We start from the raw sequence: 57,671 nt of genomic DNA on the forward strand, positions 1-57,671 counted from the left end.
GTTTGATGGTGCAGAAGCCAAAGTTGTCAAGAAAACACGGTTATTGTGACAGGTTTGAAGGTGCAGGGGCCAAAGCTGTCAAGAAAGCATAGTTATTGTGACAGGTTTGAAGGTGCAGAGGCCAAAGCTGTCAAGAAAGCATAGTTATTGTGACAGGTTTGAAGGTGCAGGGGCCAAAGCTGTCAAGAAAGCAAAGTTATTGTGACAGGTTTGAAGGTGCAGAGGCCAAAGTTGTCAAGAAAATCTCGTTATTGTGACAGGTTTGAAGGTGCAGGGGCCAAAGCTGTAAAGAAAAGCACGTTATTGTGACAGGTTTGAAGGTGCAGAGGCCAAAGCTGTCAAGAAAATCACGTTATTGTGACAGGTTTGCCGGAACAGAGGCCAAAGCTGTCAAGATAAGTTCGTTATTGTGACAGGTTTGATGGTGCAGAAGCCAAAGTTGTCAAGAAAACACGGTTATTGTGACAGGTTTGAAGGTGCAGGGGCTAAAGCTGTCAAGAAAACACGGTTATTGTGACAGGTTTGAAGGTGCAGGGGCTAAAGCTGTCAAGAAAACACGGTTATTGTGACAGGTTTGAAGGTGCAGGGGCTAAAGCTGTCAAGAAAAGCACGTTATTGTGACAGGTTTGAAGGTGCAGGGGCCAAAGCTGTCAAGAAAAGCACGTTATTGTGACAGGTTTGAAGGTGCAGAGGCCAAAGCTGTCAAGAAAACTGGATATGACAGTTTTGCGAGGGGGGATTTGTTCATAAGTGAAACAGAAAGATTCTGATTTGATAGGCGGAAACTGCATTACGGAAATTCAAAATGGGTAACTCCCAAGCAAAAAGAAATGACCTACTCTCAGATTAGTAGGTCATTTCTTATTTTTAAGTGCAGTCTATTCTTACATTCTTACTTTCCTGTTTTTTCAATGAAAAAAGTAACAACCACAAACAGAATAAAGGCAACCAACAACAAGGAGCCGCCGACAATAAACAGGACCATCACCAATGTATCATCAAGGTTGAATGGGTTAATATTGTACATCCACATTCCAATGGTGAGTCCGAGAGAACCGATCATGCCGGTAATAGAATGAATGGCTACTAGTTTTTTAGATTTGATTTGATAGTTTTTGTAAAAGATTCCCCAGGCAAATACGGATAGCCAGCCGACTAACAGGATGTGGGCGTGGATCGGGCGCATGGCATAGTCGCCGGCACCCGCCATGTGTGAGCCCATGAATGTTCCGATGAGTCCAAAGATCGCTGCAAATCGTATAAGTCTAATACTCCAAGTTTGTTCCATTTTTTATTCCTCCGTCTGTTTTTCTATAGGGAGCTTTATCGTAAAAGTCGTTCCTTTTTGAATCTCGCTCTCCACTTCAATTTTTCCGTTGTGTAATTCAATAATATGTTTGACAATCGACAGGCCTAACCCTGTTCCATCTTTCTTTCGCGCCGCGTCGACACGGTAAAAGCGTTCGAAGATCTTTGAAGCTTGTTCCTCGTTCATGCCGATTCCGGTGTCCTTGAAGGTGACCGTGGCAAAGTCGTCGTTTCGGGTAATCTGGATAAAAATACTGCCGCCGCTTTGATTGTATTTAATACCATTCGTGAGCAGGTTGTCCCAGACTGTCATTAATAGCTCCGGATCAGCCAGAATCGAGACAGGGGGGAGATGGTAGGAGATTTCAATCTCCTTTTCCTCCAGCCGCCATTGATGCCTTCTGACCGTATCCTTGATTTGTGTGTCAATCCTTGTGACGCCAAGCTTCATTGGATACGATTTCTGATCCAGTGAGGTAAGAAGCAGCAGCTGCTTCGTCAAATTAGACAGCCGTTTCGATTCCTGGTCGATAATATCGACATATTCAAGGTGCTCCTCATCGAGCGCCTGAGTTTTTAAAAGCTCCGCATAACCCTGGATATTCATCAATGGTGACTGAAAATCATGCGATACATTGTTGATGAAGGACTTCCGAGCTTCATCATTGTGCTGCAATTGAACCTGCATCCGACTGAAGCTTTCGGCAAGCTGGCCGATTTCATCGCTTCGATGGATGTTCAAGGGGTAATTGAAGTTTTCTCTGGTGATTTCCCTGGTGGCTTCCGTCAGCTTGGTGATCGGCTGGATCAGGTGTTTCGCAAACCAGATAACCCCAGTGATACTGACGATTGAAACAGCGACGAAAAACCAGGCGAAAATGACGTGGACGTCGGAAAATAACAATTTGTTATTTGGTCTCAGGTATAAGCCATAGTTCTCATCTCCAATCGTAAAGGGAACACCAACGGTATTATCCAGCTGATTCGAAAAATGGCTCATCATCATCCAAGGAGAGGTTGAATTGTCCATTCCATGATAGATTTTTTTATCCTCAACAACTTTCAAAGCCTCATTTGGAAGGTTCTTTTTCGAAAAAGGTTCGCCAAAGAAGAATTCCTCCCCCGACTCACTTACCACATAAAGTTGATAACCCAGTTTGCTGATTGAGTCCAGATAGCCCGTGAAACTTATATGGGTTGTCGAGTGCATTTGCTCAAGACTCGATGCAACCTCTTCAGCAACCTTTACATTCTGTAAGTCAATCCGTTCTCTTGTCGAGGTCATGTAGACCCAATTGGCCAAAATGAAGGCAATCACGATACTGATTCCTAGGATGAGAAGGGTTGCGATGATGAATTTCCGGTACAATGTTTTCATTTCAATTCCTCTAATCTGTAACCAATTCCGCGGATCGTCTGGATTTCAACTGAAGCTTGATGCTTTTTAAGCCGGTCGCGAATACGGTTGATATGAGTATTAAGCGTTTGTTCACTGCCCTCATAGTCCGCACCCCAGGCCTGTTCAATCAATGACGCGCGGGGAGTGGTTTTATTCATCCGTGAGGCGAGAATGCTCAGCAGCTCGAACTCCTTTAACGGAAAAAGAATCGTTTCTTGATTGATTTCCACTTCAAAGCTGTTGCGGTCAATTTTCATATTCCCGGCGAGAATGATCGAATCAATGGCACGCTTCATCCTCCGCAGGACAACGGCCACTCTGAATAAAAGCTCCTTCACTTCAAATGGTTTTACAATATAATCTTCGCTGCCTGACAGGAATCCTTCTTCTTTATCACTTAACTGGCCCTTTGCGGTAAGGAGGATGACGGGAATCTCCCAGTCATCGGTCAAAATCTTTGTCAGTTCGAACCCGTTCATCCCAGGCATCATCACATCAACAATCGCCAGGTCTACATTCTGGTTTTCAAGCAACGTTAACGCCTCCTCGGCATCGTTTGCCCTGAAAACCTGATATCCTTCCTGGGTTAAATGGATGGTTACGAGTCTTTGAATATTAATATCATCATCAACAACCAAAATTCTCATACTTCAGCCTCCTATAAGGGGAATGAGAGAGGAGGCCCTCTCTATTCCTTATTGAATCTCCGGACTGGTTTGCTTATCTTTTTCAAAGAAAAGAATCAATGCAGGCAGCAGCATGCCGCGGACAAGGAAGGTGTCGATCAGGATCCCAATCGCTACCATGAATCCGAAGATGAACAGGTCAGCAATAGGCATCGTTGTCAGGGCTGCAAACGTTGCCGCCAAAATGATCCCTGCGGATGAAATAACGCCGCCTGTATTTCGAATAGCAATTTCAAGTGCTTCCTTCACATTATGTTTCTCGCGTTCCTCGATAAAGCGGGACGCTAAAATTATATTATAATCGATTCCGAGTGCGACGAGGAAAATGAATGCATAAACCGGCACTCGGGTGCTGATGGCATCATACCCAAATAGCACATCGATCAGGAATACGCCGAGACCTAATGCAGATACGTAGGAAAGCAGGATCGTTCCCATCATATAGATCGGCATTTTCAAGCGGCGAGTCAAGACCACGAGCAATCCAAGAATCAGAGCCGTTTCAAGCAAAACGATTTTAATGATGTCACCATTATTATACTCGCGTTCATCGACCAGCTTTGGAGTGACACCGCTATAAAACGCCTCAGCCTCAAAACCTAACTCGTCAAGAATTTCTGGTGTTTTCTTCTGCAAATCTTCCATATAGTCCATTGCCTCTACTGAGTATGGATTCATCGCGAGAGCAATACTGAACTTGGCAGCTTCATTGTTTTCCGTGATCACCGATAGGCGGACAGAAGCAATCTCCTCATCATCCTTCAGCTTCTCGGTGATCTCGAGAGCATCTGCTTCTGTTAATGAATTATCAGCTGCTATCAATAGAGTAGCAGGAGCTAGCTCACCTTTATCATATCTCTGTTCCACTATTTCATAGCCAACACGGGAAGGCAAATCCTCTGGGAAGCTTTTCACCATGTCGAATTCATATTCCAAATTGAAAACGTTCAGGGCAGTGACTATCAGGATTATTCCGACCAGACCTCCTGAAAGTCCTGGTTTGTTGACAACGAATCTGGCAATCGGTCCCCAGACTCCATGCTTGACCTCTGTTTCAACACCATACTTAGGCACCTTCGGCCAAAATGCCTTGCGTCCGAATAAGGTGAATAATGCAGGCACCAGTGTCACGGAAGCGAGCATGATGAAGAACATCGCCGTTCCGAAAATTGGAGCAAAGTTCTGATAATCGCGGAAATCAGCAAACAGCAGGATAAGCATCGCAGCCAGCACCGTTCCGCCGGCAAAAAAGACCGGTTCACCTGTCGCACGCATGGCATGTTTCATCGCATCAAATTTATTTTCATAATGGTTCAGTTCTTCGCGGAAACGCGAGAATACAAATAAAGAATAATCAATAACGGCCGCGAAAAGCAGGATACTCATGATCGAGGTTGTCTGGTTATTGATTTCAAGTCCGCCTGCTCCCAAAAGAGCAACAATCTGGTTCACGACCTGATAGACAATGGCAGTAGCCAATAATGGAATGATCGCCAACAGTGGCGAACGATAAATCACAATCAGCAGGACAAGGATGATGCCCACAGTTGCTAATAACAGCACGAAATCTGCCCGCTCAAAAAGCTTGATGGTATCACCAGAAATCCCGGCCGGACCAGTGATATAGAAAGCTGTACTTTCAAGCTTATCAGCAATTCCGGTCCCAATTTCCGTTGCCCGGTCATTGATTTCAGCATACTCGTCATTGCCGAGCCCTTGTTCAAGTTCCATTGGGACAATCATCGTGGATTGATCCTCGGATATAAAACCACTAAGCGCCTGCGGCGGAAGGGAACGAGTATCAACGATGTTCTTGATTCCTTGGATATCATCTGAAATAATTCCATCCAGGATTTGATTTACTTCATCAAGATTAATATCCCCGTTCTCATTATGGAAAACGAGAATGCCAGGAGTACCCTGTTCATTTGGGAAAAATTCCTCCGTTTTTTGCTGCGCGATGATAGACTTTGCCTCATCCGGCAGAGATTGAAAATTGTTCACTTTGTAATCACCAAGCTGCGGGCCTGCACTTAAGCCTAGCATTAGCACCAGCCAGGCAATGATGGTAATCCACATTCCGCGTTTCGTTGAAACCCAGTCTGTGATGGAATAAAGCATTTTCTTCATGAATTTGGCCTCCTATGTTCTTTTCTAAATCCATCTTCAGCACTCTTTCCAGACCAATCAGATACAGTATTCGGAATGAGCCCTGAACAATGAACATCATAAACGATGAAAATAAACACAACCTCAACTTTCAGTTACAAATCTCGTGGTAGGAAAATAAAGGAATCTATCAGACTGGAGTAGAATGAATAATGAGGCATGTAAACAGGAGCAAAGACCGGTCCGGTATTGCAGAAAACGGTTCGATTTGTTTGGAGGTTTTAGTCGAAGAGTTAGTTTTTGGTAAAGAAACTACCGTCTAAATATGGGGGGATTACGTTGAGTCATAAGTTTTATCATGTTTTGCTCGCATTAGCATTATTTTCGATTACTGGATGTTCTAATGGAGGAGAAACGACGAGAGTATCTATTGATAGAGTTGATGCTGAAGAAGTCTTAAAATTGGACCCAAATGCTGATATTTTTCAGTATGATGGTGTAATCTACAAAACTAATATTGATTGGGTTGAAGAATTGTCTTTAACAAAAGACGTCCAGATTGGTGAAATAAAAACAATAAATGATGCTAATGCAGATTTCAAAGATGAGATGGCGAATAAACTTCCTGTTGGTGCAAAGGTTTTCTCAGCCAAGGAAAGAGGAGATATTTTAATCGTAGAATTTGAAGGAGAAATTCTGAAATACCTTGCAATTGTTGAAGGGTAATCAATTGAATATGTATATTGTTGAATAAGTTTTGATGATTTCTATGGCAAAGTATCCAAGTGATGATAAGGAGTGGGAAAAATGAATACGATTAGTCGCTGGGTCATCGCAGTTATTCTATTTTTATTTGCAGTATTATTATTTAACAAAGGGTTAGATCTAAGGTCTCTTGGAACAAATGTGGATGGCGAGGGTATTGGAGTGTATTTTTATGCCATGGAGATAAATGACAGAGTACCAGAGGAAGAAATTCCATCTTATGCAAATGGATTTTTTATATCGAGTTTTGTTGTCTTTATTATTTCCATTTTACTTGTTTGGCTGAATTTAAAATTTAGGAATAAAGCAAACGTGGGATGATTTCTTATCCACACTAGGGAGTAAAGTTAAATCAATTCGTTAACGTTTTTGTATCTGAATGAAACGTTTACTTAAATAAAACGTAGTTAATTTAAAAGGGGGGATAATCATGAAAAGAGTATTGTCTATATTATTTTTACTAGTTCCTTTGATCATATTAGGATGCAGTCAAAAAGAGCAAAGTTTTGACCATACGGCACTTAAAGAAGAATTAAAAGAGGAAGGGATCGCTCCAAAGCTTCCGACGAAATTTCCAATGACCATAGTAGATTACGAACGAGTTACTCCTCCTCACGAAACAATTATAAACGAGGTGATCTTCAAAGGGGAAGATGGAGGAATGCAGTTCTCATTGACTATTCAACCACCCCCAGTTGAATACAATTTTGAGGGAGAGGATGTTACCGTTAACGGAAACAAGGGTTTCTTTATAGAGGGACCTGGGTCCTCGATTCATTGGAGAGAAGGCGATTATCATTACATCTTGACATCCTATTCAGAAGAAAACGGAAGCAAGGAAAGAATGGTTGAAACAGCCGAGGCCTTTCAGTAAGAGAAAAACCATTTTAGGAGACTTAGTATGGAATTACTATATGGCATAATTTTTTTATTTATTTTTTATCTAATTATTAAAACAGCCGTTGCAAAAGGTATAGATGACTCACGGGTAATAAAGGAATTGAAAAAAGAGATTAAAGAGTTACAAAAGCATAGGTCGGAAGAACAAAACAGGGAAGAATCTAAGCACATCATAAATAGAAAAGCGTAAATCGATTAGGAAAATGGTTTAATTTCCGGCTGCCGTTGCAAGCAGCATTTATAGCTTGTCTGGCTGACCATATAAATGTTATTTAAGTAAGATTAGAAAGGGTCTACCCAACCTTTGTTGAATTATATTAGAGCATTTCAAGGGGAGTTATGTATGGGTTTCTTCAAAACAACTAGAGAATTTATTGATAGTCAATATAAAACACCGAGAGGAATTATAGGTACATATATTGGTGAAAAAATGGTAAGACAGCACAAGACTGAAACAAATTGGACATTAGACCTAATGAATATTCAACAAGGGGACAGGATTTTAGAGTTAGGGTGTGGAGCAGGATATGCCATTAAATCAATTTTTGAAAAGGATTTAGCTGAAGAAATAGTCGGTTTAGACATCTCTCCAACAATTATTCGATCAGCAAGAATTAGAAACAAAAAGGCAATATACGAAAAAAGAGTAAAACTGGTACAAGCGAATTTCAATAAGCTGCCCTTTCATAATGAAAATTTCAATACGATCTTCAGTATCCAAACTATTTATTTCTGGACTGATATACCTTCGACTTTATCAGAAATATTTAGGGTTCTAAGGCCAAAAGGAATTTTAATCCTTACTTTTTCTGACGGGAAAGAAGACGAAACCTGGGAAGGCATAAAAGGTATTACAGAAAATCAAGTCATTCCGTCTATGAAGAAAGCAGGGTTTAAGGAAGTATCTTTTGTCAGAGGTCCAGATTCAAGAGGATACCATACCGTTGCAGTTAAGGGAACTAAGAATTAAATTGACCTTTCATACTTTTTTTTATGTCTCCGAAAAAAAATGATTAAAGGAGATAAAATAAATGACCTCAACTAAAATACAATCACCATATTTCTCTGTAGAGAAACTCGCAGATGGTGTATATGCTGCCATTGCAAATAAAGGCGAAGGAGCGATGGCTAATTCTGGATTTATTGATATTGGCAAAGAAATTGTCATTTTTGATACCTTTACAACTCCAGCCGCTGCGAGAGAATTACGACGATTAGCGGAAAAAATTACACAAAAAAGAATTAAATATGTTTTTAACAGTCATTACCACGGAGATCACACTTTTGGAAATCAAATTTTTGAAGATGTAACGATTATCTCAACTGCTAAAACAAGGGAGTTACATAGGGATAAAAATGTAATCATTGATCCGAATAAAGAAATGGAGGAAATGAGAAATTACCTGGATCAATTGGAGGAAAGATTAGAGGCTGAGCGTATCCCAATTTTACGAGTAAGCCTTGACAATCAAATAAAGGAAATGAAAAAGGTCCATGAATCAATTCCTGAGCTTCGAATTGTACTCCCTAATCTGACTTTTGAAAATAGACTTGTTCTTCATGGTGAAACTCGAAGCGTTGAGTTTTATTGTTTTGGCGGAGGGCATACTCCGAGTGACGCTTTTTTATATTTACCTAAAGAGAAAATTGCATTTATGGGTGACATCGTATTAGAGAACCTTCATCCTCCCATTTACAATTCTCAAGAATTTATTGATAACTTAATAAAAATCTCTAAGTTGGATATTCAAAGAATCGTTCCAGGTCACGGTAACTTAGTAACAAACAGTCAAATAGATCTAATGTTAAATTATTTACATCACCTTACTGATAGGGTAAGTCGTGCTATGGAAAAAAGACAACCTTTGGAACAAATTTTAGCCCTAGAAACACCTGAAGAATATTCCAGTTGGACAGGTCTCGATGGATATAAGAGAAATTTAAATACTGTTTACAATGAACTCAAGTAAAATTGATGTCAAAGATTGTATAGTAGGCACTTAAACGATCAGGTGCGTTTACTCAGGGCTGGATTAATGTCCTTTTTTGCTGAGCGCTTAATAAAAAATGGAGAGTCAGCTCATCAAAGAGAGATATTAATGTCACTGTGGAAGTAATATAGCACTAATTATCTTTTTCAAGGAGTTGTGGGAATGAGTTTAGTTGTTAATAAGGGATTTGCTGAGAGATTGGAGATTTCAGAGATTGATACTTTAAGCTCTAGGTTAACAGAAATGGGTAAAATAGATGGGAACCCAATGAAGGTTCATATTCAAAAGTTTGGCAATGCAACTGCATTCTCTGTAAAAAACATACCTGGTTCATCCTTCAATACGGTCAAGGGTCTAAAAGAAGGAGATCAAAAGCAAATAGGTAAGATCATTGATTTTTACAAGCAAAAAGAGATTCCTGTTCGATTTGAATTAACTCCAGCACATACTTCTCCAGAATTACTAACCCACCTCAGTGAAACTGGTTTTTATCATAATGATTTTCATACAACTCTATATGCTCCACTCTCTAACGAAGAAGAAACAAGCTACGAAGTAAATGAACAAAAAATCCTTGTTCGTAAGTTAAAACTTAACGAATTTGATACCTTTGCTAAAATCTACACAAAGGGTTTCGAAATGCCAGCGTTCTTAAAAATTGGAATAGCACAAAATAATGAAATACTTTATAACATAAAAAATTGGACATTTTATCTAGCCAGCTATGAAAACGAACCTGCCGGAATTGGAGTTTTGTTCATAAAAAACCAGATAGCTACTTTAGCTGCAGCGGCAACATTACCGACTTTTAGAAATAAAGGAATACAAAGTGCATTAATAAAGCATCGTATCAACCAAGCAATTCTACAAAACTGTGATTTAATTATTGGACAAGCAAAATTCGGTTCCGTCAGTCAAAATAATATGGAAAGAGCGGGACTGAGTATAGCTTATACAAAGGCAATATGGGTTGAAAAGTAAGTACCTTATTCATTGACGGGTGAGTTGATCAAGTAAGGATTAATTCACTTTTTTGCTGAATGCCTTACTAAGCAAAAAATGCAGATTAGTGCAGTAAGAGCAGTAGGTTCTAAATGGATTTCCGAAGGTTTTAAATGTATAGGAATTATTGCAACCTAATATTTTTCTTACTGGGAAAAGTTGTTCAAAAGGCAGAAAGAAAGGATAATAGCTATCCTATACTCGTAATTAAAAATGTAAGTGATAGTGACCTAAAAAATAAATCCGCTGATAAATTACTTGAAATAGCTTCATTACCTGATAATGGCGTAATTTTTTGCGTCGATAAGAAAACTTATCAAAATATCGAAGTTGGGAAAAAGGGTGAAGTAACATATTCTGGACCTTTTCAGAAATTATTACCTCCAAAACTGGGTGCAAATAAGTAAAAGTTATCGAGTAATAAGCCAGAATTCTTTATTATACGAACGTAGCAGCTTCTTTAAGAAGGATTTAAATACTCTTACGTTGAATGTAAAAGGTAAAAAATGGAGTGTAGGTGAAAGTATTGAGTAAGATCATAAACTATTACAATCAATTTGATGAGTGGGGAAGGTTAGAGCATGAACCAATTGAATTCCAAGTAAATTGGCATTATATAAAAAAATATATGCCCCAAACAGGTTATGTCCTTGATAATGGTGCTGGGCCAGGCAAATATTCAATGGAACTTGCTAAAGAAGGTTATACGGTAATACTCACGGATTTAACCCATCGATTAGTTGAAATTGCAAAAGATAAAGCAAAAGAACTGAAATTAGAAGGACTATTTGAAGGGTTTTATGCTGCGGATGCCCGAGATCTTAATATGATTAAAGATGAAAAATTCGACGCATCGCTTATGCTTGGTCCTATGTATCATTTGCAAATAGAAGATGAACGTATACAGGCTGTTAGAGAGTTAAATAGAGTAACAAAAGAGGGTGGACTTGTTTTCGTTGCCTTTATGCCAAGAATTAGGCACATACTTACATCGCTGATAAATCCGGAGAATTGGAAGCCGAATGATAATATGGATACCATTGTTCAGTTTTCTCAAACAGGTTGCTTTAACCACGCTGATGAGGGACGTTTTACAGGGGCGTATTATTTTAATATTGAAGAAATCATTCCTTTTATGGAATCACAAGGGTTTGAAACTTTGGAGTTAATAGGTTCAAATCCAGTAGCGATCCTTAACGAGGATAGTTGGAATTACTGGAGAGATAAAGGTGATCAAGAAGTAAGAAAAATCATTGATTTAATAAAAGAAAAAGCTGCGGACCCTTATATTCTTGGTATTTCTACGCACTTACTTTACATTGGTAAGAAAAAAAGTAGATAAAACATACACTTTCATCAGATTGTGCGGAATGTACTCGGCCTATAGGTTTCGTTTCTAATAATTGTGCTGCCATTAATGGGTGGCATTTTTTGTTTAGAAATAATGAAACAGCTTCAAGAAGGAATGGTTATCTTTAAATCGAAATATATAGTGTAACTGAATTTGGAGTGTGTACAATGATTAAATTCTTTGAGTATAACTGGCAGGTAAGAGATGAGTGGTTTGACTGGTGTAATCAATTAACAATTGAAGAGTTGTTAATTGATCGTAAAGGTGGAGTTGGGAAGATTTTATATACACTTTTCCATATAATTGATGTGGAATATAGTTGGATTCGTGGTATTCAGGGGAAAGAGGATGTGGTTTTTCAGTTTGCTGATTATAATACACTTGAAAAGGTTAAGTCTCTTTCAGATCAATTACGTATTGAATTAGCCGGATTTTTAAAAACAGACCTATCTGACTTGAAAGAACTGATTTTAAGTGTACCTTGGGATGAAGAAGAATACAATGTGAATGATATACTTCACCATATTATCGCACACGAAATTCATCATATCGGCCAGCTTTCAGTTTGGGCAAGAGAATTGGAACTACACCCCGTATCCGCTAATTTGGTTGGAAGAGAGTTAAAATCTATCCAATCTTATTGAAGAAACAGGTACTTCCTTTGAAATTTGCAGCCTAAATATAGATCTGGCTCATCTTGCTCTTTGTGCGTGGGAGTATCGTAGGTGAATCTGTAATTGTGCTATAAAAATATCATTATATGAAATAAAGTCCAAGGGGCCTATAAAAGGTGAAATCGAAAAAAAATGGAAAAATAACCGAAAGCAAACGAAATGCTTTACTAATATTATCTGTAATACTGCTTCTTTATTTAGCATGGCAAATCCAGGATATAAGATTATGGTTTCATTCAGTGACTTCAGAAGGTGAGAAATATGAAAATGTCCAACAAATAAGTGATGATTTGAATTTCGTTTATCAAGGTAAATATAAGATAGATAATGTGGGAGAGTCTATAATTGATAAAGACTACATTAATGATTTATTAGAAGATGATCAAAAAGCTTTGATTAGATATTCTTATTCAAGCGGGAATAAATTATTGCAAATTAGTTTTACAGATGCCCAAACCATAAGTGGTATTAATTTGAGTTATAAGGAAGTATTAACCCGCGTAGCTGTCAGCATATTGTATTTTCTATTCCAGAGAGAATTGATGGATGATATAAAAGCAGTGCAATTTTACTATCAACCAAACTTTGGGCCTTTAGCTATGGTAGGGGTCGAGAACATCATTATTCCGTTGGATGAGTTTGAGAGAGAGTTGCAAGAAAATAAAGGCAATTCAATTGAGGAAACGTTAACGAAAATTACCTTGAAATTTTACTGAATTTATTTGATTTAATCCTTGAGTTAGTAAAATCTATTTAAAGATTAATTGAATTTCATTAAAGCAAGATAGTGAGTAGCAATTAATCTAAGTGTATAGAGGATGTAAATAAACATAGAAATGAAGGTGGCATTTAGATGAAAACAGAACAACAGTTTTTTGAAGAGGGAAAATCAATTCAAACTTATATGAATGAAATGGGTTTATTAAAAGAGGAAAGTTTTGCTGTATATGAACAATTTCATCTTCCTGCAGATGGATTTGCTGAAAAGTTAAAACAAAGTCAACTCCATTTCTTAACGATTACAGAGGATTGGTGTGGAGATGCCATGATGATTAATCCCGTTATTCGCAAATTGGCTGAAGCTGCAGATATTGAAATGCGCGTTGCATTACGTGATGCAGATACAGATTTGATTGATCGTCACTTAACAAACGGTGGTCGTGCAATTCCTATGATTTTAATCTTTAATAATCAAGGACATTTACTTGGTAAGTGGGGACCTCGAGCACCTAAAGCTCAGCAGATCGTTGATGAAGTTCGTGCTGCATTGCCGCCAAAAGAGGATCTCTCCTTTGCGGAGAAACAAAAAGAAGCCTTTGGTTCTTTAAGAAACAGGTATACAGAGGATCCAGTTCTTTGGTCAGATGTATATGATAGTTTTAAGGATTCGATTTTAGCTATTTTGAAGTAGTATATATGAGCAGTGTGTTCAGGAATAAAACCTAATTGTGAAAGAAATAAAAATATAATTTAAGAAAATCCGCCTATTGTAAATTCAGTATGTTATACTGGTAACAAACCTTTTTATCTTTAAATCTTTTTTACATTACCGGTTCCATCTCCCTGCTCAGATCTTGAGCGGGGTTTTTTATTGAAAATTAATATAAAAAAACAGGCTCTAAAGAGAGCCTGTTTTAAATAATCGATTTAAAATTAAGCTTTTTGAACGTTAGCAGCTTGAGCTCCACGAGCACCTTGCTCAACGTCAAAAGTAACTTTTTGACCTTCGTCTAAAGATTTGAAACCTTCACTTTGGATAGCAGAGAAGTGTACGAATACGTCGTCTCCACCTTCGCGCTCGATGAATCCGAAGCCTTTTTCTGCATTAAACCATTTAACTGTACCTTGTTCCATTTTTGTTGCCTCCTAGTGCGTTATCGCACAACGTATTACTATCCTTGCCCAAAGTGATCATCAAGACGAAAAGTTTGATACTTATACTATCCTTTACACCGAACAAAAATAATTCTTATTCATCATAACAGGAAACGTAAGATAAAGCAAATCATCTCTGCCTTACCTTGAAAATACACTTGAATTAGCGCTGACCATGCAAGGCGACTGTCTCTGAATGAACATCGATTTTCAAAACAAAAGATATTGTTTCATTGTATTGGTTGGGGGAGTAGAAGGAATCATAGTATTTTTTTAAGAAAAATAGGGTAATAGAAGCATTTACAATTAATACCAATCACTTTATACTATAATTGAGGTGGTAAAGATGATTTGGTTGATAATTGGAGCACCGTTAATTGTTTTAATCATTATTGCTTTGATATTGGAAAAGAAAAATGGGGCTGTTCCTCCAGAGCCACGCCACAACCATGGTATCGAATCTGATACAATGAAAAATCAGTATTATACCACTCCTCATAGTGGAGGAAGTGAAGGTAATCCCCCACAAGGATAGATTAAGCACCTCACTTAGTAGACCTTTCCATGGTATTAAATTATGAATAATCCCTTCTCAACTAATGAGATGGGATTTATTTTTTGTATTTCCTTATCAACTCTTAAACTCACTAATTGATATTTATTCGAATGCAGGGTTGAGTCGATAGTGCTAAAAAGAAGAGTACCAATATGAAACTGGGGAGTTATAAAATGAAAAAGCAAATGAACTATTTAATCTTACTTTTATCCATCATCTTGATGGTTGGTTGTAGCGAAGTAGAGGATACATCTAATATAGATGGAAAAACGGATCAACAAGAAGTAACTACAGTTAATACAAATAGTGAAAAAGAAGAAACTACCACAACGGTGGCTGATGAACCAGAAGTAGAGGAAACACCAACCCAACCAAATGATGACTTGTTCTCAGGATACATACTTATTGAAGTTGATGGCGGTGATTTGTCAGGATATCGTGAACCTAACGTCGTCGTTGACATTGGTTATGGGGACCGTGAATATTGGGCATTCACTAATGAATACGGGCAACTAGTACGTGTCATAGCTGACGAAATCATTCTACAAGATGACCTTAACGAACCAGTACTGTCTTCTGGCAGATACTACTCTGATGAAGCAAAGGTTCCTGGTGTCGAAAATGACGTTTTTGATGAGGGACATATCATTGCTGATTCTCTCGGAGGGGTATCGAATGCTTATAATATTACCCCACAAGATAGTGCGCTCAACCGTCATGGTGACCAGGCTTATATGGAAAAAGTGATCCGGGACGCTGGCGGAGCAACTAATTTTGAAGCAATCATCACATATCCGAATACAGAAACGCAAATTCCTTCAAGTTATCAGTATACCTATACTTTAATGGGTAACGAGATCATTGATACATTTGACAATGTGAACCCTGATAAAGCAAACGCATCACTCGGTTTAACAGGCAGTGAGTCTTCAGATTCAACTGGTTCAAACACAAACGGTGAAATTTCTAGTGTTGATACAAACGGTAATGGACAGGTTACGATTAAAGAAGCAAAAGCAGCAGGTTTCAGTATGCCAATAACGAGTGATCATTGGTTATATCCCTATATGCACGATGCTGATAAGGACGGTATGGTAGGTGAGTAAGCCCCTTGAAATTGAGGGAAAATAAATGAGCGAAGGACCAGCTTGTTTCTTATTAAATGAACAGGGCAGATTAGTGAAAAAACGTGGTTTAGTTGGAACATTCAAGATTCGGCTTTTGTACATCTTTGCATACAAAAGCCGAAAGTATAAACTAATCAAATTTGAAGGATTAATCGTGTATTACAGCTTTTCCTTGTTCATGTAACTTTTTTAAAGTTGAAAGCATATGATTTATTTCTTCATCGGAATGTCTTTCCCATGAACTTAATTCTGCTACTATTTTCAAAGGGGATTTAGATCTATAGGACCTTGTTGGATTGCCAGGAAATTTTTTATCAGTTAAGTTCGGATCGTTTTCAAAATCACCTAATGGTTCTACAATGAAAATTCTTTCTTTTAAATTGGATGTTGCTAATTCAGCACCCCATTTAGCAGCATCCAATGTTGCTGTAAAGTATATATAGTTAGATTTTTTATCTTGGAAATTTGATAAATGCTGTGGTTCTAATAAATCTCCAATTTTTAATTCTGCTTTAGTACCATGAAAAAAAGGACCATTATCTAAGACATCTTTTTTGTCATTCATACTGATACACCTCTTTTTTTGATTTGTGTATAACAGTATATTATTGTAATCATAAAAAGAGTAGTCTATAAATTATTTATAAATAGTTGTATAATGTAAGTAGAGAGAATGGTAGGCTACGAATATGCGGCTTATTTGTTGTGGATAATATTAATTGAATATGTAAAACAAATTTTTCACAAAACAAAGTGACAGACATATAATTTTGTCTGTCACTTTTTCCTATTTATTCGGAATCTCTTTGACGGTTTGTTTTCCTGTTTTATGATTGTAATTCACGATGTATAGGAACTTCTTGGTTTTCTTTATATCAATTATTTTGACCGTTTTAGTGCCATCTTGCTCCTGCCAATTATCCATGATGACAGGTTCAATAAATTGGCCACTTTCAGTTAAGGACTTTACCCAATCAGTAGATGGCGTGTTATTCATAAGTTGTTCTAGTTGATAAAGTGTTCCTTTAAACGGGAATGTCTCTGTTGATGTGCGGGAATGGTACGCTGTCACGTAATCTCCGACCTGAAAATCTTCTAATTTTAGACTTTCTCCTTTTGGGTTTTTGAAAGTGATCGACTTGTCAAAAGTAAAATCGACTCTGTTGATACGGAATCCTTTTGGTAAAACCTTTGTGATGTATCCAGTGTACATAAAATCTTTTTTATCTTTGAGCGCTTTCTCCTGTTCTTCTTTTAACTTCTCGGCAAACTCATTTTTAATCTCTAATACTTTTAAATCCTTATTTTTTAAATTAAGAGTAGCTTCGTATTTTTTCCCGTTTATAGTCCATTCGAAAAAATGAATGATTAGTTGATCATCCGTTATTTTTTGTAAATATGGCGAAATGATTTTTCCCATAGGTTGATGTTCGAGGATATAACGAACCGCTTCGCTTATTTCCTGGCTTTTCTTGTCATCATAGAGGATGACCTTAGTTGCTTCCCCTTGTCCTGGGAAGGATGTCAATATCTCTCCTGTCGTTTTTAAATTAATTAGGCTCCCAGCTTGAAGATCTTGGGCAGTAATTTTTTTACCAGAAGTCGTACCAATTACTGCCTTATCGATTGAATAGAAGGTACTATCAACAAGAATACTACCTTCGCTTGTGTCCTGGATAATCCTTGCAGAATTCACGAGCTCTTCATTCATGTTGACCTCGCCAATATCTGCTATTCTGTTTGGGGTGCAAGCAGTTAATGTAAAAAGGAGTATAATGATAAATATATTAATTTTCTTAAGCATTTATTTCTCCTCTCTTATTCTCTTTTTTATAATTATAAGGTTAATTAGACATAATAGCGATATGAGGTGAAATCTAGTATTCCTCTTCGTAACTTGCGTAAAAGTCTTAACCTATAATGAAGTTAGATAGAAAGTAGGTATCTACTAATAGAGGTTTGCATAATAAACTGTAACTTAATTGGAGGAACTTATGAGGAACCTAGGAATTGTTGTTCTCCTTGTATTGGTAATGATCTTGGCAGCTTGTTCATCTGAAAAAAAAACCGCCACATATTCAATAATAATTGTTTCTGGTGAAGAGAATATAAGTGAAACGTTTGTAAAATATGTTGGGGATACTGTAATTGAATATGAGCATTTAACTCGTCTGAAGGTAGCACAAGAAAAATATCCAAAATATGATATAGAAAAAGCTCCAGCAATTTTAATATTTAAAAACAACGGAGGAGAACTAAAAAAGTTGGTATTAAAAACATATGATATTGAAGAGGCAAAGGATTGGTTAGAAGACAACAAATAAACACTTTATTCATGTAGGCGTTAATCCAGGGAGGATTAACGCTTTTTTTGTTGAATTCCTTATTTGGCTAAAGAAGCAGGGTATTTGAACAAGTAGGATATTAAAAGTAATTGTCCAAGTTTACGAATTATAATTTTAAAAAAGGATGAGGAGTGTGAATACCGTGTCGGAAACAAGGTTCGTTGAGCTTCAAAAAGAACTTTTTAGTTTATTTGAGCTGGGGAAATATAATGAGATTCATTCACTAATTGAAAGGGCACAGGTGGAATTTCCCGAAAGATTAGATAAAACAATCTTTTGGAGGTCTTGTGTTTATTCTATACAAGGAAACCAAGAAAACGCCATCGCAGTTCTGAAAGAAGGATTAAAAAAGGGAATATGGTGGAACCCATTGACTCTAATTCGTGACAAAGATTTAAATACCCTTCAAAACAACGAAGAATTTAAAATGATCGTAAATGAGTGCCAGCAAATTTTTGAAAAACATAAATATATATCTCAACCTCAACTGTTTACTTATGGAAATGATAAATCAGATACAGGATTATTTTGTTTGCATTGGCGGGGGTCTAATGTAAAAGATTTCGCTCCTTATTGGTTTGATAATGGTTTGTTAGACGATTTTCTTTTTGCATTTCCGCAGTCATCTCAGGTCTTTGGATACAATGCTTATTGCTGGGACAATCAAAAAATTGCTGGTGAAGAGATATCGGCATTATTCAGCGATTTCAAAGAAAAATATAATACAAAACAGGATATTTTTGCTGGTGCATCACAAGGCGGGAAATTAGCGGTTGAACTAAGTTTAAATGGAAATATTCTTGGAACAAAAGGATTTATAGCAGTTATTCCAGCCATTCAGGATGTGGCTTCCTTGGAAAGGTTACTAATGGTAAATGGGAAAAAAATTAAGGGCTGCATTATCACTGGAGATAAAGATCCTTTTTATAATAAAACCGTTGAATTAGTTAAACTTTTTGAGGAAAATAACTTTCAATGCAAATTGATAGTCAAAGAGGGTTTAGGTCACTTCTTCCCTGCTGATTTTACTGATTTGTTAAAAGAAGCTGTTGAATTCATCCACTCATAACCTAAAAAGTAAATATTAGATAACTAAAAAAGAGTTTGATATAACTCAAGCTCTTTTCTTGTGAAAGTATATGTGAATTTTACTGCAATAATCTTGTGTTTATTGTTTCTTTTTGGGCTGTGAATTGATGTTTTGCACCCAAAAGTAAACCCTTTATTATTATGCTTTATGGGAGTTTAGTTGAAGAACAATATAGAAAAAGAGCAATGGAGGAAAATTAAAGTGAAAATTGAATTTTTAGGAACGGCTGGTCCAATGGCTGTTCCACGACCTTTGTGTAAATGTGAGGTTTGCCACCAAGCAAGAGAAAAGGGTGTTCCATACAGTCGTTCTTGCCCTAGCTTATTTATACACGGACCTAATCTTTTATTTGACACCTCAGAAGATATAAATATGCAAATAAATCGTTCACAAATCACAGAAATAAACGGACTATTTTACTCGCATTGGCATCCAGACCACGTTATGGGGAGAAGAGTATTGGAACAGTTAAACGCAAATTATGTCAATCACCCACCAAAGAATACGAGAACTGATGTATTCCTTCCTGAACAAGTAGGAAATGATATTAAACGTTTCCTAGGAACTGGAGACCATCTTGAATTCTTAAACGACAAGGGGTACATAAAAATTCATATTATAGCAGATGGAAAATCTGTGAACTTTAATGATGTAGAAGTAACACCTTTTAGATTGGTTGAAGACTATGCTTATGGCTTTTTGGTACAGGATACAGATTACAAAATCTTGATTATTCCTGACGAACTGAGTAACTGGAACCCTGATAATAGATTTGATGGGATAGACCTCGCAATTTTACCGATTGGTGTATTAGAATATCACCCTTCTACTAGAGAGAGATTTGTTGATGTAAATCATCCAGTTTTAAAAGAAGAATGTACTTTTTCTGAGACAATTGAAATTATAAAAAAACTCAATCCGAAAAAAACTTTGCTTACCCACATAAATGGTTTTAGTTTCGATGATTTAAAGGCTTTAGAAGATAGACTAAAGTTGGAGGGTCTGAATATTGAAATTGCCTACGATACTTTATTAGTTGATGTAGAGTAGTCGTACATTCTTTGTTGTGCTAACGGGTGCGTGTACGGCCGAGCCTAGGTCGTATCATATAGCGGGTGGGATTCCCGCCGAGTAAGAACTAGCCATTCACTCGTAGCGAGTCTTGGAGGGCTAAAGGTAACTTTAGCCTTTAAGCGTAGACAGTTAGGTAGCGGGCCGAAAGCCAAATGGTTGAAGGGATTTAGCTCCATAATGTTAGTAAATCGAGAGGGCTGATGTTATCTTTCGTTAAAGGCAAGAAGATAACATCGGTGCGCAAGCCGAACCCGAAAAGAATCCGGGGCCTGTTCCTGCTGAGGAAGGGTTGCAGCCTGTTCCCAAAGAAACATTTAAGATTGTGGTTCAAGAAGATATGGTTTGGCACTTAATTGAGGAGAATAAAGAGTATTTTTCTTCGTACGCAAAAGAAGGAGATAAACCTTGGGTTTTAGAACAAATTGAGCATACAGAAATTGAAAAAGAAATGTATTTGCAAAGATTATATTTCAGCCACCGGGTGCGTTGTTCCAAGAGGATTAGCCACCTTTTTTGTAGAATTCCTAATTAAACAACGCAGTTTAGATCAATAAGAAATCACAAAAGTAATGAGCATTAACTTTAAATAAGATTAAACGGAGGTTGAGATGCGAAAAGTTTATCTAGATAGAACAGAATTAATTGGAGCCATAAATGTAAATTTAAAAGATATTGAGGTTATACCAGCAGGTACAACAATTTTTCCTATGAGTGCTCATGATAAAAATAAAGAGTATCAAAAATTTGCTAACGATTATGATCTTCAATTTATCTTTGACGATGATATTCCACATTTAAAATTTTATACGGTTCCATATGTAGATATTATGGCAAAGGATAGTAAAGGTGGATTTATTGGAACTGTTGGTCAACAATCTGATTTGAAAAGTGACGCACCAATTTGTTATATCAATAGGCATTTAGAGTGCTTGATAATTACTGAAAACGGAGAAGATTTTCTGAGTAATATAGGAACCTGGCAAGACAACTTGAAACCCTATGATAAAATTACGGTTTATCGTTCGAAAGCAGAAGCAGAAATGGAACTAGAGTTTATCGATTTGACTGTTTGATAGTCCTACGTCTATAAATTCGTATTGGACAGGAGCGTTAATCTAGGAAGGATTTAGCGCTTTTTTTATTGAACAACTTATTGAAACAAACGTGGCGGTAATGTTTAACAAGGAATTTGGATTTTAATGTTAAAATTAGGTTATTAGGTTGGAGGTATAGTTATGTGGGTAATATTTGGGGTTATTGCCATAGTAGTAACTGTTATAAATCTTTCTATGTATGCAGCAGGAAAGGATTATAAGCTTGCTATGGCGATGGCGTTATCATTTACAGCATTAACAATTTGTGCAGATTACAGTTACCTATCTCGGTGGGTAAAAGCAGAAGATTGGGCGGCTTTATCGGATGTAGTACCTGGTATGGCAAGGGCATTTTGGTTTTTAACAATTGTTTCTATCTTACTGAATATAGCACCTATATTTTTAGAAAGAAAACGTAAGAAATAATGGCTTAGTATCACATCATTTATTTAATATTCAAATATTTTGAAAGTCTTTATGTATAACTAAAGGATGCGAGAACAGAACAGGGCTGTCGCTCCTTCAACTATTGATGCTGATTTCTTCAATAAACAAGAGGAGAGAGATTAATGAAAAGGTTAATTAAATGGCTTATTATTGTCTCATTATTATTTATTGCATTGGTCGGTTATGGAGTATACTGGGCATTTTTTGATATGAACAGGTTACCAACAGGAGAATTTCTTACAGAAGAGACCTCACCTGACGGGAAATATACCTTAAAAGCATATGTAACTAATGGAGGTGCAACAACATCATATTCTATCCGTGGTGAATTAGTTTTTAATGAAAGAAATAACAAAACTAAAAATATATATTGGAATTATAGAGAAGATAGTGCAAATATTACTTGGACAGACAATGATACAGTTGTCATAAACGGACATAAATTAGATGTACCGAATGAAAAATTTGATTTTAGAAATGAGTCATAACTTATTGAAGTAACGGGTGTTTACCTTCAATAAGCAGAAATACACCGAGTTATTAAGGTCGAAAGAGAAAGTTATAGATCATTCATTTCTCTCCATAGTAATGTTAATGCTTCCTCCGCTAGTAGCCTCATTCATACCAATAAGCTGAACTTCTATATGATCATGAAGAAAAGGCTTGTCGATTTTCCATGTTAATGAGAAGGTTTGTGGACTGTTAAAAGTTCCTTCTTTATCTGTATTTATTGCATAACCAATAAGAGTTCTTTCCCACCATGTCTGAGTGCCAGTAGGGATAAGCCAAAAGAGAACAGTTTCTGTGTTATCGGCTTCTACATAGATGGTTATTTCTTCGGTCCCTTTTGGCACAGTAACCCAATTGTTCGTTTCAGGAATGTTTGTATAAGCACTTTGTATGACTTTGGGTGGAGGTACAGTGATTTCGCTGTTAGCAAGTCATACTCCCTAAGTTGTAAAAAAGACTTAAGGAAATCAACATTTTAGGAATTAACATAATATCACCTCATATGGTTATTATTTTCTGCATCTGCGATAGTATGTGGTATTTCGTTAAAGGGTGTATTTTCAATAAGGACAAAACAAAAACACACTGACCTTTTTAAAAAGTCGGTGTGTTCTGGATTTTCTTATTTCCTTAAAATCTTCTCCATCTTTTTTCCCTTTGCCAGCTCATCGATCAGCTTGTCCAGGTAGCGAATTTCCTTCATTGTTGGTTCTTCAATGTCTTCCACTCGAACACCACAGATTACGCCTTTAATCAAGTCCCTCGAAGGATTCATTTGAGGAGCTTCTGCAAAGAAGGTCTCAAAGTCTGTCTGTTTTTCCAGCACTGCTTCTAACTCTTCCTGACTATATCCTGTCAGCCAGGTGATGATTTCATCGACTTCTGCTTTACTACGTCCTTTTCTTTCCGCCTTATTCACGTAATGTGGATAGACACTTGCGAAACTCATTGTATAGATTTTATGTTTGCTCAAGATACAAACTCCCTTAGAATCATTTTCTTCATTATAGTACGAAGAATTGGAGTGTTCAAATGTGAATTTTATTACCGAAATCAAAGGAAATTGGCCTGTAGGGAAAGAATATTAATGCATATGAAGCAGGGGGTGTGGTTGATGGCTAAGACAGTGCTTTCCAACAAGGGAAGTAGAATACCCAGAACCTTTCTCGAAGGAAGCTCTTTTTTTCGTATGCTCCGCTTTTCCTTCTTATTGTTTCTTTCCTTCTTTGTGGTTTACATCTACTACCTATATCTTACAGGCAATCTTCAAAAAACCATTCTCACGATCTGGTCTAATCATAAGCAAATCATTATCGTCTCTTCGATTTTCATTACCTATACAGGGATTGTTTTTCGGTTGGGTGTTTGGAGAGGGAGAAGAAGGTGAATGGAAGCGGGGGATTACATACTCTGCTTTTTTTCGTATTAAGAATTATCCGAATGAAGCTGACTCCATATCCTTTCACCAATCAATGTCATAGGTGATATACTAATGGTCTAATATAATAGAAGAAACGGTTTAGAGCAAAGGAGTCAACAGTATGGCCAATGTACATATATTCACGAAGAGAGAGGAAATCGCAAACGCAATCATCCATGGAATAGGAGGACTATTAAGCATCGCAGCCCTCGTCATTCTGATTGTGTTCGCTTCCCTGTACGGAACAGCATGGCATGTGGTGAGTTTCACTTTATTCGGGACGACCATGGTCCTTTTATATACATCATCAACTCTGGTCCACAGCTTCCCGCCAGGAAAAGCAAAGGACATTTTTGAAATAATGGACCACTCATCCATCTATTTCTTCATTGCCGGCACCTACACACCGTTCCTGTTCATCGCGGTAAAAGGAGTATTAGGATGGACACTGTTCGGAATCGTCTGGGGCCTTTCCATCGCAGGAACAGTATTTAAATCACTGTTCGTCAAACGATTCCTGCATACATCCACAGTGTTATATGTTGTCATGGGCTGGCTGATTGTCTTTGCCTGGGGTCCACTGACACAGAATGTATCATCACAAGGACTGGTATTCCTCGTAATTGGAGGAGTCTTGTATACAGTAGGAGCCATTTTTTACGTCTGGCGCGGATTTCATTACCACCATGCAATTTGGCATGTTTTTGTATTAGCAGGCTCGATCATGCACTTTTTTGCGGTCTTGACATTGCTGCCTTAATTTATATAGAAACTGAAGGTACAGTAAGTTGATCCTAAAGGTGCATACGACTAATATGAAAGGATTACTTAAGAGGAGTGGTCACTATGAGCATAGATACAGATGCATTTCCCATACTTGAGACTGAAAGGTCAGTTCTGCGTAAAGTTGAAAAAGATGATGCGAACAGCATTTTGAAGTATATGTCTAATGAAAAAGTAATGAAATTTTATGGATTACAACCTTTTAAAACAATAAACGATGCCTTGGACGAGATTTCCTGGTATCAATCTATACAAAACAACAAAACAGGTATTAGATGGGGAATTACTTTAAAGGAGCAAGGTGTTGTGATTGGCAGTTGCGGTTTTCATAACATAGTCTCTCAACACTTCCGTACTGAAATTGGCTTTGAATTGAGTAAAGAGCAGTGGGGCAAAGGTATAGCTCTTGAGGCAGTTGAAGCTACAATAAGCCACGGATTTCAACATATGAACTTCCAGAGGATAGAAGCGTTGATAGAGCCACTTAATGGATCATCACAAAAGTTAGTAGAAAAGTTGGGTTTTATCAAGGAAGGATTATTAAGGAATTATGAATTTACACGTGGTAAATTTGATGATTTATATATTTATTCTTTGCTGAAGCAAGACTTTAATAAAAGTTAAAGAGTTAGCCGATAAAGAATATTTAATGTCAGATTGTAACAAAGCCACATGAATTAACGTGTGATTTTCAATGAAAAGTTACTGGAATGGAGAGAATCAGCACCTTAAAATCAAGGGCTGTAAAGGGAATTTCATCGAATTCTTATCAGGATAAAGGGGCGTTGATCCAGGAAGGATTATCGCCCTTTTCGTTGAACTCAATTATTGACTCAAAATGCAGTTTAGGTGTAATAACATGAAATTGGTGTTGCACTTTTTTTCTTTTTTTGTTAATATCGTTTCATAGCTAACGATTCAGAAAGTTAGGAGGGAAAAATATTCATTCATTTAACGACGAAGGAGCATTACTCCCTGAAGAAATTGATACAATTAAACGCTTAACTAATAGCCCGATTCATTCCCTAAATCTAGACGCGATTTCGGTTGTTACCAATATTTACAGAGTAGCACAGGGATTGAGAAATAAAATGGAGCAGGGTGTATTATCGCAATACGGATTATCCTGGACTGCATTCTCAATGCTTTATGATTTGTGGATCTGGGAATCAGTTGAGACAAAAAAATTGGCTGAGTCCGCTGGGGTTTCAAAAGCGACAATAAGCAACATAACCAAAACTCTTGAAAAAAAAGAGTTATGTTTTAGAAAGGTGGATAAAAGAGACAGAAGGATTACCTCTGTTTCTCTTACCGAAAAGGGCAAGCAAGTAATGGAGGAGATTTATCCACAGTTTCATACCGGAGAAGTCCAATTGGTTTCAGTATTATCTGTTGAAGAACAGAAAAACCTTTCTAGAGTACTTAGAAGGGTAATAATTGATAATGATTTTTAGAAAACAACTTAATGATTAAAATGCGATGATGGGAAACCCAGTAGTTGTTATCTCCCTGTAAACAGAGAGTCGATGGTTGGTGCAAATCGACACACAGATAAGAGCGAATTACATTCCTGGAGCTTTCTTTGCTAGGTCGAGTTATGCAAAGAACGGACGAGCCGTTATTCGAAGAGTGGAAGGAAGTATTCCTTCAATTAGGGTGGTACCGCGTGCAAAAGTTAAACCACGTCCCTTTTTTTAGGGACGTGGTTTTTGTATTTTAAAATTTGGAGGAATTAGCGATGAATGAGGTAATGAACCAACTTAACGCAGAACAATTTGCTGAAGTAAAAAGGCAAATGAACATCTACTCACAAGGTGTACAGGACATTATTCCCCTTGAAGAGTTAGAACTAAAAGTAGCCAAGTCGATTCTGCAAAATAGACCATTAAAAATTAAACTAGGTTTGGACCCTTCTGCTCCAGATGTTCATCTCGGACATACCGTGGTCCTTAACAAAATGAGACAGTTTCAAGAAAATGGACATATCATACAACTAATAATTGGGGATTTTACAGGAAAAATCGGGGATCCGACAGGGAAATCGGTCGCAAGAAAGCAATTGACAGAAGAAGAAGTGAAGCATAACGCCAAAACATACTTTGAGCAATTTGCAAAAGTTATCGATATGGAAAAAGTTGAATTGCATTACAACTCTAAATGGTTGTCTGAACTAAATTTTGAGGATGTAATTCAATTGGCCGGCAAGATCACCGTGGCAAGACTATTGGAAAGGGACGATTTTGAAGAACGCATTGCATTCGGTAAACCAATCTCACTCCACGAATTCTTCTACCCACTTATGCAAGGCTATGATTCTGTTGTACTGGAATCCGATATTGAACTTGGAGGGACCGATCAGCATTTTAATATTCTGATGGGAAGACACTTTCAGGAGAAGTTTGGAAAGGAAAAGCAAATCGCATTGCTAATGCCACTACTTGAAGGTCTTGATGGTGCCGAAAAGATGTCTAAATCCAAGAAAAACTACATTGGCATTGATGAGAGCCCACAGGAAATGTACGGGAAAGCAATGTCCATTCCCGATGAGTTAATGACTAAATACTTTGAATTAGTAACGGATCTTACACCTAAAGAAATTCAAACCATTAAGAAACAGTTAGAAACAGGGGAACTTCATCCAAGGGATGCCAAAATGCTTCTTGGTAAGACAATTGTAAGAATGTACCACGGTATTGAAGCGGCAGAGCGGGCAGAAAATCATTTTATCTCTGTCTTTCAAAAAGGTTCTTTGCCTGATGATATTCCTGTTATAGAATGGGATGGAGATAAGGAGATATCAATCATTGACCTATTAGTTGGTTTGAAATTGTTATCGTCCAAGAGCGAAGCACGAAGGATGATAGATAATAAAGGCGTAAAAGTAAATGGGGAACAAGTGGGTAATCACCAATTAACCCTTATTGTTACCGATGGGTTAATTATACAGGTAGGAAAACGGAAATTTATTAAATTGAAAGTTTAGATATAAGTTAATTTGCATACAAAGAAGCTCAGAGCTAGTAAAAGCCCTGAGTTTTCTTTTGTGTGGTGTAATACATCCTAGCATTCATTTATCATATGTTCTCTAGAAAACAATTGCTCTCCAAGGGTGAAAGTAAACCTCAAACTTCAACCCTTTAATCTTCCGCTTAAAACATTCTTAATCATTTGAGTGAAGTTCACACTCAAATTCCTTTATCCACTTAAAATCTAAGGGAGCATTCACTACTTCGTAAATTCGTGTTGAGGCAACCACGTCATGGTCGAAGATGAAGATCTCGAATTCTCCATTTTTGTATACTATGCGCAGGGTAAACTGTTCGCTAGGATTTTCAGAGGACCATCCCTCTTTCATCGTTAGTCTTACTTTATATTGATTTAAAAAATCAGCAAGTTTATTCTTTTGGTCTTCACTAATTTTGGGAATTTTAATCTCAATCCCTTCGTTTTCTCTTTCACTTTCAACTGTTGTCAAAAAGATGCGATCGACTTGATCAATATTAACGACGTCACCTAAGTCTTGTACTCGGTATATATAGAAGATAAAAGAGATAGCAATGCCTAGGATCATCGCAGAAACTAGTACATATTTCTTCATTACCCCCAGCTTAACAATTTAAAGTCTGGAAAAAATTGATTATTACAATATCCATTTCTCTACCAAATCCAAAAGTCCTGCTTTCACTATATTGCTTTCAATCCTGAAAATTTCGCGAGTAGCAAAAAAGTTATTGTAAAAAGGAAAAGGGTATCTAACTTATAAGAAAGCTTCCCAATAAAAAACAGAAAGGATAATGTGCAGTGGCTATAGCGAGAGATTTCTTCATGGCGTTGTCAAAAAATCAGTTATTAAATGCTAGTGCAAAAAAATGGGGATTCAAACTTGGAGCGGGAAAGGTTGTTGCAGGAACTGACACTGATGGGATGATCCAATCAGTGAAGAATTTAAACTCTCATGGTATTAGTGCAACAGTAGACCATCTAGGTGAATTTGTTCGTTGCGAGCATGAAGCAATAGAAGCCAAAGAGAATGTCCTTAAAACACTGCAAGCCATTAAACAATCAAATGTAGACGCACATTTATCAATTAAATTAACACAACTGGGATTAGATGTTGATCAAGACTTTTGCCTGAAAAATATCCAGGATATAATGAAAGCAGCAAAAGAATACGGAGTATTTGTAAATATTGATATGGAAGATTACAGTCATCTCCTAATGACGTTTGATATATTAGATGAGTTGCGATACGAATACGACAACATCGGAACCGTAATTCAGGCATACCTTTACCGCTCAGAAAACGATCTTGAAAGATTGAAGCATGTGAGATTGCGACTCGTAAAAGGTGCATATAAGGAAAATGATCAAGTCTCTCTGCAAAAAAAGGAAGAAATTGATGCCAACTACTTGAAACTGATCAAGAAACGACTGCAACACCCGGGCTTCACATCGATCGCTACACATGATCACAATATTATAAATGAAGTAAAACAATTTGTGATCGAGAACAATATTCCGATAGATAAATTTGAATTCCAAATGCTATATGGCTTCCGAACAGATATGCAGCATGAACTAGTAAAAGAAGGATATTCCTTCTGTACCTATGTACCATTTGGAAATGACTGGTATGGGTATTTTATGAGAAGATTAGCAGAACGCCCGAAAAATTTAAACCTAGTTTTGAAGAGTTTAGTGGCAAAATGATCTGCTTGGGGGTTTAAGAGAAAGATTGGGAGAAGCAGCAGGACGTATCCTCTGGATGCACCTAGTTTGGCTATGTAAATCTTCTATAGAAAATGGTAAGGTAGTCCTGTTGTTATTCCGTTTGGGAGCATTAGGTACGTCCCTTTGCTCCCGTTGAAAGAGGTGCATTATGAGTAATATTAAATCGGCTATTGAAACGATGAAATATCGTCAATCTATTAGAACATATGATACAAAGAAGCTTTCCGAAACTGATTACAAAAGGATTATAGAATACATAGCTAATGAAGACAATTTAATAGGACCTTTTGGCAATAAAGGCCGAATAGAGCTTATTCAGATTACCAACAATGTATCAGAAAAAGGAATCAAGCTTGGAACTTATGGATTTATTAAAAATCCGCAGGTCTATCTGGTCGGTCTGTGTGAAAATAAGAAATACTCCTTGCTGGAATTCGCTTATACATTTCATAAGCTGGTGATTTATTTGACAGGTCTTGGATTGGGAACATGCTGGATGGGCGGCACCTTCAGCAGGAATTCCTTTGAACGAGAAATTCAGCTTGCAGAAGGAGAGTTTATTCCATGTATTACGCCATCGGGCTATCCTCAACAAAAGCAAAGAGTATTTGATAAAGCGCTTCGTTATGTGGTGAAAGCCGATAATAAAAAACCGTGGGATCAGTTGTTTTTTGACGGATGTTTTACAGATCCGCTCGGAAAGGAGCATGCAACACATTTTGAGATTCCCATCGAGATGGTGAGGCTGGGGCCTTCTGCATCTAACAAACAGCCATGGAGACTGGTTTTGTCGGAGGATCGGCAAAAGTGCCATTTTTATATTGAACATACCCCCAATTACAGTACAAGGCTAGGATATGATATGCAAATACTCGATATTGGCATTGCTATGGCTCAGTTTGAGTTAGCATGCGATGAACTGGAAATTAAGGGTCGCTGGGAAGTTGCAGACCCAGGATTAGAGCTCCCGAAAAGTCTGACAGAGTATATGGTTAGCTGGACACTGGATTAGGTTGGTTGAATCGAAGGATTTATCTTGGCAAGTTATGTGTTTAAGTGGGAATAGGGCAGTGAGCTGGTGAATGCAGCTAGGATAGTGGAAAAGGATTATTTATCTATTTGATCTAATGAAAACTAAATTAATATTTGTTGGATACACACTCTGAAGCCGTTGCGAAAACTACACTAACATAAATATTTCAGCCTTATCTTTTGGGGATAAGGCTTTTTTGTTCTTGATTTCATCAATTTTTGTGTATTGATTCGCGAATTTCCCCTAAAGAATTTAATGAAATTTAATACTATACACTTCTGACAAAGTATCATCTGAAATAAAGTATAATCGGAATTACTATTATCAATGGGTTTACAGCGTTAATCTATGTTAACATTTTGAGATAATGAACAATATGAAACTATTATACGAGAGCCCTAAAATGAAAAATAAAATGAACTTATTAATCGTCATTTTTACGACCATCTTTATGGTTGGTTGTACAAGCGTAGAAGATACAACCATTAAGGATAGAGAAAAAGATCCACAGGAAGCAACTACAGTTAACACAAATAAAAATAGTAAAAAAGAAGAAACTACGGTTGTCGATGAACCAGTAGCAGAGGAAAAACAAACCCAATCAACTAATGAACTGTTCTCAGGATACAAGCTTATTGAAGTTGATGGTGGCGATTTGTCTGGTTATCGTGAACCTTACGTCGTAGTTGACATTGGTTATGGAGACCGGGAATATTGGGCATTTACCAATGAATACGGGCAACTAGTACGCGTCATTGCTGACGAAATCATTCTACAAGATGACCGGAACGAACCTGTATTACCTTCTGGCAGATACTACTCTGATGAAGCAAAGGTTCCCGGTGTCGTAAGTGACGTTTTAGATGAAGGACATGTTATTGCTGATTCTCTCGGAGGGGTATCGAATGCGTATAATATTACCCCACAAGATAGCACACTCAACCGACATGGTGATCAAGAATATATGGAAGACGTGATCCGAAGCGCTGGCGGAGCCACTATTAAAGAGAGAACTAGCAGTTAAAACGCTAAGTAGAAGAGCATTTGATCAGTCAAATGGGAGAGCATCCAACAGTTTGATCCATTTTTAGTTGGCACAAGAAATTTATTGATTTGATAAAGAACAGACTAGGCTAGACCAGAGACCATCTTAACCCATAATAACTTAGGTAAAATTAGACAGAAAATCAAATGTTGATGAACTGTGCGCATAAATAGATTAAATATAAATGTTAATAGTAAAATATCCTTTATGTATTTTAGATATTTCATTATAATAATATTATTGACATATACTACAGAATGTATGTTCTGTTATAATATTTATTAATGAAGAATCGTAGGGAGTGAAATAAAGTGGGAAATATAAAACCTACAGTTATTGATATGTTTTCTGGTTGCGGAGGATTATCACGAGGCTTTATGGATGCAGGTTATGAAGTGTTGCTTGGAGTTGATAATGAAGCTATAGCGCTAAAAACATTTAAAGAAAACCATGGGCATGCTGAAATATTACAGGCAGATCTGTTTGATCCAGCAACAATACATCAAATGCAAAATATTATCGGAGACCGAAAAGTTGATCTTATCGTTGGCGGACCTCCTTGCCAAGGTTTCTCATTGACTGGAACAAGAGATGAAGGTGATAAAAGAAACACACTTTTTAAATCAATGGTCGAAGCTGCTAAAGTTTTTGAACCGCAAGCATTTGTTTTAGAAAATGTACCAGGATTGGCTACATTATATAAAGGAAAAACTAGGGATGATATTATAAAAAGTTTTTCCGAGTTAGGCTATAAAGTGAATTTCAATGTATTATTTGCTCCAGATTATGGAGTCCCCCAAATAAGAAAAAGAATATTTTTTGTGGGTATTAAGGGAGACACAGAATTCAGCTTCCCGGAACAGACTCATTCTCCACATGAATATGTTACTTGTGGAGAAGCTATCAGCGACCTTCATGATCGGGATGATGATAAGCTTGGAGAAGAAATTGATAATTATGTGAGTGAGCCCCTGACTGACTATCAAAAATATATGAGATCCAAAACTACCATGTTATACAACCATGTAGGTACTCGTCATACAGAAGAAGTAAAAAAAGTGATTTCAATGGTGCCAGAGGGAGGAAACCATAAGGATTTACCACCGGGTGTTGGAGAAAGTAGGAAATTTAATGAAGCATGGACAAGATATCATAGTGAGAAGCCTTCTAAAACTATAGACACTGGACATAGAAACCACTTCCACTACAAGTTCAATCGAGTACCAACTGTTCGTGAGAATGCACGTTTGCAAACTTTTACCGATGACTTTGTATTTTACGGTACAAAAACACAGCAATACAGACAAGTTGGTAATGCTGTTCCACCATTACTAGGCTTTCATATTGCCAAGAAGCTAAAATCTTATCTGAAAATAGAGCAAGAAGTGTGATGGAAATGAATAAATTTAATGTAATTGATATTTTTGCCGGTTGTGGAGGATTATCAGAAGGCTTTAAAAAAACAGGGATTTTTAATCTTTTAGCAGCTGTAGAGTGGGAAAAAGCACCTGCAATGAACCTCGTAAACAGATTAAAAACTAAATCCGGCATTGAGAATGCAGAAGAGCGTGTATTAATTTTCGATATTCAAAGGACAGATGAGTTATTCTATGGTTGGGAGAATGATGAAAAGTATGGCTCAAATCAAGGATTAAATAAGCTCGTTGGCTCTGAAAATGTTGATTTGATAATCGGTGGACCACCCTGTCAGGCCTACTCAATTGCCGGACGTATAAGAGACGAACATGGAATGAAAAATGACTATCGTAACTACCTTTTTGAAAGCTATATGAAAGTGGTAAAAAAATATAAGCCAAAAGCATTTGTATTTGAAAATGTACAAGGCATGCTGAGTGCAAAACCAGGTGATGTGCCAGTAACAGAATTAATAAGGAAAGAAATTGAAGAAGCTGGTTATATAATTGTTGATGATTTAAAGGAACACGCATTAATAGATTTCACTGAATATGGAGTTCCGCAAAAAAGAAGCCGAGTAATTATATTGGCACTAAATAAATCACTCTTCAAACAACCTGAGAAGGTACTTTTAGACTTTTACCACAGAGTATTACCTATTTATAAAGAAGCAAATAAAAGAACTGTAAGAGATGCCATTGGAGACCTGCCCCCTTTATTTCCTGCAGAACAGGATATTAAGGATAAAGGAAGAAAATACTCTCATGTCTTAAATAAAAAAAATGTATCAAATCACGAACCCCGATTTCACAGCAGGAGAGACATAGAAATCTTCACTGAATTGACAACAGATATTGAACAAGGTTATTTTAAATATATTTCAACAGATGCTTTAAAGAAACTCTATACTGAGCGTACTGGTAAAACTTCTAATGTTCATAAATACTATGTATTACGCTGGGATGATCAAAGTAATACAATTCCAGCACATTTATATAAAGATGGATTAAGGCATATCCATCCCGATTCAAGGCAGGCTCGATCTATCACTGTAAGGGAAGCCGCGAGACTACAAACTTTTGATGATGATTATGAGTTTATTAGCAGTGCTGGTGAAAACTATAAAATGATTGGAAATGCTGTCCCACCAAAATTTTCAAAAAAATTGGCACTTGCCGTTGCTGAAATCCTTTCACCTGAATATGATGAGTCTGATTTACGTATTGATAGAATGTGTAATGAAATTTAGCATAGACGATCTTTTTAAGGTCGTCTTTTTTTACTTATTTTGTTAAAATTGTAATTAGGGACTAAATGAGAGGAGGAAAAATATATGAGAAATAATGAGAGTCTTTATTTTGATATATGGAGAAAAAGGGACTTCAGAAATTTACTGATGGCATATACTCAGACGGCAAATCAATTCCGAACGCAAGAAGACATGAGAATTGGTTTTGGTAAGATGCTAGACAAATATGTTGATGGCGGCAAAAAAAAGTATTCAGGTACAAAAAAACAATGGATGAGCGCATATACACTTGGAAGGGAACTAGGGGTTTTTCGACGGAAAAAGGGTGAAAGTTATGAACTATCCAGGCTTGCACGTGACTTTTTGGAAAGCAGAATCCTTGCGAGTGAGTACCTGTTAAATTACTTGTTGAATTTTAATCAATTAATTGATGGTCAGATTGTCCATCCGCTTTATGAGGTGCTCCTTGTTATTAAGACGAATGGAGGTACAGTTACTAGAAATAACATTATAAACATACCTAATTTTAATTTATCTTCCAAAACTACTGAAAACCAACGGCAAATTATAAACATTTTCATTCATAGAATGATAGAGGCTAAAATTATAGAACCAACAACACAGAAAGAAGTGTTCAGGCTGACGTCAAGGTATAATCTTGAGAATCTGATGCAGTCTTGTTGCAAATCTGATAAATCCCCTGAAGAGTTTGAAGAAATGACACATGAAGAATATGTTGATATGTTAAGTGTGCCCAATACTATAATTCAAGTATACAGATAAGGAGCTACGAAAAAAATTGGAGAAATCGATTATAGATAATTATATAATTTCATTACTTGCAAAGCCATTTGTAGTGCTGACAGGAAACTCAGGCACTGGGAAGACGCATTTGGCACTTAAGGTTGCTGAACATCTAGAGAACAAGAATTACAAGGTAAACTCCTGGTTATCCCTTGCGATTAATAATAGAGGCAGAATATTGAACAGAAACGAGGAAGATATAAGAAATTTATGTATAGACTCCAATGTTTTTGTTGCTAAGGTTGAAGAGAAAGAGTTTGAAGTACAAATTGAAATGAATGTTCAAGTTGAAAGTGATGACACCGAATTCTGGGATATGATTAATGAGGGCTCAACAAATATCAAATTAGGTGCAGCAGTAAGAATTCCGTCAGAAAAGAGACACGTTTTAATCCCTGTTGGTGCAGACTGGACAGATTCACGTAATTTACTTGGTTATGTTAATCCTTTTGGGCCGGAAGGTAAGACAGTGTATGAAATTACTCCTATAGTAGAGTTGCTTCTAAAAGCTCTTCACCCGGAGAATCGATATTTACCGCATTTTATTATTTTGGACGAAATGAATTTATCGCATGTTGAAAGGTACTTTAGCAGTTTTCTTTCAGCAATGGAGGCTAACAGGAGTTCTTCAGAGGAAAAAGGTGTAGAGTTATTAGATAAAACTCAACTTGCAATTATAATTGAAACTCTTAAGGAAAACCCTCGGGTAAATTCAAAAGTACTTGAAAGCGCAGAGTTGCTCTTACAAAAGGATAATTACATTTCTTTGCCACCAAACATATTTATTATAGGCACAGTAAATGTGGATGAAACAACCTACATGTTTTCACCAAAAGTTTTGGATAGGGCGCATATAATTGAACTGGAAACAGTGCATCCATCAAAATATTTTAACGGATCATTTACGCAAAGTGACCTTAATTTGGATGGTGACACGATCCTTAACAACTTTAGGACATCTATAGAATACAGGGAAAAAGAACACCAGGGAGTGGATGTGCTTTCTCAATTACAAAGCAGATGGCATGATGATTCTGGATTTGAAGAAGCAAAGGAGCAAATTGAAATACTTCTATCCGGCATGTACAGTTTACTTAAGACTGTTAATTTTGATTTTGGATACAGAATTTATAAAGAAACCCTGGAATATTTATATTTTGCCATTCTGTACAAAAAGTCGACCGCGGAGTGGGGAACTTATATGGATAATGTCATTTTGCAAAAAGTACTTCCGAAACTACATGGAAATAGAAGGCAGTTGAGTGATGTATTGGATTTATTAATTAAGTACCTTAATAAAGAAATATTTGATGATATCGCCGCAAATATTAAAGTAAGAGAAGCTTCAGAGAATTATGCTACCAATAATGAAAATATAGTCAAAAATAATCTTGATTTACCTAAGAGTATGGCAAAACTGAATAAAATGAAAACGTCCCTTAATAATATCGGATTTACTTCATTTATAGGTTAGGAGCTAATAATGTATTCTCTTAACCAGTACATTATCCAATGGCCATACTCTAAAAAGCTGCTGAAAATCCAAAGAAAAAAAGGGGAAAAGGGTTCAATAACCCATCTTCATACTGTGAATTACAAAATTACAGCTTTTATAGAAAGTGATATTACAGAAGATTTACCACTGATAACATTACGGGAAGATCACCCAGAAACTTTCTATCCTTTATCTTTGAGAGAAGAAGCAACCTATTTAATAACTGCGTTAGTTCCCAAAAATATTGTGTCCCGATCAGATTTTCAAGGTCCCTTCCAAGATATGTATGTCAATAAGCACGTTAATTTTTTTCCAAAAAGCTATTGGAAAGAGAAAGTGATTGATAATGAGGTATATATAGAAATTGTAGGTGAGCTTTTCACGAAAAACTTTGTTGGGTTTTTAGATCTCTCTCTTGGTAAAAGAGAAGAATTTTTTTGTGAAGTAGCTGCAAGAAAAATAACTTATGAAAGCGACTATAGGTCTTTACTGAACGAAATTGCAAAAGAATCGAGTAACTTATTAATGCAATTTAGTGGATTATCTCGCCTAAATATAGCAAATAACAAAATGAGCTCGGAAAATTTCAGCCAAATCATTCAGTTAAGAAGTATTATGAAAGATTTACCAACTGCTTTTGATACCATATTGTTTAAGTTGCATAATAAACTTAACTCTATCTCAACCACTGAACCCATAGGTGGAGGGAGGAAGCCTGATACCAATTTAATGATATTCAATTTACAAATTCTCGACTTGCAGCCAGAAGGAATATTAAAAAAGAAATTTAATGGCTATACGCCAGGGAAATTAATAACTAAAGTTCAAAATGAGACATATGATACACCTGAAAATCGTTATATTAAAAGCTTTTTGGAAGAGCTGCATTATATTGTACATTCATTAAAAAAGAGTATAGATCAAACAATAATGGACAACGAGAACAGGAAAATATTTCTGTTGTATGCACTTGAAGTTGATCAATGGTTAACGATAATAGAAGATTATTTAAATTCCTCTGTTTTTAGGCAAGTTGGCAGAATGGAATTTTTTCCTTCCAATTCACAAGTTCTTCAGAATAGAGCGGGATATCAGGATGTCTTAATTCTGGACCAGAGATTACAAAGCGGACTTCAATTATCATGGAGTCCATTAGAAGCGGTAACCAATGACATTTATTCCAAACCAGTTTATGATTTGTACGAGATATGGTGTTTTTTTAAAATCAGGAATATTTTGCGTGACATATTTAGTGCAGAGATCGAACATATCAATTTATGGGTTGAAGAGAATGGAAGCGTTAGCTTCAATCTCAAAAAAGGTTTATTAAGTGGTCTGGTTTTCCAGAAGAAGAATTTTAAAATTACGTTTTTCTATAATAAGGAATTCAGCAGGCAAACTAAATCTGGATATTCGTATTCTTTAAAGTTTAAGCCGGATTTTACCTTGCATTTTAATGAACTCAGCAACGGAAACTCTTTTTATATTCATTTTGATGCTAAATATAAACTGGACAAGATTGATGACATGGAAACAGACCTAAAAATGAGCAAAAAAGAGGATATTGTTAAAATGCACGCCTATAAAGATGGCATTATTGACACTTTGGGTTCGTATGTTTTATATCCAGGAAATCAGTTTAAAAATTACCGAGAAACCGAGCATATTATACCGAGCATTGGAGCAATACCATTGGTACCTAGTGATTCTGAGACAGAAGTAAGATTAAAGTCCTTTATAGAAGACATATTTATGTGCGTACAAATTTAACAAAGAGCAATGGTTGGAGCATTTGTGGATTTTACCAATAAGAGGACGCTTGGTATGGACTATCAATTAGAAACTTAGAATTTTAATTACTGTAAGTAAAGAAACTCTATTATGGCCTTTAAGAATAAAGTATTTAGTCAGACGATTTCTAGAATGGATAGATAATAACACTATAAGAAGATAAGACTTTTACCGTAACGAAAAGTCTTATCTTCATTCGTAATTCCGAAGGGAAAATGTTTAACGATACATTACGTATAGTGTTTTTTGGAGTTGATAATAAATTGTTCAATTTTGTCTATTGTTCCTTCGAAATCTTTCTTAATCTCATGCTCCCATATTCTTAATACATTCCAGTCTCTTTTTAAGTAATACTCATTTACCTCTTCATCCCTAGCCATATTCCTTGTTAGTTTTTTTCTCCAGAATTCTTCATTGTTCTTTGGCATATTGCTGTGTTGGGGACATACATGCCAAAAACACGAGTCAATGAAAATAACAATTTTATATTTGCTGATAGAGATATCTGGCCGTCCAAACAACTTACTGTTTTTTCTAAACCTAAATCCCTTGTTCCAAAGGGCTTTCGTAACTCTCTGTTCCAATTTAGAAACAGATTTGATGGCTTTCATATTATTTGATCTTTGTTCTTTATTCATTACATCAGACATAATTTATTACCTTTCATGGACTTCGTTTTCAATACATTATCCTAAATCTTATTTTAATAAACAGGAACTAAAGATAATTGTCCGAAATAAACTTCCCTATTTATGAATGGGCAACAATTCAATTGGCATTGTTTTTGTCAGAAAGTAAACTCAAGGGTACATTTTTTAAGGTAGCATAATGCTCAAAGAAGTTCACCTTGCTTGACAGTACCATTTTAGAAAAGAAAAATAGAATAAAAACTATGCTGAAATTAAGTTAGCCATACTCTCAGCCAATATCAATTAGCCATAATATAATAGGAGGTAGCAAGGAGCCTTTATAAGTATGGCTGCCTCACCTGATATATATAAAATTTTGTTCCAGAATGGTTCACTTTAGATCCTTCTCATATTAATAGGAGGGCAGTAAAGGTACGATTAGACAGAGATGTACCTAATAGGTGGAAGAGGTACAAATAAATACTCTTTTGAACTGAGTCAGTGAGTACAAATTCTCAGTTTACATGGATACCCCTAAATTTTGCATTGCCCCACAAACATTTATTTGTGGTGTAACTAACCATTTAAATTGAAACATGCAGGTGAACTAAGTGGTTTTTGTGTAACATCATGGGGGTCTATTAGTACGACTTTTCATTGCAAGGTTTTATGTTCAATGCGATTTTATATTTGTAATCAGGTAACACAATTTTAATGTGTCATAATTAGGTAAGTGAGAAGTTTAAAAGGAGGGTCAAGAATTTTGGCCAGAGAAGATACTATTTTAATTAAAATTAGAGTTTCATTCAAAGAGGGAATGACTGCTAAAGAGTTATATAATGCAACGAGTGTGAGTTGGGTTATTGGTGAAAATAGACTAAGCTCTGGTGAATTAAAATATTTTTGTGCTGTATACAATAATGAAGTTAAAGAGGTTTATAATCTTACTGGATATGAAAAAGATGAGCATCCTGAAAACGTTGGACGTATTATTCTTTATGGTGAACTAGCGGAGAAGCCTATTCGTTCAACGCTTCTTAATCTAAACGTAAGAGATATACATAAAGGATCAGGTAATCCAATTAAATATGTAAAAATGGAAGATTTATTAAATCGAGCCAATAATGATCCAGAGGTAAATTTAAATGAGGATCTGTCTGCTAATCAAAACCTGATTAGGTTCCTCTTTAAAAGGTTAGCAAATGAGAACAAAGAAATTAGAACTTTGAGCACGAACAAGCCTAACTGGATCACAAAAATAGATGAATCTGGATTATTTGTGGAAACAGAAACATCCAGAGTAAAGTTTTCACGCGGAGAAAAGAACAAACCTTATGCTTTAATAACTTATGATTTCTTACTGGCAGCCTGGGAAGAATTTTTAAAAGTTAGAAAAGCTTCATCGAATGATTTTATTGAGGCCAAGGGCCGGTCTCGTTTTGTTATGGCATTTTTTAATGAACTACCTTTTGTTGAAAAAGTAGTAATAGATAATGTTCTTTATATTAGTTTGAAGGAATTTACTACAGATCAGCTTCCAGAAGCGAATTTAGAACAAACCCTGGAGCTTTTAAATGAAATAATAAATCAAGAATTAGACTCTAAATTAATCTCGCAGAAATATAGTGATGATTCAATAAAACGTCTAAAACTCCGTGCAAGACAGGGATTAAAAATTCTTGGATTCTTGGATGAAGATTATAAGATCAAACAAAATATATTGGACCAATATATTAATTCTGATGACAAGAATGAGTTTCTTTCAAAAAGGATATTGCAGCATTCCTACTTCTCGGTAATTTATCAATGTCTTTCTCTCCTAAAAGGATTTGAAAAGGCAGATAAGTTTTCTTTCCTAACTGAAATTGGAATGTTAATCGTGAGAAACTCAATGGGCACGAATCTGATGGTACAATCTGTTGCCCAGTACAGAACAAGGAATATGTTAAATTGGCTAAAAAAAACGGGATTGGTGGATGAGGAGTGGAATGTTTTGAAAAATGATAGTATAAATCCGAATTATACTACATCTTCAAATGCCAGTATGGTGAGAGAAAACTTGCCGATCTACGGGATTATTGAACACATTAATAGATATATCGCTGGAAAAGGTTTTTATTACGAAAAGGACGAAATTATCAACCTCTTCTTATCCCTAAAAACTAAACCCTTCGTCATCATCTCTGGTATTTCCGGAACAGGAAAAACTAAAATTGTTCAATGGTTTGCTGAAAGCGTGGGTGCGACAGAAAAAAATGGTCAATTTAGTCTAATTCCGATCCGTCCTGATTGGAATGATGGTTCTGACTTGCTGGGATACGTTGACATAAAAGGGGACTTTAAAGAGGGACCTTTAACTAAGGTAATAAAGAACGCTCACCTGAATCCCGATCTGCCTTATTTTGTTCTTCTGGATGAGATGAACCTGGCGCGTGTTGAGTATTATTTTAGTGATATTTTAAGTGTGATGGAGAGCCGCAAGTGGGAGAATGGAGAGGTTGTTTCTTCTACTATTCTCTCAAGTGATGTTTATGGAGAGGACCTTACTCTTCCAAACAATCTCTATATTATCGGAACGGTTAATATGGATGAAACGACACATCCATTCAGTAAGAAGGTATTGGACCGGGCAAATACAATCGAGTTCAATCGTGTTAATCTTGGTAACCTGGCCTTTTTATCTGAGCTTGAAGAAGTGGAGCCGAAAGTCATCGGTCAGGATCGATTTGCTTCTAAGTATCTTCATTTGAAAGATGTATATAAAGAAAATAAAGAAATAGTAACCAGGGCTACGGATGAACTAGTTATAATCAATGAATCTCTACAGTTGATTAATGCACATGTTGGGTACCGTGTCCGGGATGAGATCTGTTTTTATCTTGCTTACAATGAAGAATCAAATTTAATGGAGTTTGAAAATGCATTTGACCATTGCATCCTGCAGAAGATCCTCCCGCGAATTGCAGGAAGCGACACTCGAGTGGAACAATTGCTGATGGGACTCTTTAGTCAATTTACGAATCAAGAGTATGAAGAGGATGGACAAATTGACATTCAAAATGCCAAGTATCCACGAAGCGCAGCAAAGGTTGCTGAAATGCTTGGGAGGTTAAGAAACGATGGCTTTACTTCCTTCTGGATCTCGTGATGATGTTGAATTAGTAAAAATAGAGACCGATGATCTTTCGTTAGTTATAAAGGGGAAACCTTATCATTTGCGGTATGAGGGGTTACGGCAGTATAAGGCTATGGATCGTCATGATGTGATGGATTTTACAGTAAGTGGAGATGGCATTCAAGAGATTAGGGTATATGATATCGCCAATCAGGACCTGGTAAGTCCCTCTGAGCAAAGGCCAATCTTCTTTGAAAATGGGGTATATCAGCTGATTGTCGTTCCGAAGGATAATCGAAAGTTCACTTTTTATCATGAATATCCTCTTATTAGACAAGCTGTCTCATCTGTACCAATTGGCAGCCAATCTATTTTAATGGGGAACCTTCAGTTTCAAAATGAGGTTGGTTTTACTACGTTTGAAATAAGGGCGGATGGCAAGACGATCCTTGAAGTCACGCTGGAGATTTTCCCTGTAAAACTTGATTATAAAAAGGATTATCAGAAGCTTTTAGAGGAAGTGAATGATGAAATTTATAACCTGGCTTTTCATTTTATCCGGAAAACGTATTTGGGTGCCAGGTTAAAGCTGGAGGGAAGTCCGTCGAAAGCGGAATTTTACCGGCTGATTAGTGAACATTTTGATCAATTTGTCCAGGCTGTTGCAAGAATTGAATTCCAACCTCATCATAAATTGGAGAAGACGTATGAAAAAGCACGCGGGGACCAGCTGAGGAAGCAAGACTCTGTCAGCAGGAATTTTTTGCGAAAGCGGGCGAACGTCTTTGTCGATGTATCAAAGGGGATTGATGTTCATGGCAGGACAGTCATGCCTTCTGAAGGGCTAAAAATCAAAAAAGAGCTGACATATGATACTTTGGAGAACCGCTATGTTAAGTGGATGATTGAGCGGATTAAACAAAAGCTGGATGATTTATTGGACTCTATTGTGAGCAAAAACAGGTGGACCAGAGAGAAGCCAGATTATGACTTAGTTGAGAAAATTGAGTCGATGTCCAAACAGCTAAAGTTAAAGCTGAGCAGTCCATTTTGGAAGTCTATTGGTAAGTTGGACCGATCGGTTATGAGCCTGGTTCTGCAAATGGCACCTGGTTATCGGGACGCTTTTCAAATCTTTTTAACTGTGTCAAAGGGATTAATGTTGCAGGGGAAGCTGTACCGAATGTCCGTAAAGGATGTTGCCACTCTCTATGAATATTGGACTTTCTTGAAGCTCGGACAGATTCTTGGCCGAAAGTATAAGCTTATCAGCCAGGATATTGTTCAGGTTAACAGGGAAGGACTGTTTGTGAATCTTGAAGCAAATAAAACGGCCAGGAGGGTATTCAGGCATCCTGTTACGAATGAAGAAATCATTTTAGCGTACCAAAAACGGGAGACCAGCTTGCCGACTGTATCGCAAATACCTGATACGATGCTGAGCATTGAGAAAAAGGGAAAAGGCTACAAATACCATTATATTTTTGATGCTAAGTATCGAATTGATTATGCTCAGGAAGACAGCTTTTATCAGAAACGATATAAGACACCCGGTCCTATGGAAGATGACATTAATACGATGCACCGCTATAGGGATTCGATTGTTGCGACAAATGGGGGTCCATTTGAGAGAACTGCTTTTGGAGCTTATGTGTTATTCCCATGGTTTGACGAAGCCGTCTATGAAGGGCATCATTTTTACAAGAGTATCGATAAAGTGAATATTGGCGGGCTGCCGTTCCTGCCGAATGCCACGAATATGGTTGAACGGTTTGTAGAAAGATTGATTGATAAGAGCCCGGAAGAGATTCAAAGGGAGGGTATCCTGCCAAGGGGTGCACATGAAGAATGGAAGTCGAGCCTGGATCAAATGGTGTTGGTAGGGCTTGTTTCCGATCAAGAGAGTTATGATCAATTCATCAAGGAAGCCTATTATCAACTTCCTGTAAAGCAATTAAGGAAAGGTTGGCAGGAAGCTGAGTATATAGCCTTGTATGTTAAAAATAGCTTAAATATTGATAATGGCGTTCAGCTTTATGCGAAGATTAAAGATGTTATGCCTTATCATGATGGAACTGACGAATATATGCGTTTTCATGCAGCACCTTGGTCTAGGCTGAAGCAGAACATTAGGCCCGTTCATTACGGCATATCAACCTATGTGATGACGACCTTAAATACTCTAAAGGAAGCACAGGAACTTCCTGAATTATTTATGAAGTCTAGGGAAGAGATTGTCATTTGGCGTATGCTTAGAAGGGTCTCTGATCAGATTAGGATTGACCTGGACCAAAAGAATCTTGATTGGGCTTCTAGGATATCAGAGTATAAGATTAAGGATATCAAAGTGATCATATATAAGCAGGAGAGGGAAATCCGATTTGTTCAAAATAGCAAAGAAGAAGCAGTCTCTATTGATCAATTAGAGAAAAATCCTTCAGGGGTTTTTAAGAAATTGATGGAGATGCTTCAACAATCAAAGGCAGACTAATTGGTCTGCCTTTTGCTGTTTCTTTTAATGTAATGTATCTTTAGTTCGGTTTGCACACTTTACAGGGGCTTACTGAAGGATCATTGAGCTCTTCAAGGTGTTTAAGAGGCTCATAATACCCGTTCTTCCCCTGATTAATGATCACTTTCAAATCAAAATTCTTTTTTGTGATATAAGAACAGGTTGTCTTATGAAGCTTGTTTCCATTAGCGGTGTCATAAATGATTACATATGGATATTTCAGTATTTCCGCAAACATTTTAATAGCCATAAATAACACTCCCTTTTTCTATGAATATATCACTCGGAATATCTAAATGGTATAATTTAACTAAAATATATTCTGAATTGAGGGAAAAAGACATGGCATCTTTTACTCAGGAAAAATTTGATATGCCAGGAAACTTAAGAGGCAGAAATATACACAATAAAGTAATACCGATGGTCTGCAACTTGAAGAATATGATTGATAAATTGGTTTTAGTTGATGGGGATGTGAGTCAACTAAAGCAATGGGAAACAAGAAGTTATGCAGCTTATCAGATTAGTAAAATCAAAAGAGAAGTGATGAATGCGCCAACAAAGGATAGCAGAACGAATCTGGTGAAACAGCATATTTTAAACCAGAACCCTAATGATTTAGGTGCCAGCTGTATTGATATTTATTTGGTTGCGTATGTTGCAGAGAGCGTTAAGCCTGGGAAGCAAGCTTTTTTTGAATATGTGATGAGTTACGGCATAACTGATAAGCCTAATACTGCACAAGCTATTTGGCAGGTCGGAAAAGGTGATGGCACTTACCTTGGAGTGTTAAATGAAGATGGTTCCGTACGTGATTGGGATTTTTTCAGGAAGTGGGTTAATGGTTTAAGTATGGCCAATTCAAAGATATATAACAAGCTAGTTCGTGACCGAATACCTGAGATCATTCACCAGTCAGGAAAATTATTTTACACTAGAACACTATCACAAGAGGAATACATTAAAGAACTGAAAAATAAAGCATTCGAGGAACTGAATGAGTACACACAGAGTGCCAGCAATCAAGAAGCAGCTGAAGAATTGGCGGATTTATTAGAAGTAATGCATTCATTAGCAGAAGTCCATGGTTATACATTTGATCAGATTGAGGAAATACGACAACGTAAATCAGAGGTTAGAGGCGGGTTTAGGGAAAGGGTTTTTTTAAATGATGTTGAAGAGTAGTTAAAGCTAATTAGGGAGAAAAATGATGGATAAAAAGACATTTAAGATGACCTTTTATAGATTGCTGGAATCTTCAGTGGATGGACTAACAAATGAGCAAAAGATCAAGTATATGAAGAAATGGATCAGAGAGCACGGGAAGATGGAAGAAAGCACAACAGGCAAATCCATCGCGCTGCCTAACTCTTTACCAGTAAATAGCACTGAGAAGATAGGTGAATTAGTAAGAACAAAACTAACACAAATAATACGCAACCACTTACTAAGTTCAGAAAAAGTACGAGTTTTACAGGATGCAAAACACTGTAAGAATTTATTTGATATCAATTATCCAATGCTTAATAAGGTTACGTATGACCGTCCCTTAATAGAAAAAGAACAGTGAATGGATATTTCCGTTATTGGGCAAAGCCGGTTACTATACATAATGAAAAATATCTTGTGTGCAAGGATTGGTATGAGAGGAATAGAACCAAGTCCATTAATTGGGTGGATGGTTTGAATTAATATATACAGTGTTCTTTGTATCAGTCTTCATTAAGCTGTTTAGAAGGAAAGCGGTAATCTAAATGGCTGTTGTTATCAAAAAGGTTTTGGGGAGAAGTGGGATGGCTTTTATAAAAAATGTTTTTAAAGGTGTAGGCTACATATTTGTATTTGGATGGGTAATGGGATTCTTATTTAATTTCGTTTCAGCCTTATCAGGATTCATCATTCAACCTGGGGTGCCTGAAAATGCAAATAACTTAATATGGTCGCTGGTGAGCATTCTGATTGTGCTTTTTTCATTTTTGATCAACCGAAAAATTGTTCTTGATGTCATTGGCTTTTGTTTGACTTTTAGCTTTATGGGATATCCTGTATTGCATGCTATGCTGGCTATGATCCCGATTTTTCTTTTACTGTTTAAATTCGAGAATAACGGATGGATTCATGAAATAATTATTGGTACTGTTCTAATCCTCGTCTTCTTCTTTGTTGTAAGTCCTTTCTATCAAAGATTTATCCAGTGGTTTTTTAAAAAGAAAGAGATCTTACTGGAAAAGAAGGATACATTAGAACCTGTTACTCCTCCACCCAGTGACAAAAACAAAAAGAAGCGTAAAAAGAAAAGAATTAGTTAGAAAGCCGAAGGTATATTAATTGGTTAACTGAGCATTTTTTATTTTCTAGTTTTATAATTCTATAAGTTTAAAAGATTACTAGCATCCCGGTTTAAGTCGGTGCTTATGTATTCAATAAAGCAAATGCATGAGGAGTATTTGTTGAGCGTAATGATTCTCACGTCTGCTATGGACCAAGGGTTGAAGGTGCTTCAGAAGAAAGGAACAGGGTTAAGATAAGAAGGAACAGCAGTATTACGAAATGGCTGATCTGTTTAGAAAATACTAGGTGAGTAGGAAGATGATTTCTGTTTGGACAGGGGTCATCTTTTTTATATTCCACTATAAGTTAATGGGTGGCTTGAATTTAAGAAGACCCTGTGCAACAAGTCAGTTACACAGGGTACATTTTAAGCTATATAGTAAAACTATTTTTCCAAAAGGTCACGATAATGATCTCTAACCAAATGCGTCAAACCCAATTGATCAAGATAACTGGTTGGTGCCAGGAAGGTGACGGTGACGACCCCTGGATGACGGCCGATTTCGATCGAGCCTGTAATCGTGGCTCTGTTCATGACTTCGGGAACTGTGATTCCGAATGCTTCGGCTGCTCGTTGTAATCCATTTTCGGTTGCTTCATTTAAGTTGGCTCCAGTTCCGATGAAGGAGATTGGCAGTGATTCCTCTAGCTTGCGGACGCCCCATTGCTTGGCTACATTTTGTGCTGATTCTTTTTCTTTTTTTGTAATTGGCTTTGCCAGGTAAGGCAGGTCTTCACCAACAGGCAGCAGGATTGGTCCATCGATGTTCAACCCTTTTATGACGATTGTTTGAAGGGTGACGATGCCTGATACATCTGTTGTATGCCCCGCAATCTCACCGTCTCCCTGCATGGCATGCATATCCCCGATATACACTCCACCGCCTTCTACTTTTACAGGGCAAATCAGGATGGCACCTTCACGGACTCGGTTAATGTCCATGTGGCCATCTGTGCGGTCTGCGAGCTGCTCCCTAGTGATGCCGTATTCGTGAGGGGCATCAACCAGGAATTGGCCAAAGTCACCCGCATTATGAGAATCCGGCAAGGCTCTGCCAGGAGTTGTCCCGAGCTGGCCAAGGAAAGGGCGAAGCCTTGCGACCGTTCCGACCAGGTCATGAGGTGCGAAGGCGACAATCGGGTTTTGTACTGATTTTTCAGGTGTGTTCATAAATGCTCGGCCCTGGCTGGCAGCTTCTTCGGCGGCTTCTTTATGTAAAGTGACACCCACCTGTCTGTTGGAGTCAAACGCGATTGTATAGCCATTTGTAAAAACAAATGGGGTGACATCTGTACCGCATTTGCTGCAGCGAACAGATTCAGGACCAGTGCCTACTACCTTTGTTTCAGGGTAAAGCTCTCCACATCCAGGACATTTAACGGCGACAAAAGGGTCACCCACAAACCTGCCCTCAACAGGTGAATCGTTTCCTGAGGAGGTTCCCATTGAAGTTACCTGTACAGATTTTATGCGGATAGCAATCGCATCACCGACTTCCGCGCCTTCTACATATACCGGTTTAGTTACTTCATGTCCTCCGCGGATACATGGTGTGATCATCGGACCCCAGCATCCTGGCGTCGTGTTGGCAATGATATGGCCGCCATTTTTAACTGGGCCAAGCATTTCCTGTTCAGGGTCAAGTATTCCATTGGTAAACTCATTCACATACACTGTTTGCTGTGCTTCTCTCACTGTAAATCACCCTTTCTGAATTTTCTGTCTCTACTTTATTATAGGTCTAATTTTAGGGATAGGCGAAGGAAATGCACTCTTAAAGGTTAGGGGTTTCACCCTTATAAAAGGATCGAATGAAAAATATGCTTTTTATCTGAAGTACTCTTTTTTCTGATAAATATATAATGGATAATTATGTTAATATGGTTTCAGGGTTTATTTCCTGATTTCTAATAAGGAGCTATGTAATGAAGTCCTTCCTTAAAACGTTCTTCAAATCGGTCTATTATGTATTCATCTGGTTGTGGGTTATGTTGCTTTTTATCTTTTCTTTTTCATCCTTATTTGGCCTTTTGACAGGGTCAGGACTGTTTAGCAGTGCGGACAATCTTACGGGCGCCATGCTCAGCTTCCTGGTTGTACTTGTTTTATTCTTGATTCACCGTAGGAGTGTCCTTAACGTCATTGGATTCTGCTTAACTTTTGGGTATCTTGGATTCCCGTTATTTCATGCTTTTCTGGCGCTGATACCGACCTTCCTATTGTTGTCTAGAATTCAGATACTTGGACCGAAACTTGAAATGGTTATCTTTTTTGTTTTGTTCCTAGTTTTCATTTTCGTCTCAGGTCCACTTTATAGAGGTATTGTCCAGTGGTTTTTTAATAAGAAAGAGAGTCTGTTGGAAAAGAAACAAACTAAAGAACCAACCATTTATCATAACAAGAAGAAAAAGAAGCGTCATAAGAAAAGAATTAGCTAGTATGTTCATTAAAATCTCAAATAAGGGGGTCAATTCGTGTGCGACAGTTAATTGGTGCCATTTACTTATCGTTCGGCTTTTTATTTTATTTACTGAAGGGGTTTGACAATTATTATACAAATGACCTTTATGGCCTAGTTGTATTTGGTTTTATTTTTACCGGTATTGCTTATTTGTTTAAAGGCTTAGTGGATTATGATAGTAAGAAAAATAATGATTAGGCTGGCCTTCTTTCGCATGCAGGAGGAAAAACATCATCTTTGTTGAATTAGAAATTCAGATAAAATCACAAATTGTGGATGGGTGTATATTATGTTCAGTTTTAGCGTGAATGATTCTATAAGTCTAGAATTATTGCAACAGTATCATTTTGACGAAATCTTTGAGTTGATTGATAACAACCGTGACCATCTAAGAAAATGGCTGCTGTGGGTGGATAAACGGAAAACGGCAGAAGATATGGTGCCTGTGATTAAGTACTGGTTAGAGAACCTGGCTAGTAATCAAGGGTTCGATGTTGGAATCAGGCATAATGATGAGCTTGTTGGCATGATTGGCGTCCAGTTTGAATGGGGGAATCGGACAGCGAGCATCGGCTATTTTATTTCGAAGAATAGTGAAGGTAAGGGAATTATCACGGTCAGCTTAAAGAGTCTTATTAATGAGCTATTTGGCACATATTCTATGAAGAGGATTGAAATCCAATGTGCAGCTAATAACCTGAAAAGCCAGGGGATTCCTGAGAGATTGGGGTTTAAAAAACAAGAAATCAAACGGGCGGGACAGTTTCTGTATGATCATTATGAGGATTTGATTGTCTATAGTCTCTTGGAAAATGAGCAGTCCTGAACTCTATTAGATTAATATTTGATACCAGCATAAGTAGAGGGTAAACTCCCTGCTTCTGCTGGTATATTTTTTAACAATTGGTAGACTGCATTTCTTTCAATTGTTTTAAGACATAGGTTTCGCGCTTCAGCCAGCCATTTTGCACAAATATGTCAATCAGGCTTTCATTTTGCTTAATGGCTTGGTCGATTGTCACCCATATTGGTTTGAAATCCAGTACTGCTTCGTATTCGTCTAATTGCAGCTCATCTTTTTCTTCTGATACGAGATCACAAAGGTAGTAGTGCGATATCATTTGAAATAAGGCATCCTCTTCGAACTCGTCTTTTTTGCGTTCAATGATTATCCCAATCTTGTCCATGACAAAACAATGAATATAACCGGTTTCCTCTCTTACTTCCCGCATTAGACAATCTTCATGGCTTTCGTTCTTTTCTACTCCGCCACCAGGAAATTTGAGATCTCCTCTACTTGTTTCAATTAGTAAAATGCGATTATTTTTCATAATAATGGCTCTTACTGCTACTCTCTCGTTGGTATTCTTATAGCTAATTATGTTCGGTTCGTCTATTGTCAAATTGAAGTTCACCTTTAGCATCCTTCCATCGTTTAATTCCTTTTAGAAAATTATACCAATTTCCATGTAAATATATTATACTTTTAAAAATATCAAAAAAGGGTGGAGTTATTGTGAACGATTGTTTTATCTGTAATAAGCATGCGGGCATTATCCAAACTTCGGGTATGACGATTTACGAGGATGATTTTGTGTATGTTGGCCATATTGATCGAAATGGTGATCCTAACTACTTAGGCCATATTATGATTGATTTAAAAAGGCATGCTCCGACGCTTGGTGATTTGAACATGGAGGAAGCAAAAGTCTTTGGCCTGACGATGGCCAAAGTGAGCAGAGCTCTCATGGAAAGCGAGGGTGCTGAGCATATATATTCCTATGTGTTGGGCGATGCGGTGCCACATCTTCATATGCACATGGTTCCTCGCTATCCGGGCACGCCCAAGGAATATTGGGGTCCGAATGCTGTGTATGACTGGGAAGGTGCGCCAATGGGTGACAATGATGATGTTAGTGCACTTTGTACTCGTATCAAGATATATCTAGAGAATCATGCTAATGAATAAGAGCAGCCAGGAGTTTAGCTGGGTAGGGAGTCAGGAACATTTCATTGATCAGCCAGACACTTTTTGTCTTGGGAAAATTGTGGTTGGCCGGTATGGTGGCAATTCTAGCGCTGGTCAATATAAAAATGAAGATGGTTGTTTGGTCTGGTTCAATGAGCAGCAAGATTGGGAGTTTGCTATTCTTCTGGATGCCCATAATACTGCGGAAAGTGCAAAGTTGATCATTAAGCTATTCGAAAGTGCGGAGGCTGAAGTGAAACATCTCTTATCTTTGCCAGCAAACCATCAGACTTTTAAAAAAATCGAAGAGAAGATATTAAACCTATTTTTATCAGAAGAATTCCTGTCAGCTTGCCGGAATGTTACAGGGGAGACAGCTTGCTTGATTGCCGCAAGGAAGGATCAGTATGTATGGTGGTTTTCGGTTGGAGATTGTGTGCTCTATTTATTTCACGAGGAACTTGCTGCAATGGGACAGTATCAGTTAAACCAGAGACAATTTTATGAGTGGATTGGCGAGGTCAACACATTTGAATTGGACGTTCCTTGCTACAGTGTTGGCATAAGGGAATTGAGAACAGGGAAGAATCGGCTTTTTCTCACGACAGATGGGTTGATAGAATGCCCAGATGAACCTTATGCAGACCCTGCCAGTATATATCATTTCTTTTCTGAAACTGATGAGCATGAAAACATCATCCGTTCGATGTTGGAGACGATTAAAGACAAAAATGTCAGGGACAGCACGACGATCCTTACCTGGAATGTGGATGTCTTTAAGGAAGCTGCCAGGCCGAGTGATTAATAGATTTTTTTGGTTCTAGTTCTTTAAAATCATTCGTAATTCGTGTGAAAATTTTGGATTTAAAGTTGTAAAAGGGAGGAACTATGAAAGCAGAGTACTTTATAGGCATTGTTCCACCAGAAGAGTATTTAACAAGGGTTGTTCAACTCCAAAGTAAATGGATTAGTCAATTAGGTGTTGAACCTCATATAACATTGAAAGCGCAAGGGGGATTAACTCCTGATAAGAAGTGGATCAACAAAGTAAAAAGAGTCTGTGAGAACTTCAAGCCTTTTCAAGTATCATTAGGTAAGCCAAGTTATTTTGGTGATAACATTTTATATTTAAGTGTTAACTCAAATAAATTACACCAATTGCATCAAAAAATAGTGCAAGAGATATCACCCTCTGGAGAGTTAATAAAACAGTACTTTGAATTAGATGCCTTTGTACCGCACTTAACTCTGGGAAAGGAACAGTACGGTGGTAACATTTCTCCAGGTCTCTCCACGAAAGAACTTCAGGAAATGGAGAGAGCGGCAGGTATTGAATTATCACCATATCCCGAATTTGAAGTGGATTTTATAAGAGTTTATCAACTAAATAATGAAAAACAAAGATATGAAAAATACTTAGATGTCACTTTAGGCAATTGACCTTATTATATGAGGTCTTTTTTTGTGCACTTTCAGCATTTACACTAGTGGCCAAGGAAGCAACCATCTATTTGAAAACAGCCTTTTAAAAAGGGAACCTTTCATTTCATACCCGTTATCACACTATTAGCTGTAGAATATCTTAATCTTTGCCTATAATATAAATATCTGGTACGATTTAATCGTACACGATTTAAATTTTCCTGAGGAGTGACTATAAATGAACACTGTTTATGATTTTACCGTGAAGAAGCCAAATGGGCAGGCACAAAGTTTAAGTGAGTATGAAGGAAAACCAATGTTAATTGTCAATACTGCAAGTAAATGTGGTTTGACGCCTCAGTTTAAAGGGCTTCAGGAAATGTATGACGAATACCAGGAGCAGGGACTCGAAATTTTGGGCTTTCCTTGCGGCCAGTTTAATAACCAGGAGTATGATAACATCGAGGAGACGACTGAGTTTTGCCAGCTGAACTATGGTGTGTCATTCCCGATGTTCGCTAAGATTGATGTGAATGGTGCGAAAGCGGATCCGCTGTTTGCTTTTTTAAAAGAACAAAAGGGCGGGGTACTGACGAGGGATATCAAATGGAATTTCACGAAGTTCCTTGTTGACCGAAATGGCCAGGTGGTCAAACGCTATGCGCCAACTACTGAGCCAGAAAAAATCAAGAACGATCTTGAAAAATTACTCTAAGCATTGTGAAGGATGAGTCACTTGAACGATTTTTTAACATTGGAAAATCAGTTGTGCTTTGCCGTCTATGACGCTGGAAGCCAGTTTACCAAGCTATATACAAAAGCGCTGGATTCCTTCGGGCTCACTTATCCGCAATATTTGGCGTTATTGGCTCTTTGGGAGAAGGATGGGCTTACACTTAAGCAGCTGGGCGAAAGGTTAAATCTCGGCACAGGCACTTTGACTCCGATGATCAAACGGATGGAAGACAAAGAATGGGTGAAGAGGGAACGGTCGACCGAGGATGAACGGAAGGTTTCCATTACCCTTCTTCCAAAAGCGATTGAGCAAAAGGAAGCAATCGTACAGAAGATTGCAGCAGAATTGAAGCTATGTAATATTGAGTACGAAGAGTATGAGCAATTGATGAAGCAGCTGAGTGTATTGCGAGGGAAATTGAATTCGTATAATAGGTCATGAAAAGCATTTGACATTTGACTGAGAAGTTTGAATCTTTAACCAAATAGTTAATATTGATTGTTGTATAAAATTAATGTTTTTACAGAAATGCATTTTTAAATAGGTGATCTAATAGTGGATATAACAGTAAAACTTAAAGATATAATTGAGGAAATGGAATTGCAGTTTGAAGAGTCACATTCATTACTAAATAAAAAAACGGGTGAAAAGTGTCAGTAACATCGGAAGACTTTAGAGCTGCTGAAGACGAAAAACCATTTGATCATTTACCTGAATGGGTACAACATGAAGCGTGGGGATGTACCTTTTGCTTCTTCTCAAGAGATTAATTTAGTATGGAAGAATTGGAGAAAGATAGAGAGAGGTGCTTCGGGTGATGGAGCCTGTGAAAATAATGCTATTGGGAATATCCATAATGTTGCTAGCTATATTTATTCAAAATACCTCTAATTGGGAATCAGGACCTTCAAATTTTGTCCAAATATTAATTTCAATAGGATTCATTACTACACTGGTGGGTTTTTTCTTAAAAGATAAAAAGGTGCCGTAATTGTCATGTTTACATTTTGAATAGATGATTTTTTTCTGTCAATTCACCATATTTCCATTGACAAAAAATTAGCACAGATATTATATTAGAAGTCCTGCCAACTTTTCGTTGGCGTAAAGGGGACTGTGAAAAGTTCATTCTTATGGGAAAGGGAATGATAATAATGAACAAAGAGCAATTAGTGGAGAGTGCGCGTCAGACGAAAAAGAATGCTTATGCGCCTTATTCTAAATTTCCTGTTGGTGCAGCTTTGCTGCTAAAAGATGGTACCGTTTACAACGGAGTGAATGTTGAAAATGTATCTTTCGGTGCGACAAATTGCGCTGAGCGAACGGCTATTTTTACAGCTGTGGCGAATGGTTATAAGAAGGGGGACTTCGAGGCGATCGCCGTCTCTGGTGATACAGCCGACTTCCTGCCTCCTTGCAGCATCTGCAGACAAGTGATGGCTGAATTCTTTTCACCAGATATGCCGGTGTACTTAACGAATGATAAAAAAGAAATCCGCGAGCTGGCATTGAAAGAATTATTGCCGTATGCCTTCACGGATTTAGATATGTAAATTTACATGAAAAGTACGAGAGCGTGTTTTGATCATTAGATCAGGATGTGCTCTTTTTTATTGGCTCTTTAAGTACCTATTGCTGCTTTTAAACCCATTTGGAAAATTCTCTAATGAAGGTATAAATGTTAAAATATTTGATATAAAGGTTGTAGATATTATGGGGGCGAATTTAAATTAAAAGCATTTTAGAGTAAGAGGGGGGACAAGCTTGAAAGTTAATGCCAAATATCTTATTCAGTTAGCTGGGTTAATCATTTTAATCTTTGGTGGAACGTTCCTTATTGTGTATTCCCAAACAGGTGAAGTATTAGTGGATCAGCTTATTGGAGTTACAATTGGGGTAGTTCTGTTGATCGCCAGCTTGATTTGGAGAATGGTGAAGAAATCAGATTAATGATTGATGACTCCTATTAGAGGGATGTCTTCCATATTTGTGCCCGGTTTTTCGCTCATGGTCCAAGACGGGGAACATATCTGGCAGGTGAGTGAATGTGTAGATGAGCAATAATGTAATGGGGGTAGGGAATTTTGCAATTATTCTTATTGCTATTTGGTTTAGCCATTGGTGTATTCATTATGTATTATTTGCCGATAATAGCCAAGGATATACATAAGAGTACGAAACAGAATGAAGTAATCATTAAACTTTTGGAGAAACAGATTGTAAAAAACGAAGAAAAATAACACAAAAAAAGAGCAGTATTTACGCGCGAAAACGTAGAATACTGCTCTTTTTTATATTGAAAAATATGAGATCATATGGTAAATTTATATAGATACGCTATGATAGTTAAAATAAAATAAATTTATCCTTATTTTAATTATACAATGCAATATAATTGGAAGTCAACTCTTTTATCAAAAAAAATAGGGGTGTTGCTATGAGTTTGGATCTTCAGTGGGAGCAAAAGCGTTTGGACAGTGTGATGGAGGCCATTACGGACGAAATCAACAGGGTGGAAGAAGAAACTTCAAGGCGTAAAAATGAAGTCGTCCATATCCGGAAACACTTTTGGGATGAAGTGAAGGTCAATACGGATACCTTTGATGATTTTCTTGAAACGATCATTGGCTTGAGGCAGGAAGCGCAGGCTCTGTCGGTAAACCAGAGCATACACAAGCACTCTTCCAAGCGTCTGGCTACACTTCGCCGTATGAAGGAGATTCCCTATTTTGGCCGGATTGATTTTACAGAAGAAGGTACCTCCGCTCCGGAAAAAATCTATATTGGTATTTCCTCTCTTAGTGATACTGAAGGTGAGGATTTTCTGATTTATGACTGGAGGGCACCAATCTCTAGTGTTTATTATGATTACCAGCCTGGACCAGCGAAGTATCAAACACCTGGTGGCATTATCGAAGGTAATCTCGAGAAAAAGTGGCAATATCTTATTCGAGGCGGCGTTTTGCAGTCGATGTTCGATACTAGCCTTACAATCGGAGACGAGATTTTACAACAGGTGCTAGGCAAAGGCACCGATAAACATATGCATAATATTGTCGCAACCATTCAACAGGAGCAGAATCGGATCATCCGACATGACCGGGGAAGGCTTTTGATTGTTCACGGTGCGGCTGGCAGCGGCAAAACATCGGCTGCCATGCAGCGAATTGCATTTTTGCTCTACAAATACCGCGACAAGCTGAATGCCGATCAAATTATCCTGTTCTCACCGAATACGATGTTTAGCAGTTATGTTTCCAATGTCCTTCCAGAACTTGGAGAAGAGAATATGCTGCAGGCAACATTCCAGGAATACCTGGATCATCGGCTAGGGAAAGAATTCGACGTTGAAAATCCATATGAGCAATTGGAATATGTTTTAACAGCTAAGGGTGACGAGTCGTATAAAGCCAGGGTAGCGGGAATTCAATTCAAAGCATCCATCCAATTTTTTGAGGTGATTCACTCCTACAGGAAATCACTTGAAGTGTCTGGAATGGTTTTCAAGAGCATTCGTTTTAGGGAGGAGCCAATTGTCACTTCCCAGCAAATCGAAGACCGTTTCTACAGCAGCAAGGGGTCAAACAGTTTTCACAGCCGTCTAGAAAAATTAAGGGATTGGCTTTTGAAGCAAATTAGTGAGGCTGAAAAGCTTGAACGAACTAAGTCTTGGGTTCAGGAGGAAATCGAACTGCTTAGTGATGAAGAGTATCATAAGGCGCATGCCTATCTGGCGAAAAAACGGGGATATACAGGAGAATCGATTCATGATTATGAAATCGAGCCAGAGGCGTTGGCCCGCCTGATTGTTAGACGGAAATTTAACCCGTTGCGTAAAATGATCAAGGCGTATCGCTTCGTCAACATCAAGGGAATCTACAAGCAGCTTTTTACCGGGAGCAACCAAATGGAGCTTGTACCAGAGGAATGGCAAGGAATTTGCTTATCGACGGTCACAATGCTAGATGAAGGGAAGCTGTATTATGAGGATGCTACTCCATTTCTACTTTTAAAAGAGTTGATTTTGGGGTTTCAAATCAACAGCTCGATCAAACACATAGTGGTGGATGAGGCGCAGGATTATTCTCCTTTTCAATTCGAGTTTTTGAAGAGATTATTTCCAGCAGCGAAAATGACTGTTCTAGGGGACTTTAACCAGGCAATCTTCGCCCATGCCAGCGAAATGGTCGATTTTCACACACTTACCAGCCTGTACGGTCAGGATAAAACAGAAGTGATCAACATGACGCGGAGCTACCGTTCCACAAAGCCGATTATTGAATTTACACGTTCACTTGTGCCTAACGGAGGGAGGATTATTCCAGTTGAGCGCGATGGAGAGCGGCCGGTGCTGACACAAGTTACGAATCATGAAAACCTCCATAAATGTATTGCTGATAAAGTGGAACAGTTACGGGGCCTTGG

Annotated in this window: 60 protein-coding genes, 1 pseudogene and 1 other annotated feature (1 of these 62 running past the window's edge); of the genes and pseudogenes, 47 read left to right on the top strand and 14 right to left on the bottom strand. The window is 37.4% G+C overall.

Going from position 1 to position 57,671, the window contains the following annotated elements; all coding sequences use genetic code 11:
* Nucleotides 1–892 precede the first annotated feature (892 nt).
* The 4 genes from J7I80_RS06550 to J7I80_RS06565 are packed head-to-tail and all read right to left on the bottom strand — an operon-like array spanning nucleotide 893 to nucleotide 5,523.
* Nucleotides 893–1,288, bottom strand: a complete 396-nt coding sequence (locus J7I80_RS06550; protein ID WP_214736797.1) for a hypothetical protein — start codon at nucleotides 1,286–1,288, stop codon at nucleotides 893–895.
* 3 nt (nucleotides 1,289–1,291) lie between these two features.
* On the bottom strand, nucleotides 1,292–2,686 hold the full coding sequence (locus tag J7I80_RS06555; RefSeq protein WP_214736799.1) for a sensor histidine kinase: 1,395 nt from the start codon (nucleotides 2,684–2,686) through the stop codon (nucleotides 1,292–1,294).
* Nucleotides 2,683–3,354, bottom strand: coding sequence for a response regulator transcription factor (locus J7I80_RS06560; RefSeq protein WP_214736801.1), 672 nt, complete (start codon nucleotides 3,352–3,354; stop codon nucleotides 2,683–2,685). The genes J7I80_RS06555 and J7I80_RS06560 overlap by 4 nt, the downstream gene beginning before the upstream one ends.
* A 48-nt stretch (nucleotides 3,355–3,402) precedes the next feature.
* Nucleotides 3,403–5,523 carry an MMPL family transporter gene (locus J7I80_RS06565; RefSeq protein WP_214736803.1) on the bottom strand — a complete coding sequence of 707 codons (2,121 nt, stop codon included), beginning with the start codon at nucleotides 5,521–5,523 and terminating at the stop codon, nucleotides 3,403–3,405.
* Between the two features lie 318 nt (nucleotides 5,524–5,841).
* Here J7I80_RS06565 and J7I80_RS06570 point away from each other — a divergent pair, with 318 nt between their 5' ends.
* The 12 genes from J7I80_RS06570 to J7I80_RS06625 all read left to right on the top strand — a co-directional run bounded on the left by J7I80_RS06570 (nucleotide 5,842) and on the right by J7I80_RS06625 (nucleotide 13,596).
* Nucleotides 5,842–6,228 carry a hypothetical protein gene (locus J7I80_RS06570; protein WP_214736805.1) on the top strand — a complete coding sequence of 129 codons (387 nt, stop codon included), beginning with the start codon at nucleotides 5,842–5,844 and terminating at the stop codon, nucleotides 6,226–6,228.
* A gap of 81 nt (nucleotides 6,229–6,309) precedes the next feature.
* Complete coding sequence (locus tag J7I80_RS06575; RefSeq protein ID WP_214736807.1) at nucleotides 6,310–6,588, top strand: hypothetical protein; 279 nt, start codon at nucleotides 6,310–6,312, stop codon at nucleotides 6,586–6,588.
* Between the two features lie 109 nt (nucleotides 6,589–6,697).
* Nucleotides 6,698–7,141 (top strand): hypothetical protein, encoded by a 444-nt coding sequence (locus J7I80_RS06580; RefSeq protein WP_214736810.1) that lies wholly within the window; start codon nucleotides 6,698–6,700, stop codon nucleotides 7,139–7,141.
* Nucleotides 7,142–7,168: 27 nt separating this feature from the next.
* The gene (locus J7I80_RS06585; protein WP_214736812.1) at nucleotides 7,169–7,357 is read left to right on the top strand and encodes a hypothetical protein; all 189 of its coding nucleotides are present in this window, start codon (nucleotides 7,169–7,171) and stop codon (nucleotides 7,355–7,357) included.
* 153 nt (nucleotides 7,358–7,510) lie between these two features.
* Nucleotides 7,511–8,137, top strand: a complete 627-nt coding sequence (locus J7I80_RS06590) for a class I SAM-dependent methyltransferase (protein ID WP_214736814.1) — start codon at nucleotides 7,511–7,513, stop codon at nucleotides 8,135–8,137.
* Between the two features lie 61 nt (nucleotides 8,138–8,198).
* Nucleotides 8,199–9,137, top strand: a complete 939-nt coding sequence (locus tag J7I80_RS06595; protein WP_214736816.1) for an MBL fold metallo-hydrolase — start codon at nucleotides 8,199–8,201, stop codon at nucleotides 9,135–9,137.
* Nucleotides 9,138–9,320: 183 nt separating this feature from the next.
* Entirely contained in the window at nucleotides 9,321–10,139 is an 819-nt protein-coding gene (locus tag J7I80_RS06600; RefSeq protein ID WP_214736819.1) for a GNAT family N-acetyltransferase, read from the top strand.
* Nucleotides 10,140–10,273: 134 nt separating this feature from the next.
* Nucleotides 10,274–10,567: a DUF3221 domain-containing protein gene (locus J7I80_RS06605; protein ID WP_214736821.1), complete on the top strand. Its 294-nt coding sequence runs from the start codon at nucleotides 10,274–10,276 to the stop codon at nucleotides 10,565–10,567.
* 119 nt (nucleotides 10,568–10,686) lie between these two features.
* Nucleotides 10,687–11,502 carry a class I SAM-dependent methyltransferase gene (locus J7I80_RS06610; RefSeq protein ID WP_214736824.1) on the top strand — a complete coding sequence of 272 codons (816 nt, stop codon included), beginning with the start codon at nucleotides 10,687–10,689 and terminating at the stop codon, nucleotides 11,500–11,502.
* Nucleotides 11,503–11,678: 176 nt separating this feature from the next.
* Nucleotides 11,679–12,155: a DinB family protein gene (locus J7I80_RS06615; protein ID WP_214736827.1), complete on the top strand. Its 477-nt coding sequence runs from the start codon at nucleotides 11,679–11,681 to the stop codon at nucleotides 12,153–12,155.
* Between the two features lie 146 nt (nucleotides 12,156–12,301).
* Nucleotides 12,302–12,901: a hypothetical protein gene (locus J7I80_RS06620; RefSeq protein WP_214736829.1), complete on the top strand. Its 600-nt coding sequence runs from the start codon at nucleotides 12,302–12,304 to the stop codon at nucleotides 12,899–12,901.
* A gap of 137 nt (nucleotides 12,902–13,038) precedes the next feature.
* Nucleotides 13,039–13,596 carry a thioredoxin family protein gene (locus tag J7I80_RS06625; RefSeq protein WP_214736831.1) on the top strand — a complete coding sequence of 186 codons (558 nt, stop codon included), beginning with the start codon at nucleotides 13,039–13,041 and terminating at the stop codon, nucleotides 13,594–13,596.
* Nucleotides 13,597–13,838: 242 nt separating this feature from the next.
* On the opposite strand, the gene cspC is transcribed toward J7I80_RS06625, so the two are convergent.
* Nucleotides 13,839–14,039 (bottom strand): cold shock protein CspC, encoded by a 201-nt coding sequence (cspC, locus tag J7I80_RS06630; RefSeq protein WP_044394619.1) that lies wholly within the window; start codon nucleotides 14,037–14,039, stop codon nucleotides 13,839–13,841.
* Between the two features lie 367 nt (nucleotides 14,040–14,406).
* On the opposite strand from cspC, the gene J7I80_RS06635 reads away from it, so the two are divergent.
* Nucleotides 14,407–14,595 carry a hypothetical protein gene (locus J7I80_RS06635; RefSeq protein WP_214736833.1) on the top strand — a complete coding sequence of 63 codons (189 nt, stop codon included), beginning with the start codon at nucleotides 14,407–14,409 and terminating at the stop codon, nucleotides 14,593–14,595.
* 194 nt (nucleotides 14,596–14,789) lie between these two features.
* On the top strand, nucleotides 14,790–15,722 hold the full coding sequence (locus tag J7I80_RS06640; protein WP_214736937.1) for a DNA/RNA non-specific endonuclease: 933 nt from the start codon (nucleotides 14,790–14,792) through the stop codon (nucleotides 15,720–15,722).
* Between the two features lie 169 nt (nucleotides 15,723–15,891).
* Here the strand turns inward: J7I80_RS06640 and arr are convergent, their stop codons facing one another.
* Both arr and J7I80_RS06650 read right to left on the bottom strand, forming a co-directional pair.
* Nucleotides 15,892–16,308 carry an NAD(+)--rifampin ADP-ribosyltransferase gene (gene arr, locus J7I80_RS06645; RefSeq protein ID WP_214736835.1) on the bottom strand — a complete coding sequence of 139 codons (417 nt, stop codon included), beginning with the start codon at nucleotides 16,306–16,308 and terminating at the stop codon, nucleotides 15,892–15,894.
* Nucleotides 16,309–16,530: 222 nt separating this feature from the next.
* Nucleotides 16,531–17,547, bottom strand: coding sequence for a hypothetical protein (locus tag J7I80_RS06650; RefSeq protein WP_214736836.1), 1,017 nt, complete (start codon nucleotides 17,545–17,547; stop codon nucleotides 16,531–16,533).
* Between the two features lie 190 nt (nucleotides 17,548–17,737).
* Here J7I80_RS06650 and J7I80_RS06655 point away from each other — a divergent pair, with 190 nt between their 5' ends.
* From J7I80_RS06655 to J7I80_RS06680, 6 genes are all read left to right on the top strand, one after another.
* Nucleotides 17,738–18,067 (top strand): hypothetical protein, encoded by a 330-nt coding sequence (locus J7I80_RS06655; RefSeq protein ID WP_214736838.1) that lies wholly within the window; start codon nucleotides 17,738–17,740, stop codon nucleotides 18,065–18,067.
* 163 nt (nucleotides 18,068–18,230) lie between these two features.
* Nucleotides 18,231–19,157 carry an alpha/beta hydrolase gene (locus J7I80_RS06660; protein ID WP_214736840.1) on the top strand — a complete coding sequence of 309 codons (927 nt, stop codon included), beginning with the start codon at nucleotides 18,231–18,233 and terminating at the stop codon, nucleotides 19,155–19,157.
* Nucleotides 19,158–19,337: 180 nt separating this feature from the next.
* Entirely contained in the window at nucleotides 19,338–20,228 is an 891-nt protein-coding gene (locus tag J7I80_RS06665) for an MBL fold metallo-hydrolase (protein WP_214736842.1), read from the top strand.
* Between the two features lie 632 nt (nucleotides 20,229–20,860).
* Nucleotides 20,861–21,325, top strand: a complete 465-nt coding sequence (locus tag J7I80_RS06670) for a hypothetical protein (RefSeq protein ID WP_214736844.1) — start codon at nucleotides 20,861–20,863, stop codon at nucleotides 21,323–21,325.
* A 162-nt stretch (nucleotides 21,326–21,487) separates the two neighbouring features.
* Nucleotides 21,488–21,772 (top strand): hypothetical protein, encoded by a 285-nt coding sequence (locus J7I80_RS06675; RefSeq protein WP_214736846.1) that lies wholly within the window; start codon nucleotides 21,488–21,490, stop codon nucleotides 21,770–21,772.
* Between the two features lie 143 nt (nucleotides 21,773–21,915).
* The gene (locus J7I80_RS06680; RefSeq protein WP_214736848.1) at nucleotides 21,916–22,281 is read left to right on the top strand and encodes a DUF5412 domain-containing protein; all 366 of its coding nucleotides are present in this window, start codon (nucleotides 21,916–21,918) and stop codon (nucleotides 22,279–22,281) included.
* Between the two features lie 78 nt (nucleotides 22,282–22,359).
* On the opposite strand, the gene J7I80_RS06685 is transcribed toward J7I80_RS06680, so the two are convergent.
* On the bottom strand, nucleotides 22,360–22,647 hold the full coding sequence (locus J7I80_RS06685; RefSeq protein ID WP_251027636.1) for a hypothetical protein: 288 nt from the start codon (nucleotides 22,645–22,647) through the stop codon (nucleotides 22,360–22,362).
* Between the two features lie 278 nt (nucleotides 22,648–22,925).
* Nucleotides 22,926–23,276: a DUF2200 domain-containing protein gene (locus tag J7I80_RS06690; RefSeq protein WP_214736850.1), complete on the bottom strand. Its 351-nt coding sequence runs from the start codon at nucleotides 23,274–23,276 to the stop codon at nucleotides 22,926–22,928.
* 568 nt (nucleotides 23,277–23,844) lie between these two features.
* Here J7I80_RS06690 and trhA point away from each other — a divergent pair.
* The 4 genes from trhA to tyrS all read left to right on the top strand — a co-directional run bounded on the left by trhA (nucleotide 23,845) and on the right by tyrS (nucleotide 27,489).
* Entirely contained in the window at nucleotides 23,845–24,483 is a 639-nt protein-coding gene (gene trhA, locus J7I80_RS06695) for a PAQR family membrane homeostasis protein TrhA (RefSeq protein WP_214736852.1), read from the top strand.
* Nucleotides 24,484–24,569: 86 nt separating this feature from the next.
* Nucleotides 24,570–25,130, top strand: a complete 561-nt coding sequence (locus J7I80_RS06700) for a GNAT family N-acetyltransferase (protein ID WP_214736854.1) — start codon at nucleotides 24,570–24,572, stop codon at nucleotides 25,128–25,130.
* Nucleotides 25,131–25,447: 317 nt separating this feature from the next.
* A complete protein-coding gene (locus J7I80_RS06705; RefSeq protein WP_214736940.1) occupies nucleotides 25,448–25,960 on the top strand; it encodes a MarR family winged helix-turn-helix transcriptional regulator in 513 nt (170 codons plus the stop codon).
* A 16-nt stretch (nucleotides 25,961–25,976) separates the two neighbouring features.
* Nucleotides 25,977–26,199: a binding site (T-box leader), on the top strand.
* 45 nt (nucleotides 26,200–26,244) lie between these two features.
* Nucleotides 26,245–27,489, top strand: coding sequence for a tyrosine--tRNA ligase (gene tyrS / locus J7I80_RS06710; protein ID WP_214736856.1), 1,245 nt, complete (start codon nucleotides 26,245–26,247; stop codon nucleotides 27,487–27,489).
* A 177-nt stretch (nucleotides 27,490–27,666) separates the two neighbouring features.
* On the opposite strand, the gene J7I80_RS06715 is transcribed toward tyrS, so the two are convergent.
* On the bottom strand, nucleotides 27,667–28,104 hold the full coding sequence (locus J7I80_RS06715; RefSeq protein ID WP_214736857.1) for a hypothetical protein: 438 nt from the start codon (nucleotides 28,102–28,104) through the stop codon (nucleotides 27,667–27,669).
* A gap of 209 nt (nucleotides 28,105–28,313) precedes the next feature.
* Between J7I80_RS06715 and J7I80_RS06720 the strand changes: the two genes are divergently transcribed.
* From J7I80_RS06720 to J7I80_RS06755, 8 genes and pseudogenes are all read left to right on the top strand, one after another.
* Nucleotides 28,314–29,216, top strand: coding sequence for a proline dehydrogenase family protein (locus J7I80_RS06720; RefSeq protein WP_483297688.1), 903 nt, complete (start codon nucleotides 28,314–28,316; stop codon nucleotides 29,214–29,216).
* Between the two features lie 169 nt (nucleotides 29,217–29,385).
* A complete protein-coding gene (locus J7I80_RS06725) occupies nucleotides 29,386–30,249 on the top strand; it encodes a nitroreductase family protein (protein WP_214736859.1) in 864 nt (287 codons plus the stop codon).
* Between the two features lie 424 nt (nucleotides 30,250–30,673).
* Nucleotides 30,674–31,270: pseudogene (locus tag J7I80_RS06730) on the top strand (DNA/RNA non-specific endonuclease); the annotation flags it as partial.
* Nucleotides 31,271–31,626: 356 nt separating this feature from the next.
* Nucleotides 31,627–32,706, top strand: coding sequence for a DNA cytosine methyltransferase (locus J7I80_RS06735; protein WP_214736862.1), 1,080 nt, complete (start codon nucleotides 31,627–31,629; stop codon nucleotides 32,704–32,706).
* Between the two features lie 5 nt (nucleotides 32,707–32,711).
* Nucleotides 32,712–33,980: a DNA cytosine methyltransferase gene (locus J7I80_RS06740; protein ID WP_214736864.1), complete on the top strand. Its 1,269-nt coding sequence runs from the start codon at nucleotides 32,712–32,714 to the stop codon at nucleotides 33,978–33,980.
* 84 nt (nucleotides 33,981–34,064) lie between these two features.
* Nucleotides 34,065–34,763: a hypothetical protein gene (locus J7I80_RS06745; RefSeq protein ID WP_214736866.1), complete on the top strand. Its 699-nt coding sequence runs from the start codon at nucleotides 34,065–34,067 to the stop codon at nucleotides 34,761–34,763.
* A gap of 16 nt (nucleotides 34,764–34,779) precedes the next feature.
* On the top strand, nucleotides 34,780–36,258 hold the full coding sequence (locus J7I80_RS06750) for a hypothetical protein (RefSeq protein ID WP_214736868.1): 1,479 nt from the start codon (nucleotides 34,780–34,782) through the stop codon (nucleotides 36,256–36,258).
* Nucleotides 36,259–36,267: 9 nt separating this feature from the next.
* Nucleotides 36,268–38,049 (top strand): DUF2357 domain-containing protein, encoded by a 1,782-nt coding sequence (locus tag J7I80_RS06755; protein ID WP_214736870.1) that lies wholly within the window; start codon nucleotides 36,268–36,270, stop codon nucleotides 38,047–38,049.
* Nucleotides 38,050–38,300: 251 nt separating this feature from the next.
* Here the strand turns inward: J7I80_RS06755 and J7I80_RS06760 are convergent, their stop codons facing one another.
* Nucleotides 38,301–38,720: a very short patch repair endonuclease gene (locus J7I80_RS06760; RefSeq protein WP_214736872.1), complete on the bottom strand. Its 420-nt coding sequence runs from the start codon at nucleotides 38,718–38,720 to the stop codon at nucleotides 38,301–38,303.
* A 742-nt stretch (nucleotides 38,721–39,462) separates the two neighbouring features.
* On the opposite strand from J7I80_RS06760, the gene J7I80_RS06765 reads away from it, so the two are divergent.
* Nucleotides 39,463–41,847 carry a hypothetical protein gene (locus J7I80_RS06765; RefSeq protein WP_483297687.1) on the top strand — a complete coding sequence of 795 codons (2,385 nt, stop codon included), beginning with the start codon at nucleotides 39,463–39,465 and terminating at the stop codon, nucleotides 41,845–41,847.
* Entirely contained in the window at nucleotides 41,819–44,305 is a 2,487-nt protein-coding gene (locus tag J7I80_RS06770) for a restriction endonuclease-like protein (protein WP_214736874.1), read from the top strand. The genes J7I80_RS06765 and J7I80_RS06770 overlap by 29 nt, the downstream gene beginning before the upstream one ends.
* Nucleotides 44,306–44,345: 40 nt before the next feature.
* Here the strand turns inward: J7I80_RS06770 and J7I80_RS06775 are convergent, their stop codons facing one another.
* Nucleotides 44,346–44,576, bottom strand: coding sequence for a hypothetical protein (locus J7I80_RS06775; protein WP_214736876.1), 231 nt, complete (start codon nucleotides 44,574–44,576; stop codon nucleotides 44,346–44,348).
* 602 nt (nucleotides 44,577–45,178) lie between these two features.
* Between J7I80_RS06775 and J7I80_RS06780 the strand changes: the two genes are divergently transcribed.
* The 3 genes from J7I80_RS06780 (at nucleotide 45,179) to J7I80_RS06790 (ending at nucleotide 46,635) form a co-directional block, all read left to right on the top strand.
* The gene (locus J7I80_RS06780; RefSeq protein WP_214736946.1) at nucleotides 45,179–45,511 is read left to right on the top strand and encodes a nucleoside triphosphate pyrophosphohydrolase; all 333 of its coding nucleotides are present in this window, start codon (nucleotides 45,179–45,181) and stop codon (nucleotides 45,509–45,511) included.
* A gap of 25 nt (nucleotides 45,512–45,536) precedes the next feature.
* Nucleotides 45,537–45,896 (top strand): hypothetical protein, encoded by a 360-nt coding sequence (locus J7I80_RS06785; protein WP_214736878.1) that lies wholly within the window; start codon nucleotides 45,537–45,539, stop codon nucleotides 45,894–45,896.
* Nucleotides 45,897–46,080: 184 nt separating this feature from the next.
* Nucleotides 46,081–46,635 carry a hypothetical protein gene (locus J7I80_RS06790; RefSeq protein WP_214736879.1) on the top strand — a complete coding sequence of 185 codons (555 nt, stop codon included), beginning with the start codon at nucleotides 46,081–46,083 and terminating at the stop codon, nucleotides 46,633–46,635.
* Nucleotides 46,636–47,042: 407 nt separating this feature from the next.
* Here the strand turns inward: J7I80_RS06790 and J7I80_RS06795 are convergent, their stop codons facing one another.
* Nucleotides 47,043–48,353 carry an acetamidase/formamidase family protein gene (locus J7I80_RS06795; protein ID WP_214736881.1) on the bottom strand — a complete coding sequence of 437 codons (1,311 nt, stop codon included), beginning with the start codon at nucleotides 48,351–48,353 and terminating at the stop codon, nucleotides 47,043–47,045.
* 781 nt (nucleotides 48,354–49,134) lie between these two features.
* Here J7I80_RS06795 and J7I80_RS06800 point away from each other — a divergent pair.
* Both J7I80_RS06800 and J7I80_RS06805 read left to right on the top strand, forming a co-directional pair.
* The gene (locus J7I80_RS06800) at nucleotides 49,135–49,317 is read left to right on the top strand and encodes a hypothetical protein (protein WP_214736883.1); all 183 of its coding nucleotides are present in this window, start codon (nucleotides 49,135–49,137) and stop codon (nucleotides 49,315–49,317) included.
* A gap of 91 nt (nucleotides 49,318–49,408) precedes the next feature.
* Nucleotides 49,409–49,945: a GNAT family N-acetyltransferase gene (locus J7I80_RS06805; RefSeq protein WP_214736885.1), complete on the top strand. Its 537-nt coding sequence runs from the start codon at nucleotides 49,409–49,411 to the stop codon at nucleotides 49,943–49,945.
* A gap of 70 nt (nucleotides 49,946–50,015) precedes the next feature.
* Here the strand turns inward: J7I80_RS06805 and J7I80_RS06810 are convergent, their stop codons facing one another.
* Nucleotides 50,016–50,522, bottom strand: a complete 507-nt coding sequence (locus J7I80_RS06810; RefSeq protein ID WP_251027637.1) for an NUDIX hydrolase — start codon at nucleotides 50,520–50,522, stop codon at nucleotides 50,016–50,018.
* A 113-nt stretch (nucleotides 50,523–50,635) separates the two neighbouring features.
* On the opposite strand from J7I80_RS06810, the gene J7I80_RS06815 reads away from it, so the two are divergent.
* The 8 genes from J7I80_RS06815 to helD form a co-directional block, all read left to right on the top strand.
* Entirely contained in the window at nucleotides 50,636–51,088 is a 453-nt protein-coding gene (locus J7I80_RS06815) for an HIT family protein (protein ID WP_214736889.1), read from the top strand.
* Nucleotides 51,081–51,893 carry a PP2C family serine/threonine-protein phosphatase gene (locus tag J7I80_RS06820; protein WP_214736891.1) on the top strand — a complete coding sequence of 271 codons (813 nt, stop codon included), beginning with the start codon at nucleotides 51,081–51,083 and terminating at the stop codon, nucleotides 51,891–51,893. The genes J7I80_RS06815 and J7I80_RS06820 overlap by 8 nt, the downstream gene beginning before the upstream one ends.
* Before the next feature lie 83 nt (nucleotides 51,894–51,976).
* Nucleotides 51,977–52,528 (top strand): 2'-5' RNA ligase family protein, encoded by a 552-nt coding sequence (locus tag J7I80_RS06825; RefSeq protein WP_214736893.1) that lies wholly within the window; start codon nucleotides 51,977–51,979, stop codon nucleotides 52,526–52,528.
* A gap of 220 nt (nucleotides 52,529–52,748) precedes the next feature.
* Nucleotides 52,749–53,225 (top strand): glutathione peroxidase, encoded by a 477-nt coding sequence (locus tag J7I80_RS06830; protein WP_214736895.1) that lies wholly within the window; start codon nucleotides 52,749–52,751, stop codon nucleotides 53,223–53,225.
* A 21-nt stretch (nucleotides 53,226–53,246) separates the two neighbouring features.
* Nucleotides 53,247–53,687, top strand: a complete 441-nt coding sequence (locus J7I80_RS06835) for a MarR family winged helix-turn-helix transcriptional regulator (protein ID WP_214736898.1) — start codon at nucleotides 53,247–53,249, stop codon at nucleotides 53,685–53,687.
* Nucleotides 53,688–54,400: 713 nt separating this feature from the next.
* A complete protein-coding gene (locus J7I80_RS06840; RefSeq protein WP_192473170.1) occupies nucleotides 54,401–54,799 on the top strand; it encodes a cytidine deaminase in 399 nt (132 codons plus the stop codon).
* 211 nt (nucleotides 54,800–55,010) lie between these two features.
* The gene (locus J7I80_RS06845; RefSeq protein ID WP_214736900.1) at nucleotides 55,011–55,196 is read left to right on the top strand and encodes a hypothetical protein; all 186 of its coding nucleotides are present in this window, start codon (nucleotides 55,011–55,013) and stop codon (nucleotides 55,194–55,196) included.
* Between the two features lie 487 nt (nucleotides 55,197–55,683).
* A protein-coding gene (helD, locus tag J7I80_RS06850; RefSeq protein WP_214736903.1) for an RNA polymerase recycling motor HelD crosses the window boundary here: on the top strand, nucleotides 55,684–57,671 show its 5' portion. Its footprint extends 343 nt past the window's final position; the window shows 1,988 of its 2,331 coding nt (coding positions 1–1,988); it begins with the start codon at nucleotides 55,684–55,686; its stop codon lies off the right edge, out of view.

This window comes from Bacillus sp. ISL-41 (genome assembly GCF_018613235.1).
Taxonomy (GTDB): domain Bacteria; phylum Bacillota; class Bacilli; order Bacillales; family Cytobacillaceae; genus Mesobacillus.

Bases quoted from the DNA above. Each gene is read 5' to 3' on its own strand.
- J7I80_RS06550 (WP_214736797.1), bottom strand. From the start codon at position 1,288: ATGGAACAAACTTGGAGTATTAGACTTATACGATTTGCAGCGATCTTT.
- J7I80_RS06555 (WP_214736799.1), bottom strand. From the start codon at position 2,686: ATGAAAACATTGTACCGGAAATTCATCATCGCAACCCTTCTCATCCTA.
- J7I80_RS06560 (WP_214736801.1), bottom strand. From the start codon at position 3,354: ATGAGAATTTTGGTTGTTGATGATGATATTAATATTCAAAGACTCGTA.
- J7I80_RS06565 (WP_214736803.1), bottom strand. From the start codon at position 5,523: ATGAAGAAAATGCTTTATTCCATCACAGACTGGGTTTCAACGAAACGC.
- J7I80_RS06575 (WP_214736807.1), top strand. From the start codon at position 6,310: ATGAATACGATTAGTCGCTGGGTCATCGCAGTTATTCTATTTTTATTT.
- J7I80_RS06580 (WP_214736810.1), top strand. From the start codon at position 6,698: ATGAAAAGAGTATTGTCTATATTATTTTTACTAGTTCCTTTGATCATA.
- J7I80_RS06585 (WP_214736812.1), top strand. From the start codon at position 7,169: ATGGAATTACTATATGGCATAATTTTTTTATTTATTTTTTATCTAATT.
- J7I80_RS06590 (WP_214736814.1), top strand. From the start codon at position 7,511: ATGGGTTTCTTCAAAACAACTAGAGAATTTATTGATAGTCAATATAAA.
- J7I80_RS06595 (WP_214736816.1), top strand. From the start codon at position 8,199: ATGACCTCAACTAAAATACAATCACCATATTTCTCTGTAGAGAAACTC.
- J7I80_RS06600 (WP_214736819.1), top strand. From the start codon at position 9,321: ATGAGTTTAGTTGTTAATAAGGGATTTGCTGAGAGATTGGAGATTTCA.
- J7I80_RS06605 (WP_214736821.1), top strand. From the start codon at position 10,274: ATGTATAGGAATTATTGCAACCTAATATTTTTCTTACTGGGAAAAGTT.
- J7I80_RS06615 (WP_214736827.1), top strand. From the start codon at position 11,679: ATGATTAAATTCTTTGAGTATAACTGGCAGGTAAGAGATGAGTGGTTT.
- J7I80_RS06625 (WP_214736831.1), top strand. From the start codon at position 13,039: ATGAAAACAGAACAACAGTTTTTTGAAGAGGGAAAATCAATTCAAACT.
- cspC (WP_044394619.1), bottom strand. From the start codon at position 14,039: ATGGAACAAGGTACAGTTAAATGGTTTAATGCAGAAAAAGGCTTCGGA.
- J7I80_RS06635 (WP_214736833.1), top strand. From the start codon at position 14,407: ATGATTTGGTTGATAATTGGAGCACCGTTAATTGTTTTAATCATTATT.
- J7I80_RS06640 (WP_214736937.1), top strand. From the start codon at position 14,790: ATGAAAAAGCAAATGAACTATTTAATCTTACTTTTATCCATCATCTTG.
- arr (WP_214736835.1), bottom strand. From the start codon at position 16,308: ATGAATGACAAAAAAGATGTCTTAGATAATGGTCCTTTTTTTCATGGT.
- J7I80_RS06650 (WP_214736836.1), bottom strand. From the start codon at position 17,547: ATGCTTAAGAAAATTAATATATTTATCATTATACTCCTTTTTACATTA.
- J7I80_RS06655 (WP_214736838.1), top strand. From the start codon at position 17,738: ATGAGGAACCTAGGAATTGTTGTTCTCCTTGTATTGGTAATGATCTTG.
- J7I80_RS06670 (WP_214736844.1), top strand. From the start codon at position 20,861: ATGCGAAAAGTTTATCTAGATAGAACAGAATTAATTGGAGCCATAAAT.
- J7I80_RS06675 (WP_214736846.1), top strand. From the start codon at position 21,488: ATGTGGGTAATATTTGGGGTTATTGCCATAGTAGTAACTGTTATAAAT.
- J7I80_RS06680 (WP_214736848.1), top strand. From the start codon at position 21,916: ATGAAAAGGTTAATTAAATGGCTTATTATTGTCTCATTATTATTTATT.
- trhA (WP_214736852.1), top strand. From the start codon at position 23,845: ATGGCCAATGTACATATATTCACGAAGAGAGAGGAAATCGCAAACGCA.
- J7I80_RS06700 (WP_214736854.1), top strand. From the start codon at position 24,570: ATGAGCATAGATACAGATGCATTTCCCATACTTGAGACTGAAAGGTCA.
- tyrS (WP_214736856.1), top strand. From the start codon at position 26,245: ATGAATGAGGTAATGAACCAACTTAACGCAGAACAATTTGCTGAAGTA.
- J7I80_RS06715 (WP_214736857.1), bottom strand. From the start codon at position 28,104: ATGAAGAAATATGTACTAGTTTCTGCGATGATCCTAGGCATTGCTATC.
- J7I80_RS06725 (WP_214736859.1), top strand. From the start codon at position 29,386: ATGAGTAATATTAAATCGGCTATTGAAACGATGAAATATCGTCAATCT.
- J7I80_RS06740 (WP_214736864.1), top strand. From the start codon at position 32,712: ATGAATAAATTTAATGTAATTGATATTTTTGCCGGTTGTGGAGGATTA.
- J7I80_RS06745 (WP_214736866.1), top strand. From the start codon at position 34,065: ATGAGAAATAATGAGAGTCTTTATTTTGATATATGGAGAAAAAGGGAC.
- J7I80_RS06755 (WP_214736870.1), top strand. From the start codon at position 36,268: ATGTATTCTCTTAACCAGTACATTATCCAATGGCCATACTCTAAAAAG.
- J7I80_RS06760 (WP_214736872.1), bottom strand. From the start codon at position 38,720: ATGTCTGATGTAATGAATAAAGAACAAAGATCAAATAATATGAAAGCC.
- J7I80_RS06770 (WP_214736874.1), top strand. From the start codon at position 41,819: ATGGCTTTACTTCCTTCTGGATCTCGTGATGATGTTGAATTAGTAAAA.
- J7I80_RS06775 (WP_214736876.1), bottom strand. From the start codon at position 44,576: ATGGCTATTAAAATGTTTGCGGAAATACTGAAATATCCATATGTAATC.
- J7I80_RS06780 (WP_214736946.1), top strand. From the start codon at position 45,179: ATGGCCAATTCAAAGATATATAACAAGCTAGTTCGTGACCGAATACCT.
- J7I80_RS06785 (WP_214736878.1), top strand. From the start codon at position 45,537: ATGGATAAAAAGACATTTAAGATGACCTTTTATAGATTGCTGGAATCT.
- J7I80_RS06790 (WP_214736879.1), top strand. From the start codon at position 46,081: ATGGCTGTTGTTATCAAAAAGGTTTTGGGGAGAAGTGGGATGGCTTTT.
- J7I80_RS06805 (WP_214736885.1), top strand. From the start codon at position 49,409: ATGTTCAGTTTTAGCGTGAATGATTCTATAAGTCTAGAATTATTGCAA.
- J7I80_RS06820 (WP_214736891.1), top strand. From the start codon at position 51,081: ATGAATAAGAGCAGCCAGGAGTTTAGCTGGGTAGGGAGTCAGGAACAT.
- J7I80_RS06825 (WP_214736893.1), top strand. From the start codon at position 51,977: ATGAAAGCAGAGTACTTTATAGGCATTGTTCCACCAGAAGAGTATTTA.
- J7I80_RS06830 (WP_214736895.1), top strand. From the start codon at position 52,749: ATGAACACTGTTTATGATTTTACCGTGAAGAAGCCAAATGGGCAGGCA.
- J7I80_RS06840 (WP_192473170.1), top strand. From the start codon at position 54,401: ATGAACAAAGAGCAATTAGTGGAGAGTGCGCGTCAGACGAAAAAGAAT.